This is a genomic window from Marinobacterium profundum (genome assembly GCF_001528745.1).
GTDB lineage: Bacteria > Pseudomonadota > Gammaproteobacteria > Pseudomonadales > Balneatricaceae > Marinobacterium_A > Marinobacterium_A profundum.
In genome coordinates, this window is the sequence record NZ_BCNS01000211.1 from 1 (window position 1) to 56,721 (window position 56,721).

General features: G+C 59.3%; 53 protein-coding genes and 1 pseudogene (1 of these 54 only partly in view). 14 read left to right on the forward strand and 40 right to left on the reverse strand.

Annotation, left to right across the window (positions count from 1 at the left end; all coding sequences use genetic code 11):
- Positions 1-437 precede the first annotated feature (437 nt).
- From tadA to guaB, 3 genes are all read right to left on the reverse strand, one after another.
- Positions 438-959: a tRNA adenosine(34) deaminase TadA gene (tadA, locus tag MPRO_RS23930; protein ID WP_067298832.1), complete on the reverse strand. Its 522-nt coding sequence runs from the start codon at positions 957-959 to the stop codon at positions 438-440.
- Between the two features lie 235 nt (positions 960-1,194).
- A complete protein-coding gene (gene guaA / locus MPRO_RS23935) occupies positions 1,195-2,775 on the reverse strand; it encodes a glutamine-hydrolyzing GMP synthase (protein WP_067298833.1) in 1,581 nt (526 codons plus the stop codon).
- Between the two features lie 152 nt (positions 2,776-2,927).
- Positions 2,928-4,397, reverse strand: coding sequence for an IMP dehydrogenase (guaB, locus tag MPRO_RS23940; RefSeq protein WP_067298986.1), 1,470 nt, complete (start codon positions 4,395-4,397; stop codon positions 2,928-2,930).
- A 232-nt stretch (positions 4,398-4,629) separates the two neighbouring features.
- On the opposite strand from guaB, the gene xseA reads away from it, so the two are divergent.
- The 4 genes from xseA to MPRO_RS23960 all read left to right on the forward strand — a co-directional run bounded on the left by xseA (position 4,630) and on the right by MPRO_RS23960 (position 8,648).
- Positions 4,630-5,982 carry an exodeoxyribonuclease VII large subunit gene (xseA, locus tag MPRO_RS23945; protein ID WP_067298834.1) on the forward strand — a complete coding sequence of 451 codons (1,353 nt, stop codon included), beginning with the start codon at positions 4,630-4,632 and terminating at the stop codon, positions 5,980-5,982.
- Positions 5,982-6,860, forward strand: a complete 879-nt coding sequence (locus MPRO_RS23950) for a M23 family metallopeptidase (protein ID WP_067298835.1) — start codon at positions 5,982-5,984, stop codon at positions 6,858-6,860. The genes xseA and MPRO_RS23950 overlap by 1 nt, the downstream gene beginning before the upstream one ends.
- Before the next feature lie 57 nt (positions 6,861-6,917).
- On the forward strand, positions 6,918-7,541 hold the full coding sequence (gene bamJ / locus MPRO_RS23955; protein ID WP_067298836.1) for a BamJ family beta-barrel-assembly machinery protein: 624 nt from the start codon (positions 6,918-6,920) through the stop codon (positions 7,539-7,541).
- Between the two features lie 345 nt (positions 7,542-7,886).
- On the forward strand, positions 7,887-8,648 hold the full coding sequence (locus MPRO_RS23960; protein ID WP_067298837.1) for an alpha/beta fold hydrolase: 762 nt from the start codon (positions 7,887-7,889) through the stop codon (positions 8,646-8,648).
- Positions 8,649-8,927: 279 nt separating this feature from the next.
- Here the strand turns inward: MPRO_RS23960 and MPRO_RS23965 are convergent, their stop codons facing one another.
- From MPRO_RS23965 to antA, 14 genes are all read right to left on the reverse strand, one after another.
- Positions 8,928-10,187, reverse strand: a complete 1,260-nt coding sequence (locus MPRO_RS23965) for a TRAP transporter large permease (protein ID WP_067298838.1) — start codon at positions 10,185-10,187, stop codon at positions 8,928-8,930.
- Positions 10,184-10,732 (reverse strand): TRAP transporter small permease, encoded by a 549-nt coding sequence (locus MPRO_RS23970; RefSeq protein WP_067298839.1) that lies wholly within the window; start codon positions 10,730-10,732, stop codon positions 10,184-10,186. The genes MPRO_RS23965 and MPRO_RS23970 overlap by 4 nt, the downstream gene beginning before the upstream one ends.
- Positions 10,733-10,793: 61 nt before the next feature.
- Positions 10,794-11,771, reverse strand: a complete 978-nt coding sequence (locus MPRO_RS23975; protein ID WP_067298840.1) for a TRAP transporter substrate-binding protein — start codon at positions 11,769-11,771, stop codon at positions 10,794-10,796.
- A gap of 195 nt (positions 11,772-11,966) precedes the next feature.
- A complete protein-coding gene (locus MPRO_RS23980; RefSeq protein ID WP_082709096.1) occupies positions 11,967-13,583 on the reverse strand; it encodes an indolepyruvate oxidoreductase subunit beta family protein in 1,617 nt (538 codons plus the stop codon).
- On the reverse strand, positions 13,583-15,745 hold the full coding sequence (locus MPRO_RS23985; protein WP_067298841.1) for a ferredoxin family protein: 2,163 nt from the start codon (positions 15,743-15,745) through the stop codon (positions 13,583-13,585). The genes MPRO_RS23980 and MPRO_RS23985 overlap by 1 nt, the downstream gene beginning before the upstream one ends.
- 77 nt (positions 15,746-15,822) lie before the next feature.
- Positions 15,823-16,959: an alpha-hydroxy acid oxidase gene (locus MPRO_RS23990; protein ID WP_067298842.1), complete on the reverse strand. Its 1,137-nt coding sequence runs from the start codon at positions 16,957-16,959 to the stop codon at positions 15,823-15,825.
- A gap of 240 nt (positions 16,960-17,199) precedes the next feature.
- Entirely contained in the window at positions 17,200-18,165 is a 966-nt protein-coding gene (dctP, locus tag MPRO_RS23995) for a TRAP transporter substrate-binding protein DctP (protein WP_067298843.1), read from the reverse strand.
- Positions 18,166-18,215: 50 nt separating this feature from the next.
- Positions 18,216-19,535 (reverse strand): TRAP transporter large permease, encoded by a 1,320-nt coding sequence (locus MPRO_RS24000; RefSeq protein ID WP_067298844.1) that lies wholly within the window; start codon positions 19,533-19,535, stop codon positions 18,216-18,218.
- Positions 19,535-20,056, reverse strand: coding sequence for a TRAP transporter small permease (locus MPRO_RS24005; protein WP_067298845.1), 522 nt, complete (start codon positions 20,054-20,056; stop codon positions 19,535-19,537). Before MPRO_RS24005 ends, MPRO_RS24000 begins: the two co-directional genes overlap by 1 nt.
- 99 nt (positions 20,057-20,155) lie before the next feature.
- Entirely contained in the window at positions 20,156-20,593 is a 438-nt protein-coding gene (locus MPRO_RS24010) for an acyl-CoA thioesterase (RefSeq protein ID WP_067298846.1), read from the reverse strand.
- A 32-nt stretch (positions 20,594-20,625) separates the two neighbouring features.
- Positions 20,626-21,069 (reverse strand): MarR family winged helix-turn-helix transcriptional regulator, encoded by a 444-nt coding sequence (locus tag MPRO_RS24015; protein WP_067298847.1) that lies wholly within the window; start codon positions 21,067-21,069, stop codon positions 20,626-20,628.
- Between the two features lie 188 nt (positions 21,070-21,257).
- Positions 21,258-22,277 (reverse strand): anthranilate 1,2-dioxygenase electron transfer component AntC, encoded by a 1,020-nt coding sequence (gene antC / locus MPRO_RS24020; RefSeq protein WP_067298848.1) that lies wholly within the window; start codon positions 22,275-22,277, stop codon positions 21,258-21,260.
- Between the two features lie 39 nt (positions 22,278-22,316).
- Positions 22,317-22,805 carry an anthranilate 1,2-dioxygenase small subunit gene (gene antB, locus MPRO_RS24025; protein ID WP_067298849.1) on the reverse strand — a complete coding sequence of 163 codons (489 nt, stop codon included), beginning with the start codon at positions 22,803-22,805 and terminating at the stop codon, positions 22,317-22,319.
- A complete protein-coding gene (gene antA, locus MPRO_RS24030; protein ID WP_067298850.1) occupies positions 22,805-24,205 on the reverse strand; it encodes an anthranilate 1,2-dioxygenase large subunit in 1,401 nt (466 codons plus the stop codon). Before antA ends, antB begins: the two co-directional genes overlap by 1 nt.
- Positions 24,206-24,493: 288 nt before the next feature.
- On the opposite strand from antA, the gene MPRO_RS24035 reads away from it, so the two are divergent.
- A complete protein-coding gene (locus MPRO_RS24035; protein ID WP_067298851.1) occupies positions 24,494-25,507 on the forward strand; it encodes an AraC family transcriptional regulator in 1,014 nt (337 codons plus the stop codon).
- A gap of 67 nt (positions 25,508-25,574) precedes the next feature.
- Here MPRO_RS24035 and MPRO_RS24040 read toward each other — a convergent pair whose 3' ends face one another.
- The 5 genes from MPRO_RS24040 to MPRO_RS24060 form a co-directional block, all read right to left on the reverse strand.
- Complete coding sequence (locus MPRO_RS24040) at positions 25,575-26,468, reverse strand: SphA family protein (RefSeq protein WP_067298852.1); 894 nt, start codon at positions 26,466-26,468, stop codon at positions 25,575-25,577.
- Between the two features lie 130 nt (positions 26,469-26,598).
- Positions 26,599-27,132 (reverse strand): flavin reductase family protein, encoded by a 534-nt coding sequence (locus MPRO_RS24045; RefSeq protein WP_067298853.1) that lies wholly within the window; start codon positions 27,130-27,132, stop codon positions 26,599-26,601.
- 1 nt (position 27,133) lies between these two features.
- Complete coding sequence (locus MPRO_RS24050; protein ID WP_067298854.1) at positions 27,134-28,375, reverse strand: styrene monooxygenase/indole monooxygenase family protein; 1,242 nt, start codon at positions 28,373-28,375, stop codon at positions 27,134-27,136.
- A 57-nt stretch (positions 28,376-28,432) separates the two neighbouring features.
- Entirely contained in the window at positions 28,433-29,221 is a 789-nt protein-coding gene (locus MPRO_RS24055) for an SDR family oxidoreductase (protein WP_067298855.1), read from the reverse strand.
- Positions 29,218-30,465 carry a dienelactone hydrolase family protein gene (locus MPRO_RS24060; protein WP_067298856.1) on the reverse strand — a complete coding sequence of 416 codons (1,248 nt, stop codon included), beginning with the start codon at positions 30,463-30,465 and terminating at the stop codon, positions 29,218-29,220. The genes MPRO_RS24055 and MPRO_RS24060 overlap by 4 nt, the downstream gene beginning before the upstream one ends.
- A gap of 213 nt (positions 30,466-30,678) precedes the next feature.
- Here MPRO_RS24060 and MPRO_RS24065 point away from each other — a divergent pair, with 213 nt between their 5' ends.
- Entirely contained in the window at positions 30,679-31,689 is a 1,011-nt protein-coding gene (locus MPRO_RS24065) for an AraC family transcriptional regulator (RefSeq protein WP_067298857.1), read from the forward strand.
- 101 nt (positions 31,690-31,790) lie between these two features.
- Here the strand turns inward: MPRO_RS24065 and MPRO_RS24070 are convergent, their stop codons facing one another.
- The 6 genes from MPRO_RS24070 to bioB all read right to left on the reverse strand — a co-directional run bounded on the left by MPRO_RS24070 (position 31,791) and on the right by bioB (position 36,769).
- On the reverse strand, positions 31,791-32,051 hold the full coding sequence (locus MPRO_RS24070) for a hypothetical protein (RefSeq protein ID WP_067298858.1): 261 nt from the start codon (positions 32,049-32,051) through the stop codon (positions 31,791-31,793).
- Positions 32,052-32,153: 102 nt separating this feature from the next.
- Complete coding sequence (bioD, locus tag MPRO_RS24075) at positions 32,154-32,852, reverse strand: dethiobiotin synthase (RefSeq protein WP_067298859.1); 699 nt, start codon at positions 32,850-32,852, stop codon at positions 32,154-32,156.
- A gap of 42 nt (positions 32,853-32,894) precedes the next feature.
- Positions 32,895-33,698, reverse strand: coding sequence for a malonyl-ACP O-methyltransferase BioC (gene bioC / locus MPRO_RS24080; protein WP_067298860.1), 804 nt, complete (start codon positions 33,696-33,698; stop codon positions 32,895-32,897).
- Positions 33,695-34,471 (reverse strand): pimeloyl-ACP methyl ester esterase BioH, encoded by a 777-nt coding sequence (gene bioH, locus MPRO_RS24085; RefSeq protein WP_067298861.1) that lies wholly within the window; start codon positions 34,469-34,471, stop codon positions 33,695-33,697. Before bioH ends, bioC begins: the two co-directional genes overlap by 4 nt.
- Complete coding sequence (gene bioF / locus MPRO_RS24090) at positions 34,468-35,652, reverse strand: 8-amino-7-oxononanoate synthase (protein WP_067298862.1); 1,185 nt, start codon at positions 35,650-35,652, stop codon at positions 34,468-34,470. Before bioF ends, bioH begins: the two co-directional genes overlap by 4 nt.
- Before the next feature lie 73 nt (positions 35,653-35,725).
- The gene (gene bioB / locus MPRO_RS24095; protein ID WP_067298863.1) at positions 35,726-36,769 is read right to left on the reverse strand and encodes a biotin synthase BioB; all 1,044 of its coding nucleotides are present in this window, start codon (positions 36,767-36,769) and stop codon (positions 35,726-35,728) included.
- A 96-nt stretch (positions 36,770-36,865) separates the two neighbouring features.
- Here bioB and MPRO_RS24100 point away from each other — a divergent pair, with 96 nt between their 5' ends.
- From MPRO_RS24100 to MPRO_RS24130, 7 genes are all read left to right on the forward strand, one after another.
- Positions 36,866-37,597 carry a ComFC family protein gene (locus MPRO_RS24100; protein WP_245635196.1) on the forward strand — a complete coding sequence of 244 codons (732 nt, stop codon included), beginning with the start codon at positions 36,866-36,868 and terminating at the stop codon, positions 37,595-37,597.
- A 105-nt stretch (positions 37,598-37,702) separates the two neighbouring features.
- Positions 37,703-39,346 carry a Na/Pi cotransporter family protein gene (locus MPRO_RS24105; RefSeq protein WP_067298865.1) on the forward strand — a complete coding sequence of 548 codons (1,644 nt, stop codon included), beginning with the start codon at positions 37,703-37,705 and terminating at the stop codon, positions 39,344-39,346.
- Between the two features lie 130 nt (positions 39,347-39,476).
- A complete protein-coding gene (locus tag MPRO_RS24110; RefSeq protein ID WP_067298866.1) occupies positions 39,477-40,223 on the forward strand; it encodes a sulfite exporter TauE/SafE family protein in 747 nt (248 codons plus the stop codon).
- Positions 40,224-40,278: 55 nt separating this feature from the next.
- Positions 40,279-40,992, forward strand: coding sequence for a tRNA (N6-threonylcarbamoyladenosine(37)-N6)-methyltransferase TrmO (gene tsaA, locus MPRO_RS24115; RefSeq protein WP_067298867.1), 714 nt, complete (start codon positions 40,279-40,281; stop codon positions 40,990-40,992).
- Positions 40,993-41,230: 238 nt separating this feature from the next.
- Entirely contained in the window at positions 41,231-42,523 is a 1,293-nt protein-coding gene (gene bioA, locus MPRO_RS24120; RefSeq protein WP_173645545.1) for an adenosylmethionine--8-amino-7-oxononanoate transaminase, read from the forward strand.
- Positions 42,524-42,638: 115 nt separating this feature from the next.
- On the forward strand, positions 42,639-43,172 hold the full coding sequence (locus tag MPRO_RS24125) for a glycine zipper 2TM domain-containing protein (protein WP_067298868.1): 534 nt from the start codon (positions 42,639-42,641) through the stop codon (positions 43,170-43,172).
- A gap of 147 nt (positions 43,173-43,319) precedes the next feature.
- Positions 43,320-43,751 (forward strand): acyl-CoA thioesterase, encoded by a 432-nt coding sequence (locus MPRO_RS24130; protein ID WP_067298869.1) that lies wholly within the window; start codon positions 43,320-43,322, stop codon positions 43,749-43,751.
- A 56-nt stretch (positions 43,752-43,807) separates the two neighbouring features.
- Here MPRO_RS24130 and dnaB read toward each other — a convergent pair whose 3' ends face one another.
- From dnaB to MPRO_RS24180, 9 genes are all read right to left on the reverse strand, one after another.
- The gene (dnaB, locus tag MPRO_RS24135) at positions 43,808-45,205 is read right to left on the reverse strand and encodes a replicative DNA helicase (protein WP_067298870.1); all 1,398 of its coding nucleotides are present in this window, start codon (positions 45,203-45,205) and stop codon (positions 43,808-43,810) included.
- Between the two features lie 350 nt (positions 45,206-45,555).
- Complete coding sequence (gene rplI, locus MPRO_RS24140) at positions 45,556-46,002, reverse strand: 50S ribosomal protein L9 (RefSeq protein WP_067298871.1); 447 nt, start codon at positions 46,000-46,002, stop codon at positions 45,556-45,558.
- A 38-nt stretch (positions 46,003-46,040) separates the two neighbouring features.
- Positions 46,041-46,889: a hypothetical protein gene (locus MPRO_RS24145; RefSeq protein WP_067298872.1), complete on the reverse strand. Its 849-nt coding sequence runs from the start codon at positions 46,887-46,889 to the stop codon at positions 46,041-46,043.
- A gap of 15 nt (positions 46,890-46,904) precedes the next feature.
- Positions 46,905-47,132 (reverse strand): 30S ribosomal protein S18, encoded by a 228-nt coding sequence (gene rpsR / locus MPRO_RS24150; RefSeq protein WP_020681675.1) that lies wholly within the window; start codon positions 47,130-47,132, stop codon positions 46,905-46,907.
- Positions 47,133-47,164: 32 nt separating this feature from the next.
- Positions 47,165-47,578, reverse strand: coding sequence for a 30S ribosomal protein S6 (rpsF, locus tag MPRO_RS24155; RefSeq protein ID WP_067298873.1), 414 nt, complete (start codon positions 47,576-47,578; stop codon positions 47,165-47,167).
- A 231-nt stretch (positions 47,579-47,809) separates the two neighbouring features.
- The gene (locus MPRO_RS24165) at positions 47,810-48,226 is read right to left on the reverse strand and encodes an OsmC family protein (protein WP_216821364.1); all 417 of its coding nucleotides are present in this window, start codon (positions 48,224-48,226) and stop codon (positions 47,810-47,812) included.
- Positions 48,227-48,241: 15 nt separating this feature from the next.
- On the reverse strand, positions 48,242-49,054 hold the full coding sequence (gene trpC / locus MPRO_RS24170; protein WP_067298876.1) for an indole-3-glycerol phosphate synthase TrpC: 813 nt from the start codon (positions 49,052-49,054) through the stop codon (positions 48,242-48,244).
- The gene (gene trpD / locus MPRO_RS24175) at positions 49,051-50,094 is read right to left on the reverse strand and encodes an anthranilate phosphoribosyltransferase (protein ID WP_067298877.1); all 1,044 of its coding nucleotides are present in this window, start codon (positions 50,092-50,094) and stop codon (positions 49,051-49,053) included. The genes trpC and trpD overlap by 4 nt, the downstream gene beginning before the upstream one ends.
- A 173-nt stretch (positions 50,095-50,267) precedes the next feature.
- Positions 50,268-50,864, reverse strand: coding sequence for an aminodeoxychorismate/anthranilate synthase component II (locus MPRO_RS24180; protein WP_067298878.1), 597 nt, complete (start codon positions 50,862-50,864; stop codon positions 50,268-50,270).
- Positions 50,865-51,075: 211 nt separating this feature from the next.
- Here MPRO_RS24180 and MPRO_RS24185 point away from each other — a divergent pair, with 211 nt between their 5' ends.
- Complete coding sequence (locus MPRO_RS24185; RefSeq protein ID WP_067298880.1) at positions 51,076-52,176, forward strand: zinc-binding metallopeptidase family protein; 1,101 nt, start codon at positions 51,076-51,078, stop codon at positions 52,174-52,176.
- A 283-nt stretch (positions 52,177-52,459) separates the two neighbouring features.
- Here the strand turns inward: MPRO_RS24185 and MPRO_RS25355 are convergent.
- The 3 genes and pseudogenes from MPRO_RS25355 to MPRO_RS24195 form a co-directional block, all read right to left on the reverse strand.
- Positions 52,460-52,549, reverse strand: a pseudogene (locus MPRO_RS25355) (4Fe-4S dicluster domain-containing protein); the annotation flags it as partial.
- 89 nt (positions 52,550-52,638) lie between these two features.
- Entirely contained in the window at positions 52,639-55,794 is a 3,156-nt protein-coding gene (locus MPRO_RS24190) for an NAD-glutamate dehydrogenase domain-containing protein (RefSeq protein ID WP_082709097.1), read from the reverse strand.
- Between the two features lie 61 nt (positions 55,795-55,855).
- A protein-coding gene (locus MPRO_RS24195) for a 5-oxoprolinase subunit C family protein (protein ID WP_067298884.1) crosses the window boundary here: on the reverse strand, positions 55,856-56,721 show its 3' portion. The gene runs 55 nt beyond the window's last position; 866 of the gene's 921 nt are visible here — the last part of the coding sequence; its start codon lies beyond the right edge, outside the window; its stop codon occupies positions 55,856-55,858.

The following is a 56,721-nucleotide window of genomic DNA, read 5'->3' on the forward strand; positions in this document are numbered from 1 at the left end:
TTGTCGGACAGCCTCCTAGGGTGCTGATGAGCGAAGCGAATCGCACCCTTTACCCAAGCGAATTGTTCCGGGCGGCGCTCCGTCGTGCGGCGGGTCGCCGCCAGGTTGAACTGGTTGCGATGAGATTAAGGTTGCGTTGGAGTCTGTGCAAACTGGGGTATTGGAGCGGATTAAGAGTTCGTGTTGCGCCTTGCTGGCGCGTTACTTTCTTTGCACGCGCAAAGAAAGTAACCAAAGAAAGGCCGCCCCAATGACGCCTTTTCGCTGCGCTCTGAGCCCCTGCGGCGGGCTCCGCTGAAGGTACCTCCATGTACCTCATCGGAGGCGCAACAGTCCCTGTTGCACCCCTTCGGGCCAATTCGCCGCAGGACCTCAGTGCTCGCCGGCGTCATAAGGGGGAACAAGAACCGCTCTGATGTTTCGGTGGCAGTGGGCTGCTAGTCCTGCGTAGCATCAGGTGCTGAATTGCGGGCCTGCTTTAACGCTTTCTTGTACTCCCGGCGTCGGCGAAAGAAATCACTGATGCACTCGCTGCACTGCTGCGCCCTTATACCCCCCTGCACCACAACGTCGTGATTCAGCCAGGCCTGCTGCAGCAACTGACCATTACTCACCACAGCACCGGATTTGGGCTCGGTGGCACCAAACACCAGCCGACGAATGCGCCCGTGCACTATGGCGCCGGTACACATGGTGCACGGCTCAATGGTGACGTACAGATCCGCCTCCACCAGGCGATAATTACCGATCGCAGCCGCGGCTTCGCGCAGCGCCATGATCTCGGCATGGGCGGTAGGATCATGGCCACTGATAGGCCTGTTCCAGCCACGGCCGATAATCTCGCCATCCAGTACCACCACGGCACCCACTGGCACCTCACCGGCGGCGTCGGCCTGCATCGCCATCAGCAGCGCCTCATCCATCCAGCGCTCGTCAATCGTTCGCTGCTCGTCAATCATACCCTCTCCTGCCGCCGCCCCTGCGCATCCTGTACAAACCCTGCTTTTGTGCATCCATGCACACGCAGGATAAATACATCCATGTACAAACCCTGCTTTTGTGCATCCATGCACACGCAGGATAAATACATCCATGTACAAACCCTGCTTTTGTGCATCCATGCACACGCAGGATAAATACATCCATGTACAAAAAAGCCCGCAACTGCGGGCTTTTGGCTTAATCAGTTAGCGATCATTCCCACTCGATAGTGGCCGGCGGCTTGCTGGACACATCATAGGTCACGCGGGACACCTGCGGGATCTCGTTGATCACGCGGCTTGATACGGTTTCCAGCAGCTCGTAGGGCAGGTGCGCCCAGCGTGCGGTCATGAAATCGATGGTTTCCACGGCGCGCAGCGCGATGACGTATTCGTAACGACGACCATCACCCACCACACCCACGGACTTCACCGGCAGGAATACTGCAAAGGCCTGACTGGTTTTGTGGTACCAGCCAGAGTTGTGCAGCTCTTCGATAAAGATGGCATCAGCTTCGCGCAGGATGTCGGCGTATTCCTTTTTGACTTCACCCAGAATACGCACGCCCAGACCCGGACCCGGGAAGGGGTGGCGGTAGACCATGTCGTAGGGCAGGCCCAGCTCCAGACCAATCTTGCGCACCTCATCTTTGAAGAGTTCGCGCAGCGGCTCAACCAGCTCAAACTGCATGTCATCCGGCAGGCCGCCCACGTTGTGGTGCGACTTGATCACGTGCGCCTTGCCTGTTTTGGAGGCCGCGGACTCGATCACATCCGGATAGATAGTCCCCTGCGCCAGGAAGTTAACATCCTTCAACGTGGTAGCTTCTTCATCGAAGACTTCGATAAAGGTGTTGCCGATCAACTTGCGCTTCTTCTCAGGGTCATTCTCACCCAGCAGCCGAGACAGGAACTTTTCCTGGGCATTGGCACGGATCACGCGCACACCCATGTTCTGGGCAAACATGTCCATAACATGATCGCCTTCGTTCTTGCGCAGCAGGCCATTATCGACAAACACACAGGTCAGCTGATCGCCGATCGCCTGGTGCAGCAGTGCCGCGACGACTGACGAGTCCACGCCGCCGGACAACCCCAGCAAGACTTTTTGATTGCCGACCTGGGCACGCACCTTGGCCGTCAGGTCGCTGACGATATTCGCCGCCGTCCAGAGACCATCGGTGCTGCAGATTTCACGCACGAAACGCTCGAGGATACGACCGCCCTGCTTGGTGTGTGTCACCTCAGGGTGGAACTGCACGCCGTAGAGCTTGCGCTTGGGATCGCACATGGCCGCAACAGGCGCGGAGTCAGTAGATGCAATGGTCGCAAAGCCTTCCGGCAATTCGGTGACCTTGTCACCGTGGCTCATCCAGACATCCAGGATCAGCGAGCCGTTGTTGGCCAGGTGATCCTCGATACCTTCGAGCAGACGGCTCGGGCTACCGGCAAGGCGTACCTTGGCATAACCGAATTCGCGCTTGCTGGAAGTTTCAACCTTGCCACCCAGCTGCTCGGCCATGGTCTGCATGCCGTAGCAGATACCCAGCACCGGAATACCCAGGTCAAACACGGCCTGAGGCGCACGGGGCGAATCATACTCGGTGACCGATTCAGGACCGCCGGCGAGAATAATGCCCACAGGGGCGAACTCGCGGATGGCCGCTTCGTCCATATCCCAGGGATGAATTTCGCTGTACACACCGATTTCTCGAACCCTGCGTGCTATCAGCTGGGTGTACTGGGAACCAAAATCCAGGATCAGGATGCGTTGTGCATGAATATCTTGTGTCATTCGACAGTGTCTCCACCGGTTGCCGGGCAACTAATGCACTTGGAGACCGACCAACAATACCCACCCTAGGGCCAGCATTATCGGACAGCCTCCTGGCAAAAAAAAAATGGAGCGGTCAGTTGCCACCCCATCTGTCGGAGATGTTACAAGGCTTAGCCGATGCGGTAGTTCGGCGCTTCCTTAGTGATGCTTACATCATGTACATGGCTTTCGTTCATGCCGGCACTGGTGATGCGCACAAACTGCGGCACCGTGCGCATGACGTCAATATTGGCGCTGCCGGTATAGCCCATGGAAGACCGCAGACCGCCCATCAACTGATGCACAACACCCGCCACCGGGCCCTTGCAGGGCACACGGCCTTCAATACCTTCGGGTACCAGCTTCTCGACACCTTCAGAGGCATCCTGGAAATAACGATCCGAAGAGCCTGAGGTTTGCGCCATGGCGCCCAGAGACCCCATACCACGGTAGGACTTGAACGCCCGTCCCTGAAACAGCTCCACTTCACCCGGCGCTTCATCGGTACCAGCCAGCATGGAACCAACCATGATACAGGAAGCTCCAGCCGCTATAGCCTTGGCCAGATCGCCGGAGAAGCGCACGCCGCCATCGGCAATAACCGGTATGCCGCGCTCGCTCATCACAGCCGCAACATTGGCCACGGCGGTAATCTGCGGCACACCGATGCCGGAGACGATACGGGTCGTGCAGATGGAGCCAGGACCAATACCCACCTTGACACCATCAGCACCGGCATCCGCCAGGGCGATGGCCGCCGCTGCAGTCGCGATGTTACCACCGATCACCTGCACCTGCGGGAAGGTCTTCTTGACCCAGGCCACGCGATCAATCACGCCCCGGGAGTGCCCATGGGCGGTATCTACGATAATCACATCGACACCAGCCTCAACCAGCGCAGCAACGCGGTCAGCCGTATCGGCACCGGTACCTACAGCCGCGCCCACAATAAGGCGACCCTGGGAGTCCTTGGCGGCATTGGGATAGGCCTTGGCCTTGTACATGTCTTTGACGGTCATCATGCCACTGAGCTTGAAGGCATCGTCGACCACCAGAATACGTTCGATACGGTGCTTGCGCAGCAGGTTGCGAACCTTGTCCGGATCAGCCCCTTCTTTCACAGTTACCAGGCTCTCTTTGGGCGTCATGATGGTGGAAACCTTGGCGTCCAGGTACTGCTCGAAACGCACATCACGACTGGTCACGATACCCACCAGCTCACCGTCATCCACCACAGGGAAACCGGAGTAGGTCAAACGTTCGGACAGTGCACGCAGCTCGCCCACGGTCATATCGGAGCTGCAGGTGACAGGATTATTGACGATGCCAGCTTCGAATTTCTTCACCCGGCGCACTTCGTCAGCCTGCTGCTCAACGGTCAGGTTCTTGTGGATGATGCCGATGCCGCCTTCCTGCGCCATGGTAATCGCCAGACGCGCTTCGGTAACGGTATCCATCGCCGCCGACGCCAGCGGGATATTCAGCTCGATCCCCCGGGTCAGGCGCGTCTTGAGGGACACATCCTTGGGCAATACCTCGGAGTATCCGGGCATCAACAGAACGTCATCAAAAGTGAGCGCTTCTTCAACGATTCGTAACATTATCAGCAGCCCATAGTAGCGTGAAAGGAGCATAAAAAATGAAACGCGCAATTATACAGATATCACCGACAAATGTACAAAAACGATTAACCTCTGACCAGCATGTATTCGGGCCGGGCGGATATCTCCGACCGCCGCTGCGCACAAGCTATCACAGACACAGTCGACAACCCCATCTGTGGTACTAATACACCCTATTGCGACTTGTTCGACGCCTCCTTAAAATGCAGCCATGACCCTAAAAGCCCAGACCCACGCCCTCTCCGTTTCCGACCTTAACCGGCAGGCCCGATCCTTGCTGGAAAGCTCGTTCATGATGATTCAGGTACAGGGGGAAATCTCGAATTTTGTCCGTCCCAGCTCCGGCCACTGGTACTTCACCCTCAAGGATGAGCGCGCCCAGGTGCGCTGCGCGCTGTTCCGCAACCGCAGCCAGTTCCTGAAATACCGCCCCAGGGATGGGGACCAAGTTATGGTACGGGCCAAGGTGTCCCTCTATGAGGGCCGTGGCGAATTTCAGCTGATCTGCGACTACATGGAAGAAAGCGGTGTCGGCCAGCTGCAGCAGGCATTCGAAGCCCTGAAACTGCGACTGGACGCCGAGGGTTTGTTTGACCAGGCCAGCAAGCAGCCCTTGCCCGCGCACCCACGTCACCTGGGCGTGATCACCTCCCCCACGGGCGCCGCCATACACGACATTCTCAGCGTGCTGAAGCGCCGCTTCCCGGGCCTGCCCGTTACCCTCTACCCCAGTGCCGTACAGGGTGCAGAAGCGGCCCCCGCGATAGTTCGGGCGCTCAAGCTGGCCCAGCGCCACGATCAGTGTGACGTGATTATTCTTGGCCGCGGCGGTGGCTCGCTGGAAGACCTGTGGCCCTTCAACGAAGAAAGCGTGGCCCGCGCCATTCACGCCTGCAGCATTCCCGTCGTCAGCGCTGTGGGCCATGAAACCGATATATCGATCAGTGACTTTGTCGCCGATCTGCGCGCGCCTACGCCCTCCGCCGCCGCCGAGCTGCTGACCCCCGATCAGCGCGAATTGCAGCTGCGCCTCGACCAGGCACGCAGACGCCTGCAGGCACGCCTCGGACAACAGCTGCAGCAGCACCAGGAACGCCTGATCGCGCTGCAGCGCCGGCTGCGCCACCCGGGTGAGCGCCTGCGCGAACGCGCCCAGCGTCTGGATGAACTGGAACTGCGTCTGCGCAAGGCCGCCCTGCGCCTGCTGAGCGACAAACGCACCCGGCTTGAACGCCAGCAGGCCCGGCTGGTCCAGATTCGTCCACAGCGCCAGATCGCCCAGCTGCGCCAGCACCTGGCTGCCCTGCGCCAGCAGCTCGAGCGCCGGATACACTACCTGTTGCACGACAAACGCCTGCGCAGCGCCGCCATGGCCGGCCAATTGAACGCCGTGAGCCCGCTGGCTACGCTGGAGCGTGGCTACGCCATAGTGCAGGACAGCCGCGGCCAGGTCATCGACGATGCCAGCCTGCTTGCAGTTGACGACCTGATTGAAACCCGCCTTGCCAAAGGTCGCGTGCACAGCCGGGTTACCGCCACCCTGATGCCCGACGAGAACAGCTGATGCCCGCACTGCTTTCCAACCTGGTACCCAAACAGCTTGTGTTGCCGGTGTTGCTGCTGCTCGGCAGCCTGCAGCCCGCTCACGCCGCCAGCGCCGACAGTCGCCTTCCGCAGGAGTCCCGCGTACCGGGCGGCGTGGCTCTGGTGCCGTTCCAGGCCGCCACCGTGCCCCGGGTCAATTACCAGGATGCGCGGGTACTGGTGGTGCCACAACCCCAGGCCGGCCCTGGCCAGTGGCTGGCTGTCGTTGGCATTCCGCTGGACGCCGATGCCAGCGTCTCGCAGCAGCTGGATATCAACGGCAAGGCCCTGGCCTTCGATATCGAGGACAAAACCTACAAAGCGCAATATTTGACCGTCAAAAACAAGCGCCATGTAGACCCGGACCCGGAGGATCTGAAGCGCTGGGCACAGGAAAAGGCCGAGATGGATGAGGCCTTCAGTTACTGGTCAGAGCCATCAGACCCTGTACTGCATTTCGAATTGCCGGCGGACGGGCGCTTCAGCAGCCCTTTTGGCCTCAAGCGCTACTTTAACCAGCAGCCGCGCAACCCTCACAGCGGCCTCGATATCGCCGCCCCCGAAGGGGCGCCTATACGGGCACCGGCGCCAGGCGTGGTGCGTGCCACCGGCAACTACTTTTTTAACGGCAATACCATTATTGTCGATCACGGTTTTGGCCTCAGCAGTCTCTACTGCCACCTCAGCCGCATCGATGTAGCGCCGGGCCAAAGCATGGTCGCCGGCGAACAGCTGGGGCTGGTTGGCAAAACAGGCCGCGTCACCGGTGCCCACCTGCACTGGAGCCTTAGCCTTAACAACACAAGGGTCGACCCGCTGCTGTTTGTCGACGAGCAGCTATTTATCGACAAGAAATAAAGCGGCGCTTGTGGTAGCCTGCCCGTTTTTAAAATCACAGAACCGACAGGGTTATGCATGTCTGAACTGAAACTGGAAACACTGGAACAACACGCGAGCTACGGCATTGGTCGTCAGATGGGCGATCAGCTGGCTCAGGGCGGCTTTGAAGGCCTGGATCTGGACGCTGTTGCCACCGGCATCAAAGATGCTTACAGCAACCTGGAATTGCGCGTTGAAGTTGCCGACATTCAGGCGGCTTTCAACGAAATCAACCGTCGCCTGAACGAGAAGAAAGAAGCCGAAGCCAAGGAATTCTCCGCTGTCGGCGAAGCCTTCCTGAGCGAAAACGGCCAGCGCGACGGTGTTACCACCCTCGAATCTGGCCTGCAGTATGAAGTTGTTAACGCCGGCGACGCTAGCGCCAGCCCGACAGCCGATTCCAAGGTGCAGGTTCATTACCACGGCACCTTTATCGACGGCAAAGTCTTCGACAGCTCCTACGACCGCGGCCAGCCGGCTGAATTCCCGGTCGGCGGCGTTATCGCTGGCTGGACCCAGGCTCTGCAGCTGATGTCCAAGGGTGCCAAATGGCGCCTGTACGTGCCTTACAATCTGGCCTACGGTGCCCAGGGTTCCCCGGGTGGCATCCCGCCCTACGCGACCCTGATCTTCGACGTAGAGCTGCTGGACATTCTCTGATCCGGCCCAGCCTGATCGAGTAGCGTTACCGCGCTCCCGCCTGGCAGCCTGCCGGGCTTGACCGATCGTAGCGAGGGAAAGGCCGATTTGAGGCAGTTTTTGGGCTCTTTTGAGGCGACAAATCGGCAGGATAGCCGATTTGCACAGCGTTAGCTGCCCGCAGGGCAAGCTACAGGGATGTAGCTTGTGCATAGTGGTTCTAAAAGAGTAAACAAAAATGACCCCTCTTTACCGAAAAGAATCGGCTTTTCCGCAGTAGATCAGTGTTAAGTCCGACAGGCTGCTAGCGAGAGCCATTCCCCGTACAACCCGCTCTGGTGCCGAGCCAGAGGCACGGAGTCATCCATGCAACTACACCATCAGATTCAGGGCCAGGGTGAACCCCTGCTCATCCTGCACGGCCTGTTCGGCAGCCTCGACAACTGGGGTAGCCAGGCAAAGGCACTGGCCAGTGAGTACCAGGTCATCAGTATCGACCTGCGCAACCACGGCCGCTCCCCCCATGATCCCGAGATGACCTACGCCGCCATGGCGCAGGACCTGATCGAACTGATGGACAGCCTCGGTATCGACAGCGCCCGGGTACTGGGCCATTCCATGGGCGGCAAGGCCGCCATGCAGCTGGCACTCAGCGCACCTGAGCGCGTTGGAAAACTCATAGTGGTGGACATAGCGCCGGTGCAGTACCCCGACCACCACGGCGATGTTTTCAGCGGACTCCAGGCCATCGACCTGTCGACGGTAAAATCCAGAAGCGACGCCGAAAAACAGCTCGCCCCCCGCATAGAGGATGCCATGGTACGGGCGTTTTTGTTGCGCAACCTGTACCGCACCGAGGCCGGCCAGTTTGACTGGCGCTTCAATCTGCAGGCATTGCACCACGGCTACCCGAACATCAGCGCCCCACCGACAGGCGCGCCCTTTGCTGGCCCTACCCTCTTTATCAAGGGCGGCAACTCGGACTACATCCAGGCCGCGCACCGCGACGCCATCCTCGGCCTCTTCCCGGCCGCTGGCTACAAGGTCGTTGAAGGTACAGGCCACTGGCCGCATGCTGAAAAGCCGGCCTTGATGACACGCTTGATTCAGAGCTTTCTTCAGAAATAAGCCGTAAGCCGAATATTCAAGCACGGTTATAAGCACCGACCACTGGCACTCTCATGTGTCAGAGAAACCCGCACTGATGACACGACTGATTCAGAACTTCTTTCAGGATTAAGTCACGCATTCAGGCCAGGGTGAAGTACCCCACCCGCAGGAGCCCCGTCCCTGGGCTAATACCTGCGGTGCTTCACAACTCAAGCTCCCGCCCAAAAGTGAGCTGTCGCCGCCCATCGACCGCTAAACAGCCTTAAGCTTGACAGCCCTGTGTTATCAGCCCTGCCGTCACAGCAACAGGGTCACCAGCTCACTTTTCCAGCTCAGCAGCACCAGGGTCAGCAGGGTCGCGATCAGGAACGGCCAGAGGGCGCGGAAAATCCGCATGGGCGGCTCGCCGGTCATGCTGGAGGCAATAAAGAGCCCGGCACCCACTGGAGGTGTCAGCAACCCCAGCACCAGGGTCAGGCAGACCACCACGCCAAACTGGTACGGGCTGATGCCGTACTGCTGCTGGGCGATGGGCAGCAGTATGGGCACCACCAGAATCAGCGCGGCTATGCCATCGATCACCATGCCCACCAGCAGCAGAATGCCTACCACCATCAGTAAAAAGATGAAGGGGTCCGCCGTCTGAGCCGCAATCCAGATGGCCGCATTCTGGGGAATCTCTTCAAACACGATGACCCAGCCGAAAACACCGGCCACGGCGATCAGCATGATCACCATGCCGGAGTTGAAGGCCGTGCGTTTAAGAATGTCGAACAGACTGGAATACTGCAGATCTTTATAAACATATCGGCCAATCAGCAGCGCCCCCAGGGATGCCAGCGCCGCCGACTCGGTGGGTGTTGCCAGCCCCGTGAGAATGCCACCGATAATGATCAGCGGTATCAGCCCGGCCGGAATACCCGCCAACAGATACTGCCGAGCCTGCTGTCGCGTGGGCCACTCGCCCTTGGGGTAGCTATGTACCAGCCCCATCAGGCTGATGGCGACAAAGAACAGCAAGGCCATGATCAGCCCCGGCACTATGCCGGCAATAAACATCTCCGCGATGGGTACTTGGGCCAGCACACCAAAGAGCACAAACAGCATCGAGGGCGGGATAATCGGCGACAGCAGACCGCCGGCCGCGGTAATGGCGGCGGCATAGGACTTGTCGTACCCCTCTTTTTCCATCGCCGGCACCATGGCGCGGGACATGATGGCAATCTGGGACGCAGCCGACCCCATGATCGCCGCCATCATCATGTTGGCCACCAGGTTGATATAGGCCAGGCCGCCACGAAAGCCGCCCACCAGTATGCGGGCCAGATTGACCAGGCGTGAGGTCAGGCCGCCTTCGTTCATCAGCTCGCCCGCCAGCATGAACAGCGGAATGGCCAGCAGACCATAGCTTTCGACGGCGCCAAAGAGTTGCTGGGCGTAGGAATCAAACAGCACCGAGTTGCCCGACACTGCTATGTACCAGAGTGCGGTGAGGGCCAGCACCAGCGCGATGGGGACGGCGCTGAACAGCAATACCGAAAAGATCACAAAAGTCATGCGGCTTCTCCCGCCAGGGCTGGTCGCGCGCTCAGACATTCAAGCAGATTACTCAGGGCATGCAGGCTCAGTGACACAGCAAAGAAGGGCAGTGCCAGCCAGATCCAGAACTTTTTCAGCCCCAGGGTGCTGGTGTTTTCGGCATAGATAAAATTGAAGGTCTGGGCCTGAAACGCCTGCAGATCAAAGCCAGACTGGGCCAGCGCGACTGGGTCATACCAGCGCAGACACAGCCACAGCAGCACCAGGGCAAAAACCAGAATCACCAGATCGCTGAACAGCGACAGCGCCCTGCGCACCGCAGGCGTGCAGCTGTCGGTCAGCAGGGTCACACTCACCCCCTCACGCCGCTTCAGCAACACGGCAGTCGTCAGAAAGGCCATCCAGACCATGCAGTAAATCGCCAGCTCATCTACCCAGTAGATGGCATGCCCCAGGGAGCGACTGGCAATATTCAGCAGCACCAGCAGGGTGACAGCCCCTGCCAGTACCGCGGCCACCCTGGTTTCCATCCGGGCAACCCTATTCGAAATTTTGTGCAACATGGCATTCTCCTGCATGCCCCCGACGCAGAGCCCCGGAGGCAGCTTGGGTGTGCAGCGTCAATCAGCTGCCCTTGATATCGGCCGCCGCCTTGCGCAAAGATTCCAGCGCCGGCGCCTTGGCCGACCAGGTTTGCTCCCAAACTTCGATCGCCTCGCTGAAGGTGCTGCGATCCGACTCGGTGATGGTGATATCAAGCCCGCGTAACTGCGCTTCCTGATCCTTTTCCTGGGCCTGGAAACGGGCGATCACGGAATCCAGCTGCGCCTTCATGCTGCTGCGAATCAGGTTCCTGTCGTCCTCGCCCAGCGAGCGCCACAGACGCCCGGAAACCACCCCCACCATCGGAAACATCATATGGTTGGAGATCATCAGGTTGTCGGCGCGTTCATAGAATTTGAGAATCAGGATGGAGTCGAAATCCATGTCGATGGCATCGACCTGGCCATTGGCCAGGGCATCGTAGACCGCCGGCAGTGGCAGGGGCGTCGGCGCTGTACCCAGAGCCGCATAGAAGTCGCGGATCGGCTCAAACGGCGTTATGCGCAGTTTTTTGCCCTGAAGATCCGCAGGGCTCGCCACGGTTTCGCGACTGAGCACCTGACGCATGCCCGCCATGCCATAGCCGATACCCACCAGACCTGCGCCTGCAGGCAGCTGATCCAGCAGACCGACAGCGGCATCGGAGCGCAGCAAGGCCGCAGCCTGATCGATATCGTCCACCAGGTAAGGCGCATAGAGGGCACCAAAGTCCGGCACCCTGTTGGACATTTCAGCGATGGTCAGAAAGGCCATATCCAGAGCGCCGGTTTGCAGCTGTTGCACCATCTGGGCTTCATTGCCCAGTTGCTGCGCCGGGAAAACCGATACCCGGTGCTCCCCGCCGGACTTTTCATTCAGCGCTTTGGCGAAATCGTTGGCCGCCTGGGTCCAGATATGGGGTGGCGGTGTAATCAGCCCGAGACGGAAGTCCTGGGCCTGGGCCGTGACGGCGGATAACACCAGCGAGGTCGCCAGCAGCAGGGGTTTGAAGTCGATCATGGTGAGCTCCATTGTTGTTATAGGCAGCGTCTGCCCACGAACAAGCAACGGGGCAGTCTGTGCTGTCTGGCACTGGGCTTACGCCTGCGTGCCAGGTACAGCTATCAAACCAGAGAGTGCAGGCATCGAACTATCCCGATACTTCACAATCCCTATCCGTTTTTACCTCACCCGGGAACCAGGTTCTGCAGTCTCCTATCGGGCCGCCGCATCAACATACTGCGAGGCGCAGCCAGCGCTGGCCTGCTGTTTGCCCGGCAGCGGCTCGAACAGATGCCCAAGCTGATGGCGCTGCAAGGCGGCCTCAAGCTCGGAGCCCTCTTCGCTTAGCAGCGCGGCGGTCTTGAGGTTGCGCAGGATCTCACTGGCATCGGAACGACCACTGAGCGCCCGGGCCGCAGCCGAAATCGCCCTGAAACTGCGCAGCCCCCGCTCCCGGGTTTTGCTGTAGCCCTTGATCAGCTCCGGCAGTGCCGCCACTTCGCAGCCCAGGTCATAGTCTGCCACCAGCGTCCTTTCCAGCTGTTCCAGCCAGGCATCAATCTGCGTCTGTTCAATAGCATCACGCAGCGAAAAACGCCTGAGCGGGCGTAGTTGTGCCACCAGGTAGAGCGACACAAAACCGCAGAGGCCCTGGGTCGAGAGTTTTTTCGGGCCCGCGAACAGGACTTCCAGCAGCCGCCCCGCCCAGCGGGTACGCAACACCCAGCGTCCTAGGCCCGCGGGCAGCGTTTCGGCCACCTCTTCGAGCCTTGGGTGCATGAATTCGGTGAAATGGGAGACCTGGTCCGCATCTATGCCCACCTCATCGTACAGGCGTTCAAAACGCTGCGAGCGCGTCTTGATATCCGCCACCCGGATCGTATCTTCATAGGCCATCCAGAGCCCCAGGGTGCGGGCTGCAACGGTACTGCAGCGCCCAACTGCTTCGCCCCCGGCATCCGCCTCGGCGTCCAGGGCCTCCAGCCGCTGCATCCGCTGGATATAGCGCCCGGCGTAACGCAGATCGCTGTGATCCAGCATTCTGCGCACCCCTTCCTGCAACAACGGCTGCAATGTCGGAGCAAAGTCCCGCTCAATGGTCGCCAGCAGCTGGCGAATACCACCGTCCTGCCCCCTGTAGTGCCAGCCCTCGGCAGGAGGGCTGGGGACAACAGGATTTTCCGGCTTGCGGTTGGCCTCGGCCTGAGCGGCACCGGCGGCAAAGGCGGCCAGACTGGCGTCTACACCCACGCCACCCCGGCGTATGGCCTGCTCGAAATCCTCCCGTCCAAAAGGCAGTACTGCGCTACCATGAATGGCGCCAAACAGCACCGCACTCACAACACTGCGGCATTGCTCGGCCAGGGCCGCCATGTCGAAGCAAATATACCGCTGCGCCATTTCCGCCGCCGTGACATGCACCGAGTCAGAGTCGGCGATGGCATTGCCCATGGATTCCTTTTCCGCCACGGCATAGGCCCGGTGTGACGAGGCGATCAGCGTGGTGCGATCCGGCGTTACAAAGCCCCGCTGCATGGCACGACCGGCCTCCATCAGCTCAGCCGCGACCACCAGGTCCACATCGCCGCTGGCCGGTGAAAGCGACAGCACAGGGCGCCTTGTATCGGCGTCGCCCGGCTGCGGCCGGAACAGCTCAAGATAGTAGATGGTCGCCCCGGTACGCTGGGCCACACCCGGCACCGAAGTGGTCTGGGCGTGCCAGTTCGCCGCCTCCGCCATACCTACTATCCAGTCGGCCAGCACACCGCCGCCCTGCCCGCCCATGGCGGTAATGGCAATATTGAAACGCTGTTTATCGAGTGTTGTCATCAGGCAGCTCCATCCAGCTGGTAGATTTCATGACGCCTTTGCGCCCTTTTCTGCAGCCTGCGGATCACGCTTTGGGACAGACGACGTCTGAAGGTCTCCCAGCGTCCGGCATTGCGCACCACTTCCACCCGCACAAAGGATGGACAGAGGATATCGGCGTGCACGTTTTCTCCGCACAGACCGCATCCGACACAACTGTTATCGATGCGTGTCACCGGATCTGAGCGCCAGGGATCGGGGTTTTCCTTCACCGTCAGCGATGGGCAGCCCGACAGCCGGATGCAGGCCCGATCACCGGTGCAGGTTTGCTCATCGATGGCAAAGCGCGCCTCGGATACGCGCTTGCCGGCTTTAAGGTCGGCGCGCTTGCTGCGCTTTTCCCGCCGCTGCAGATTCAGCATGCATTCGGATTGCGCCACTATCACCTTGGGCCCCTGGCCCTTGGTGCTGACCGCCTCGCGCAGCGTCTTGAGCATGGCGGTCACATCGTAGGTGCGGGTCAAAGTCCGCACCCACTTCACCCCCACGCCCTCAACCGCCCGGGAAATCGGGTTATTGGTCGCCAGGTTCGTATTGGTAGCCCGGGATGACAGAATATCCTGGCCACCGGTGGCGGCGGTGTAGGCATTGTCGATGATCAGGTTGACGCCATCGCTCTTGTTGAAGACCGCATTGCCGACACCACTGGTCAGGCCGTTATGCCAGAAGCCACCATCCCCCATGATCGAAATCGCGGGCTTGTCGGAGCTGACATTGAAGGCCGAGGCCGAGGCGCTGCCAAGGCCATAGCCCATGGTGGTAGCGCCCAGGTTAAAGGGCGGCAGGATCGAGAACAGATGACAGCCAATATCACAGCTGATATGAAAGTCGCCGCGTTCTTTCTGCAACAGCTTGATGGCGGAAAAAATCGGACGCTCCGGACAACCGGTGCAGAAGCCCGCCGGGCGAGCCGGTACCACGTCGGTCAAAGTCTCCACTGACAGAGACCGGGCCGGCACGAAGGACAGCGCAGTTTCGTGCTGCAGCAAGTCCGTGGTCTGGGCCTGCAGGAAGTTACGGATACCGGCCTTCACCACATCGGTGGTGTATTCACCCACCCGTGGCAGCACCGCCTTGCCCTGCAGCTGCGTCTTGCAGCCAGCCCGGGCGAAGAGGGTATGCAGCTCATGCTCGATAAACTCAGGATTACCCTCCTCCACCAGCAGCACCGCAGACTTGCCTTGCGCAAAGCGCAGCAGCTCGTCATCAATCAGCGGAAAAGCCACGTTCATCACATAGAGCGAGATCTGCGACTGACCATAGGCATCCGCCTGCCCCAGGTGCTCCAGTGCACGAATCACTGTGTTGTAGCTGCCGCCCTGCAAAATAATACCGACGTCCTCGCGGCTGCCGGGAAAGAACTCGTTCAGCTCCTGCGCCTTGATAAACTCGATGGCCGCCGGCAGGCGCGCTTCAATTTTTTCCCGTTCGTGCAGGAAGGTCGCCGGTGGCAGCACCACCCGGCTCAGATCCCGCTTGGGATTCTGTAGCGCGTCCTGCAAGCTGAACTCGGCCTTGCGGTTGTCCCTGGCCACAAACTGGCCATGCACGTGGCAGGCGCGGATGCGCATCTGCAGCATGACGGGGGTATGGCTGGCTTCGGACAGCTCAAAGCTCTTTTCTACCATATCGACGATGCTCGGCAGGTTGGGCCTGGGGTCAAGCAGCCAGATATGAGACTTCATCGCAAAGGCATGGGTACGCTCCTGCATGATGGAAGAGCCTTCGCCATAGTCCTCGCCGATAATGATCACGGCGCCACCGGTCACGCCGCCGGATGCCAGGTTGGCCAGGGCATCGGAGGCCACGTTGGTGCCCACCGTCGACTTCCAGGTGACGGCGCCGCGCAGCGGATAGTGCACCGACGCCGACAGCATGGCGGCTGCGGTGGCTTCACTGGCACTGGTCTCGAAGTGGATGCCCATGTCATCGAGAATTTCTTCCCGCGCATCGGCCAGCACATCCATCAGATGGGAGATGGGCGAGCCCTGATAGCCCCCGACATAGGACACGCCCGACTGCAGCAGCGCCTTGGTCACCGCAAGGATGCCCTCGCCGTGGAACAGCTCGCCTTCGCCTGCGTGCAATTTCTTCACTTCACTCTTGAACGATCTTTCCGCCATCTGGCCTGTTCTCCCGCACCGATCATGCGAGCCTGTGGGCTCACGATCAACATTAGTAAAAGCCGCTTTCAGCCCTGTTAAGTCTGGCCCTGCCAGTACCTGAGCCTGGCGATATCCGGGCAGCAGAGCATCTGCATTGCATTGTTCAGTTCATCCTCCAGCATGCGCATCACATGATCGGCCCCCGCCGGCCCCAGGGCCGCTACGCCATACATGAAGGTGCGCCCCAGCAGGGCAAAGTCGGCCCCCGCCGCAATGCCCCTTGCCACATCGAGCCCCGAGCGCAGACCGCTGTCCAGAATCAGCGGGAAATCAGGCCCCACCGCCTGGCGCACCGCCGGCAGCACCGCCAGGCTCGACGGGCAGGCATCCAGTTGTCGCCCGCCATGGTTCGATACGACTATGCCATCCACCCCCAGATCGCGGCAGCGCAGCGCATCCTCGGCACTGAGCACCCCCTTCACCACCAGGGTACCGGGCCAGCGTTGGCGGTAGGCCTTGAGCCGCGCCCAGGGCACCCGCCCGGCGATCTTGGCCGGCAGATAGTCACCGGAGTGGCGCCGATAAGGCTGCAGATTACGGAAGGCCGGTACACCCCGGCGGACACTGCTGAGCGCCCACCGTGGCCGACGCATGATATCCAGCAAGGTCCGAGCACCCACTTTGGGCGGCAGCGCAAGACCGTTGTGCATGTCCAGCTCGCGGCGCCCGCCCACCGGCACATCGACAGTGACCAGCAGCACCTTGTAGCCGGCCTCGGTGGCACGCTGCATCAGGCTCTGTTCCACCGCCTCGTCACTGAAGGGGTAAAGCTGAAACCAGGCCATGTCACCGGCAAGGCTCGCAACCTCTTCAAGGCTTGATGTGGCGAAGGTACTGGCTGCAATGGGACACCCCGCCACCTTTGCCGCCCGGGCAAGGGCTGCCACCGCCCCCGGCCACACCAGACCGTCCAGACCAATGGGCGCCACCCCGAAGGGCACCCGATAGGCTTGCCCGAACAGAGACGTACTCAGATCTGCCCCGTCACCGGCATTAAAGTAGCGCGGCGCCAGCTCCATCTGCTCAAAGGCATCGGTATTGCGCAGCAAGGCACTCTGGCGCCCGCTGCCGCCTTGCAGGTAATCAAACACAAAGCCGGGAAGGCGCTGCCGGGCCCGTCGCTCCAGATAGGCGGAGGACGGAAAACGCTGCATCAGGCGGGTTTCAGGCATAGCTCAGCCTCCATTGCCATATTGTCGTATCCGTTCAGGGGGCCAGCCCGGGCAGTTGCCCGCCCGGCCTGTTAGCAGCCTGTCGGACTTGGCCGATCGTAGCGAGGGAAAGTCCGTTTTGAGGCAGTTTTTGAGCTCTTTTGAGGCAAATAGTGGTTCTATTTAACAAAAAAGAGGACGAAAAATGACCAAAATCGGCTTTCCGCAGTAGATCAGTGGTAAGTCCGACAGGCTGCTAGCTCAGCTGCCGAAACTGGCCTTGAGCTGTTGTGCGTACTGCGGGCTGAGCTCTTCCACCGCCTGCCAGCCAGCGCTCTGAGACAGGGCCTCAAATTGCTCGGCCTGCTCCGGCGCCAGCTGGATGGCTTCGATGCCAGCATCGGCCTGGTGCTGCTTGTCTGCCTTTGCGTCTTCACCGGCACCCTCGTTGAGGGATTCAATCCAGGCCACCTGCTGGCGCATGAATTCACGCTGCGGCTGATCGAGCTTTTCCCAACTCGCCTGATTCATGAACAGGCTGACTTCCACGTTGTAGAAACCGGGTTCAACGCGGTAACGGGTTTTTTCCTGCCAGCCCAGATCGAAAATACCGACAGAGGGCCAGCCATAACCGTCCACCACGCCCCGCTCCAGTGCCGTAAAGACTTCTCCGGGTGCCACCTGCAAAGGCGTGGCGCCCAGGGCCTGGAAGAAGGAGCGGTACACCGGCACGCCCCGCAGCTTGAAGCCGGACAGATCAGCCGACTCAACCTTTTTGTTGGTATAGATATGGTATTGCAGGCCATCGGACAGACGCGCCAGCCATACCATGTTGGCCTTGTCACGGTGGATCTGATCCATCAGCGTATAGCCGCCATTGGCACGCAGCTCAGACATGGGCTTGCGGGTCAGCGTCATGGCCAGGGATTCCGGCACCATGTTGGCGTGGAAAACGCCGGTGGTGTTGGCGATATCGACGATACCGGCACGCACCGCGTTGCCAATTTCAAATGGCGGCATGGATTCGGGGCCGCCCATGACCTGAATCTGCACCAGGCCCTTGCCCTGCTCATTCACGCTGCTCACAAACTGCTTGAAACGCTCGTTGAAGTAGGTGTCCTGGCCAAAAGCCGTGACCGCCTTGAGGGTAATTTCCTGCGCCTGGGCCAGCCAGGGAACACAGACCAGCAAACCGCCGCATAACACTTTCTTGAAATGATTATTCATGGGGTTTCTCCAGTTAATTGATTGCAGCATCGGGAACGGGTTGTCGTGTCTTACCCCATCAGATTGGGTAGCCCGGTTGCCAGCCAGGGCATAAGCAGAATGCAACTCAATACAAGCAACTCGATCAGCAGGAACGGCACCGCCGAGGCGTAGATCTGGGTCAGGCGAATGGACGGCGGTGCCACGCTTTGCATCACCATCAGCAGCAAGCCAAAGGGCGGAGTCAGCAGACCCAGTTCCATCGCAATCAGCATCATGACGCCGAGCCAAATAGGATCTATACCGGCCGCCGCGGCCAGGGGCATAAAGAACGGCAGGGTAATCATCATCATGCTGACCTGGTCGATGACACAGCCCATGACCAGAATCACCACCAGCATGCCGACCACCAGCCAGAACGCCGACAGCTCGTACTCCCCAACCAGCGACAGCAGACCACCGGTGGCACCGGAAAAACTCAGCTGCTGGGAGAAGGCCGTGGAAGCCACCAGCACAAACAGGATGATCACTGAAATGCGTGCCGTTTCGATCAGCGCCCGAATCAGCTTCGCCTTGGTCAGTACGCCGTAGGCCAGGGTCGCCAGTACGGCAGCCAGGGCACCGATAGCCGCCGATTCCGTCGGCGATGCCCAGCCGGCCAGCATGCTGCCCACTACCGCAACAAAGATCCCCAGCAAGGGCACCACATCCCGCAGAAACGGCCACCAGCGCTCCCAGCGTGTTTCGAGGTTTTCATCAACGATTTCGTCCCCGCGGCTTTTCTCATGCAGGCATGAACGCACGATAACGAATCCAAGAAAGCCCGCCGCCATCAGCAGACCCGGCACTATGCCACCGATCAGCAGACCCGAGATCGACACACCGGCCAGGCTCCCGAGCATGACCGCCAATGCAGAAGGCGGAATCAGCATGGCGATGCCACCCACAGCCATGATGGGGCCCATGGCGACCGTGGGGTGATAGCCGCGCTTGAGCATTTCCGGCAGCAGGGAGCTGCCCATCATCGCAGTGTTGGCGATGGTGGAACCGGACAGCGCAGCAAACACTGTGCCGCCCAGCACCGAGACGATGGACAGCTGGCCGGGAACCTTGGCAATCAGCCGTTCGATACTCGAGATGGCCCTATAGGCCAGGCCACTGTGAAACAGCACCTCCCCCATCATCACGAACAGCGGAATGGGCGTCAGGGAGAAACTGGTGACCGATCCCACCGAATTGCGCACCAGCTGGCCGATGCCGGCCTCCCCCCCCATAAATAGCCAGGCACCGAGCAGGTTCACGCCCAGGAAAGCAAAGGCCACCGGCATGCCGATCAGCATCAAGCCAAAGAGCGTGCCCAACATCACCGTCAACGCCAGATACCAATCCATCAGGAGGCCTCCTTCAGGGCCGGAACGGGATCAAACAGACGGCGCACAAACTCCACCGTCAGCAACACAAAACCCAGGATCATGGGCAGGTTCAGCCACCACTGGGGAAACACCAGTACCTTGAACACCAGCCCGCCCTGGCGTGCCGTATCCAGGGTGACCTCCAGGCTATACCAGCTCAGTACGGCGCATATGGTGGCGCCCAGCAGACTGAGACCGCGCTCGAACAGTGCGCGCCAGCGCGGGGGCATCAGTTGCAGCGCAAGATCAATGCGAATATGGTCGCCGCAGTACAGCAACCAGGGGGCGGCCAGCATGGTCGCCGTCATCAACAGGTATTCCGAGGCTTCTACCGTCCAGGGCATAGAGAAGCTGGTCATGTTTCGCAGCGCAATATCGGCGCACACCAGCAGCGCCATAAGCGCAAACATCAGCGCCGCCAGCAGGCCACAGCCGTTATACAGCCAGTGGTAAAAACGATTGACGGATATCGTATCCGGCAGTTCAGTCACCCTATCCATGTCTTCGCTTCCGTTGTTGTTATGGTTTCCCGTTACCGCAGCACCCGGTAACGGCCTGTTCGCAGTAGGTCAGTGTTCAGCCCGACAGGCTGCCAGGCCTCAGCCCGCAGGGGCCGACACCGATGCGGGGGCAGACATATATTTCAGCAGCTGCTGACGAATCTGCGGCGGGATCGAGACTTTGCCCACCCGGTCGCCAATGGCGCTAAAACACAGCACCAGCTGCGCATCCAGAATGGACTCACCGGCACACCAACCGCTGATCTTGATCTCAAACGAGCTGTCGCCGACCCGCAGACACGAGAGCAGCAACCTCAGCCGATCCGACTGGCGACAGGGTTTCGAGAAGGTGATATTGAGATTCACCGTCGGCACACCGGCACCGAAGCGCGCCTGCATATCGCGAAAGGCAAACCCCATGGCCTGAAACCAGTCTTCCACCGTATCATTCAGGATCTCCAGATAGCGCGGGTAGAATACGATTCCGGCAGGGTCACAATGTCTGAAGCGAATGACTTCTTCCTTCTGAAAAACCATAGCGTTGTCCTGTATGCGTTAATTCGAAAACCCTATCGGGCTCTGTCTTTCAGAACCCGACTCATCAACACCAGCTGACGGTGCAGCTCACCCATATCTTCGTCACCCAGGCCGCCCAGCACCTCGGTAATCCAGGCCTTGTGGACGGCGGCCATGCGCTCGAACCTGTCGCGCCCCAATGGCGTGAGGCTGATCAGCTTGACGCGTCTGTCGTCCGCCTGCGCCTGGCGCTGTACCAGGCCATCACGCTCCAGCCGATCCACCACCCCGGTGATATTGCCGTTGGAGACCTTCATCCATTGCGACAGGGCTGACATTTTCTCCGTGCCACCGGCGTGCTGCAGTGCGGCCAACAGGTCGAACTGCGGCAGGGTGACATTGAACTCTTTCAGCAGCAGGGCACGCAGCTCCTGTTCGATCAGGGCGGTGTTGGACAGCATCCGAAACCAGGTTTTCAGTGAAAGTTCGTCTCTCATCAGCCTCAGCTCCCGCCAGCCCGCACCGCGCCCCGGCTGTTAGCCTTGCGGTGCTCCTGCGGGAATCTCCTTTGTGGTTAAATAATTCATACGTTAATATTTTAAGGTTAAAGTATCTAGCTAAAAATACACTCCACTCTTACTCCAGGAGAGCAAGAACGGAGCGCCCTGGCCATGCGCAGCACGGCTTAGCTGGCGGAAAATTTCTCGAAATACACCTGGCAGTTCGCCATGGCCCGCTGATCCAGCCACTGCTTGACCGCTTCGACCATCGGCGGCGGCCCGCACAGATAAGTATCCACCTCGCCGTCGTTGAAATGACAGTCCTCGAACAGGTCCGTCACCACGCCAACGGGGCCCTGCCAGTCTTCGCTCTCCCGCATCACAATGCGGTGATAGCTGAAATTCGACAACCGTTCGGCATAGCGCTGCAGACGTTCCAGCTCACACAGGTCCTGCGCCTGGGTCACGCCATAGAACAGGGTCACCGGCTGGGTGCAGGCGCCAGGGTCTGCTGCCATCTCGTCCAGCATACCCAGGAAAGCCGAGAGTCCGGTGCCACCGGCCACCAGCACCAGCGGACGGCTCACCTTGCGCAGGTAAAACGCGCCCAGCGGCGCCTTCAGCCGGATGCGATCCCCAGGCGCTGCCCGCTCGCGCAGGTAATCACTCATGGCTCCCTGGGGCAGCAGCCGAATCAGGAACTGCAGACCGTTGGTCGCATTGGGCGCGCAGGCGAATGAATAGGAACGCCACTCATCGGTACCCGGCACCTGTACATGGGCGTACTGCCCCGGCAGAAAGTCGAGTTGCTGATCCAGTGAAGCCGCATCGATATGCACGATGGCGGTGGAGTCGGACAGCTGCTCGACGCTCTGCACCACAGCCTCAACCTCCAGCGGTCCGGCCGAGGTGCAGAGGGTCGATTCAAAGTCGAACTTTACCGCGCAATCGGAACTGACCCGCATCTGGCAGGCCAGTACCGCGCCCCGCGCCAGATCGGCCTCGGACAGCGCATCTTCATCCACGTAATCCAGGCTGTAGTCGCCGGACTCGCAGGTGCCCTTGCAGGTGGCGCAGACGCCTTCGCGACAATCCACCGGCAGCGTGATGCCCTGGCGCAGCGCAGCATCCAGCAACGGCTCGTTGGCATTAACACCGACGAAATGGGTCCGTCCGTCGGTAAAACTCAAGGCTACTTTGTGCATAACGCACCCCCTTGTTTCTGTCCGTCACTGGCGTGCCGATCAGACGTGATAGAAGTCCAGTACGTGGCGAATCTTGTCGTTCAGCAGGACCACCTGCTTCCTGCGGATGCGAAAGCTGTCGCCCTCGGCCCGCAAGCGGTATTCGACCCGCCCAAAGAACACCTCAGCCTCGCCAAAGCGGTAGAAATGGGTCGCCCAGTTGGCCTTCACCAGCCAGCTGCCATCATCCTGTGGCTGTGCCTGTACATTGCTGACCTGGTGCAGGGTGCGGGGCATGGGGGTACAGGCCGCCGATTTGCCGGTGCGAATGCGGAATACCCTATCTTCAAGCCCGGCACGGCTCGGGTAGTAAATCAGCGACATTTCCCGCTTGGGGTTGGTGGTGTGGACATGCTCCGACTCCCACTGCGGCATATGGAACTCGGCGTCCTCGTCAAACAGCGCCAGGTATTCATCCCACTGCTGATGGTCACAGAGCTCGGCCTTCTGGTACAGAAACTGCTCAATGCTGTGCAAGGTCGGGTTCATCAGTTGCTCTCCTCTGCCTGGCGGGTCTTGGCGGCCAACCCCTGCAGCAGGTAGCGCTGCCAGGTGGAATGCTGATTCACGTACAGGCCTTCCTGGGTAAATTCGGTGCCGGTCAGCACCGGCCTGATACCCAGCGCTTCGGTGTTGGCCGTGGGACCCGTGACCCAGTTTTCACAACCGCGGGAAATATCGCTCCAGCGCTCGGCGCGGCCCTGGAACCCCTTCTGGGCTTCGCGGAATTCCACCAAATCATCGGGGGTTCCCATGCCGGACACATTGAAAAAGTCTTCAAACTGGCGGATGCGGTTCTCGCGGTCGGCGTCGGACTCATTTTTGACACCCAGGCACAGGCTGTGCACCTCGGTCTTGTTCCAGGCCACGGGCCGCACTATACGTAGCTGGGAGCTGATCTGATCCATAAAGAACAGGCTGGGGTAGATATTGAGGTTGCGCAGTCGATGCATCATCCACTGGGCCCGGGCCTCACCGAACTCTTCCACCAGGCGCGGCATGACGCTGGCATAGCCGGGGCGAACTTCCGGGTTGGGCATGTCGCTGAACAGAATGGTGTGACCGTTCTCGAACGCAAACCAGCCGTCATCGGTATCCTTGTCGCCGGCACCCAGCTTGCTGTAGTCGAGCGTCTTGCTGTTGTCCGCAGATTCCTTCTTGGACTCTTCCTGCTGACGATGCTGCACCGTGGCGACGTAGTTGTAGTGCACAGTGCTGACGTGATAACCGTCCAGCCCATTTTCGTTTTGCAGCTTCCAGTTACCATCGAAGGTGTAGGACGAGGCCCCCGGCAGCACTTCCAGCTCAGCCGTCGCAGACTGCGCCACCATCATGTCAAAACCGATGCGGGCATCACCGAGGAAATCCTCCAGCGACACATCAGACTCGGTGTTGAGGTTGATAAAGACAAAACCCTTGTAGCTGCTGATCAGCGCCTTGCGCAGCCCGCGGCTGGTCTTGTCAAAATCCTGCGGATACTCGTCCGGCGCCTTGACCTTGACCAAGCGTCCATCGGACTTGTAGCACCAGGCGTGGAAGGGGCAGGTGAAGGTGGACTGGTTGCCCTTGCACACCCGAGTCAGAGTCGCGCCGCGATGCTGACAGGCATTGACCAGCGCGTTCAGCTCGCCCTTGCCATCGCGGGTAATGATCATGGGCTGGCGCCCGGCCTGCATGGTAAAAAAGTCGTTTGCATTGGCAATCTGACTTTCGTGGCAAGCAAAGATCCAGGTGTTCTCGAAGATCAGCTCCATTTCCAGGTCAAACAGCTCCTGGTCGGTAAACATTTCCCGCGCTATCTTGAAAACACGCTCATTCGGGCGAAAATCAAGCGCACCTTCAATCTGTTCCCGCCAGGCGTTCAGCTTTTGCGTATTATTGTTGCTCACAGTCTTGCCTCCAATCGCGGCCAGTTCGAGCCTGTTTCAGCCCGCTCATTCAGTGCCACCATGAAACCAGACAGCAGGGATACTGAGCTATCCCGATATCCTGCGAGCTTTATCCGTTTTTTCACCCCGGTGTATAAAACTAAAAAACAGACACACCACAGCGCTAACGCGGCTGGAAAAAAGCGGCAGGATTGACGTCTGCGCAGAGAGGGTGGTACCTTTGCGAGATGCTACGCGACGACATTTAAAAATACGATATCGATAGAAATCAGACTAAGGTAACGCGCTATGCTGGGTATTCATAATCTGGTCGAAGGCCGTACAAAGGATACTATCAGCACAGAAATTCTTGATGCTGAGGCTGCAAGATCATGGATGGAAAGCATTTGTGGCCCGCACTACTTAAAAGTAAAAAACAGTAACTCCATTCGATTTCGCCACGTCGGAAATATATTAACATCCACGACAACCGCTATTGGCCACATTGAATATGGTACCGATGTTACCGTCGAAATCGATGACTTGCACAGTAGTTACAGTATCAGCTTGCCGGTCAGCGGTTTTCAGGCACTGGAAGGCCCAAGCCTGCAGGCACAATCGGATATAACCCGTGGCGTTATTATCTCTCCGTCCACCGCCTGCCGCCTGCATATCAGTGGAAATTGCCGCAAGACACTGGTTCGAATATCCCGCCAGGCCATGGAAGCAGGGCTGGAAAGCCTGCTGCGACGCCCGGTAACAGAGCCGTTGATTTTCCAGACACAAATGGATGCCGCCATAGGCGCCAACAGCGCCTGGTGGCGCACCATCCGGCACATTGAAAACGAACTGCGAAGTATCAACGGCCTCTACAACAGCTCGCATTTTATCCGTGAAATGGAACAGGCGTTGATCAAGGGGATTATTGTTTCACAGCCCAACAATTACTCCCAGGCGATTGAACAGGCAAGCTGCACCTCGATGCCAGCCTACCTGACACGTACTATCGAATTCATCAAAAAACATGCCCATGACGATATCAGCATTGAAGATATCGAGCAGGCCGCCTGCGTTTCACGCAATAAACTCTATAACGACTTCAAGAAATATGTCGGTGAGCCGCCAACATACCACCTTAAAAGAATTCGACTGGAGGGCGCACGCCAGGATATTCTGACGGATAATGCCAACGAAAATATATCCTCTATTGCGATGAAGTGGGGTTTCTCGCACCTCGGACGTTTCTCTGTGGATTACAAAAAACAGTTCAATGAGTCACCCTCTGAAAGCATTCAACGTATCAAGAAAGCAACATCATTCTGAAAATCATAATTCAGCACTAATAAGGCCGACAATATGTCGGCCTTATTGAATAACACTTAAAATATACTCAAAAGGGTAATGCGGCCTTAATCCAGAAGGCGTCACCCTCGGGTCTGTTTTCAACCGCCATTTCCTTTTGGTACTTGGCGGTTACAAAAAATCCTTTGCCATTATCGAACTTGATTGACGGGCCTATGGCAAACGCCTGCCCCTCATTACCGATATCCAGCCCATTGAGCTTATCGCTGCTGACCTGTCGGTAGGCATAGCCCCCCAGGCCAAGCACCCAGCCGGGGCCAACCCCATAGCCCAGCGCATAATCGAGATGCAGCTCCTGGCCCGACTGGTAGCCCGTGGCGTCATTTTCGAAGTTGTAGTCATACATCAACTTGAGGCCCCAGTTAACGCCTGCCGGGTTGATATGGGAGGCGGCATATACAGCCTGCATCGACCAGTAGTTGCGTCCGATATTGGCCAGTTCTCCGGTTTTGTAGCTGCCGGTTGGCGCAAATATATCGACCCCCACCGCACTGTGCAGGCTGGCGCTGTGGTGGTAGGCCAGCAATGCGGTCAAATCCAGATCACCCGCACCGCGGGCGCTGTCGCTCATGCCATTGACAGAAACATCCAGATCAACCAGCGGCAGCAACGCCGCATACACCAACTGGCCACCCAGCAAACTTTGGTCCGTCACCCAGAGCAGTCGAGGTGCCACCACCTTGGCCCGCAGGCGAAAATCGATGGGCAAGCTGTCGCCGTCTCCATCGTTGAAATCGTCGGCCGCATAATGGCTGGCATAGATCAGCGGATAGACACCCGGCGGGGGCAAGGCGCCCACCAGGTAGTTCTCTGCCCCCATGGGATAGCTGGAACCCCCGCCTTCAGTGGCCTGTACAGACATTGAAAAGGCGAGTGCGCCCGTCGCGAGGCCAAGACCTGCGCGCGTCAAATATGTCTTCATGATGATGTATCCGATTTTTCTTATTGAGTCAGCTGACCGCGGCCCCACGAGGGTCGGCACACGGACAGGCTGCTATGGATGGGTCTCGCGCTGGCCTGCGGATTGATACACAGGCCAGCGCGAATGGCGTTCAGGCACAGAGCTGACCGAAAGCGCCCCGGTAAAACAGTAGCGGGTCACCTTCTCGGGTGTTGAACGCTTCGACTCGTCCCACAATCAGAAGGTGATCGCCCGCGATCCGCGTGAACTCGACGCGGCACTCTAGCTGCGCCAGGCTCTCGTCGATCAGTGGAACCCCGGCCCGGCTAACGCCATGGGACACACTGGCGAACTTGTCATCCGCAGCCCTTGCAAACTTCATCGCCAGCGCATCCTGTTGCCGATCAAGTATATTCACCACGAAGGGCCGCCCCTGCCCAAAGGCATCAAGGTTTGGGGACTTCAGCGCCAGACTCCAGAGAATTAGCGGCGGGTCCAGCGACAGCGACGAGAAAGAGTTGGCAGTAATGCCGATGGGTTTCCCATCTTTCCCCTGTGCCGTCACCACAGTGACCCCGGTGGCAAACAAGCCCAGGGTGTTGCGCAGCTCCCGGCTGTCGAGAATAGGTACCGCTGGCGTTTCGTCGGCTAAGGCAACGGCGGCTGGTGTCTTCAGCGTGGTCATTTCAGGCCCCCTTTTTCAGCTGTTCGTTAACGAAGTGGTCGCAGGACTCAGGCTCCAGCCACCAGGGCATGAAATCCGGCGGATTATTAAAGCCATTGGCAATGCTCGCTGCCAGGGCCGGCGAGCGCTGTGCTGCACCGAGCAGGTTTAAAATATGCTCGGGCGGTGGCAGCAACAGGCTATTGGTCCAGCTCACGACATCCTGGGCGTAGCGCCAGTAAGTCTCGAAGGTCTGCTGCATCCAGGCCCTATCGAAGGGCGCATCGCCGCGGGATAAGATTGCCTGCAGGTACACCCGGCTGCATTTGGCACCATTGTTGGACCCCTGCCCGGTAATCGGATCATTCACCACCAGGGTGTCGGCGATGCCTAACACCGCTCGGCCCGATGGCAGTGTTGCGACCGGCCTGCGCACCGTAGGGGCAAAACGACCAGCCAGAATGCCATTGTCGTCGGTGAGCTGCACATCCTTGCAGCGTTCAGCCTCGCCCGGTGCATAGGTACGGATGATTTCAAGACTCCTTGCCAGGTGCTGCGCGGGACTCGATACATCCTGCCAGCAGTCCATCGGACCGCCGGGGATACCCTCGAACACCATGATTTCACAGGGTCCGTTTAGCGTCAGAGCCGGAAACACAAAGTACTCGCCGACACCGGGTATCAGATTGAACGCCACGCGTGAATAGGGCTCAGCGGGCTCCATGCCCTGCACGTAAGTTAACGCCAGTGCCCGCTGTGGCTTGTCGAACACAGAGCGCTCGGCATCGCGCTCGAACAGCCGCACGATCTCGCCCTTGCCAGCGGCAATCAGCACCAGATCATGGGACGCCGCCAGCTCTTCCAGTTCGTCGATACCGGCATCGCGAATCACCAACTCACCGCCAAGACGAACGAACTCATCCATCCAAACCGGCATTTTCAGGCGCTGATCCACCGATTGAGCTGGCTTGTCGAGACGCGCCGACCAGTTGATCAGCGCCTGACCGGCCCGTTCAGAATCCGGTACCGTCATGCCAATCCCCTGCACCGGCGGACAGTCGTTTTCCCAGAAGTTAATCCCCAGCGCGCGCTCCGTTTCCAGCGCATTGTCGAACATGCACTGGCTCGACATCACCCGACCTGCACTGATCTGCTCCGCTGTGCGATTGGACATCAGGGTGACCTGATACCCCTGCTGCAACAGGCCAATCCCGGTCTGCAGTCCGGACTGACCGGCCCCCACGATAGCGATACGTCGCGTCATAATGATCTCCAAATATTTTTTGTTGTAAGTAACACCGAATGGCGACTGCTGGTGAGCTCAGCCCGCAAGCTTGGGAATCGCCGGGTCACGCTGTTCCGGGCCCAGTGCCCCGTAGCCGCCATCGACGGCATAGTCAGCGCCGGTGACGAAGCTGGCCTGGTCTGAACACAGAAAGAGCACCACGGCGGCCACTTCCTTCGGCTCGCCGAGCCGACCGAGCATATGAAAGTCGGCCGCGACCCGGGCGGCCTTGTCCCGGTCACCGCCGCTGACCTCGCTGATCACCCGGGACCAGGTCCAGCCCGGGGACACAGAGTTGACACGTATACCGTCGTCGGCAAAGTCCAACGCCATACTGCGGGTCAGGTGCTTGATGGCCGCCTTGCTGGCCGGGTAGAGCCAGCGTCCGGTCTGGGCCACCTGCGCCGAAATACTGCTGAAATTCACGATGGCGCCACCGCCGCGCCTGCACATCAAGGGATGCACGGCTTTGGCGGCCATCACGGCGCTGACCAGATTGACGTCCAGTGCCCTGAGCCAGTCCGAGCGCGGCGATGCGGCCCCGTCATCCAGGTAGCTACAGGCCAGATTGACCAGACAGTCGATGCCATCGAAACGTACTGCAGCCTCATTGATGGCCCGGTTCAGCTGCTCGTCACAGCAGATATCGGTGGCAATAAAGTGCGCCTTTGGGCCCAGGCGGTCGGCCAGGGCAGCGCCGGACTCGGCGTCAATATCGAGTACCGTGACATTGGCGCCGGCGGCGACAAAGGCTTCTGAAACAGCCTGCCCCATCAGCGTCGCACCGCCGGTAATCACGACACTGTGTTCATTAAAATCAGTCATACGCTCTTCCCCGGCTGATGGGCGCTCTGGGCCCATTTGGCCATCAGGCCATTGGATTCAAGGGTCTCGTCCAGCAACTTGGCAGCGGTTTCACGCCCGGCCACCGGCAGGCCGGCGGGGTCGAGCACGCCGATTTGCACCAGCACCGAGGCCTGATCCCAGTAGATATGCTCGTGATAGAGCTTGTCGCCGCGGAACTTTACGATGGCCACCAGCGGAATCTCGACCCGCTTGCCGGTGGGGGCTATGCCCGGCAACAGCCAGTCGATCTCGCGGTCATGGGTAAAGCTGAACAACACTTCATCGACGATCTGGGTCGCGCCTATGGTGCGGGAAATCGGTAACAGCTGCGTGTCGTCCGGGTTGGAGTCGACAAAATGGTGCTTGTAGAAACGGTACAGCTCCGTCGCACCCACGCCGCCGGTCAGGGTCGGAATATGGTTGACGTAAGGCTCAGCCACCATGGTCGCCATGGTCGCCTCTACATTACGGCTGGAAAACTCGTATTCGCAGTGCTTGTCCCACAGCATCGAAAGATCATAGTTCGGCCCCATCGCCTGGCGGAATGCGGTCACCGAACGCTGGTGCGCCATCAGCGCCGAGGGTTTGTGATAATGCTCAGACGCCGGCCGGGCAAAGGCATGATCCACATCGGGATAGGTATAGAGCTCGATATTGTCCCGCTCCTGCAGCGCAACACAGATATCCTGGCGAGCAGCCATCGGGCAGAACTCATCATTGCCAGCGAAGTGCAGCACCAGACGCCCTTTGATATTCGCCGCCTCATCGAGGTGGTTTTCGATCCCCATGCCGTAATAACCGACAGCCACATCAACATCGCAGCGACAGGCGCTCAAATAGGCCAGACGGGCACCGAGACAGAAGCCAAGGGTACCCACCGCGCCGGTGCACTCGCTGCGCTGGCGCAGCGCCTGGACAGTGGCATCAATGTCCTCAATGCCAAGGTCCTGATCAAACGCCTGGTAGAATCCAAACGCTTTCTGCCAGTCCTGCTGCGTGTAGCCCAGCTCAACACCGGCCTCCTGACGCCAGAACAGATCCGGCACCAGCACCACATAGCCCTCCTCGGCGTAGTAGTCCGCAATCTGTCGCATGGTGCCATTAACACCAAAGATCTCTTGCAGCAGTACAATGCCGGGGCCGCTGCCGCACTCGGGCACTGCCAGATAACCCTGGAATACTCCGCTGCCGTCCTTTGCCCTGATCTCGATCGATGTACTCATGCTAGTCTCCTGGATAGGTCTTGAGTTGCGTAGCTACATCCTAAGTACCCGGGAGGCGTGGACACGAGCCGCTGCCTGCGCAGACTATCCGCTGAGTGCAGAAAACTGCACAAGGATCGCCGCCCGCCAGGCTCCCTCGCTTATACTGGCGACAGAATAAACAACCGCGGGCACAAGCCTCGACGGCCAGAACAATAAAAACGAGACCACGCCATGACGAGAACTACATTGTCGCCATTGCTGAGATCCGCCCTGCTGAATAACACCCGCCAGTTGATTTTCTGCTCCCAGGATCTGGATGAGACCCGGGACCAGGTCGGTGCGGTCTTCAAGCCCCACCGCCTGCAGGCACTCGGCAAGACAAAGGCGATCGACTCGCGACTGCACCATGTCCCTATTCAACGGGTATCCCTGAACCGCCTCAGATACGGCGCTGATGTGCAAATCGAACCCGAATGCCTGGAACAGTTTTTCCTGATCCAGATGCCGTTGCAGGGCGAGGGAGAGGTTGAATGTGACGGCGAGCGCGTCGATCTGGATCACAGGCGGGGCGCTATCCTCAACCCCGCACAAGCGCTGGTCATGCGCTACAGCCAGGGCTGTGATCAGTTAATGCTGCGTATCGAACGCGAGGCGCTGGAACAGGCCTGCAGTCGTATTATCGGCCGGCCGTTGCCCCGGCCACTGGCATTTGAGAACGCACTGCACTGGCAGCAGGACGCCAGCTGGATGAACATGCTGCTGTATCTGGTGCGGCTGCAAAAAGAATCGCCCGAAGGCCTGCAAGAACCCCTTATTGCCCAGCAGCTTGAACAACTAATCATCAGTACTCTGCTCTGTATACAGCCGAGCAATTATTCAGATGCACTGCGTCAGAATGATCGCCGCCTGGCACCGCGACACGTCAAGCGGGTGGAAGAACATATGGCAGAGCACGCCCGGGAGCCGATGGCTCCGGCGCAGCTGGCGGAGCTGGCCGGCGTCAGCCTGAGAACGCTCTACGCCGGCTTTCGGGAATTTCGCAATCAAAGCCCCATGGAATACCTGCGCCAGATACGCCTGCAAAATGTGCGGCACGATTTACTGTACAACAGCCAGACTACTACGGTTACCGAGCTGGCCATGGGGTGGGGCTTTACGCATATGGGCCGTTTTAGCCGGGACTATCGCTTGCTGTACGGCGAAAGCCCCAGCGAAACGAAACGCAGGACAGGCTGCCTGTGACACAAGGTCAGCGGCCTGAATGCAATCAATTGAAAACGGACAGTGGAAAAGACAGCGGCTGACTCACACAAGCAGGGGGAGTTGCAACGTCCGCCGCAGCATCAGGCGTGAGTATCAATAATGGCGCCAAGAACGCCTTCAAGGTCGTTGGATTCTTTCACCTCGGATACCACCTGAGTAGTCGGGGCTTGGTGCCGGGCCGACGCCGAGGTTTCAACCACCTCATTGGGTGCGCGACCGCTGGCCAGCTCCGCCTTGTCAGCCTTGCCGGATCCGGTGATATCACCGGCGACTTTCTGCACATTGTCGATGCCGCGATTCAGACCGAGCAAACCGGACTGCGGCGCTGTTGTAACGTTCATATCAGTATCTCCCTGGCTGTCTTCGCAGATTTTCCGTGGCGCAGACTACCGCTCCAGTATAGTGCGCACCTCGCTGCCGGGCCAGCACTGTACAAAGTCTGTTCAGATCCCGGCGTCAGCCAGCAGCGCCGACAGATCCAGACAGTCCGCCACCGCCTCCGGCGTCGGACTCGCCAGGTAAGGCACCTCCCCCAGCAGCGGCGCCTGAAACAGCCCACGCAGTGTTGCCAGGTTGTCCTCATAACAGGCCATATCCGGGTCAATACGATTCGCCACCCAGCCCGCGATGCGCAGGCCATCACGCACTATGGCTTCTGCGCTCAGCAGCGCGTGGTTGATACAACCCAGCTTCATGCCGATGACCAGAATGACCGGTGTTTCCAGCAGCTGTGGCACCCGCGACAGCATTTCCCGCCCGTTCAGCGGCACCCGCCAGCCGCCAGCCCCCTCGATCAGCAGCAGATCAGCGCGCTGCATCATGCTGCCGCGACAGAGTGCCGCGATACGATCGGCCGACAGGGTACGCCCAACCTGGGCGGCGGCAATATGGGGTGCCACCGGCGCTGCCAGGGCAATGGGATTAACCGAGTCATACCCCAGCTTGATCGAGGCGGCCTGCTGCAGCTTCAGCGCATCATCGTTACGCAGCCCCTCGGGCGTTTCCTCTGAGCCCGCAGCCACAGGTTTCAGGCCGATGGTCTGCAGGCCCAGCCGGTTGGCGGCCTGCAATATGCCGGTGCTTACCAAAGTTTTACCGGCATCGGTATCGGTGCCGGCGACAAAGAAATTATGCTTGGCCATGTCTGTGAGTTCCGTTGAACGCGGGCAAGGCCCGGCAAGAGATCAGTCTTTTTGCAGCTGCAGATAATAAACCTGATAGGTCGCAGGAAGCAGGCCCTCGGCATCGCGGTGCTGTTCGTAGGCGGCTTTGAACGCCTGTACCCGGGCCTTGCCGGTAAGGCCTGCGGCCTGGCCCTGGTTCATGTTGTGCGCCCCTATACCCTTTAGCTCCGAGGTCAGCTGACGTAGCTGGGTATAACGCAGCACACGATTTTCGGTGCTGAAATTCTGCAGACGCAGCCCAGCCGGCAGGCCCTCAAGCAGCTGCTCACGGGGCGCAAAGCGATTGACGTGCATGTCGCCATCCACCTGCGCCCAGGCATCACGCAGCTCGTGCAGGGTATCAGGCCCAAGCGTTGCCACCACAAAGCGCCCACCGGGGCGCAGCACCCGTGCGATCTCGGCAAACAGCCGATCAGGGCGCTCACACCACTGAATCGCCAGGCTGGAAAAGATCAGGTCCAGACTGTCACTGGCCAGCGGCAGCGCCTCGGCATCGCCGCAGACCCAGGCGGCATGGGAATCCGGCCTGTGCTGGCGCGCGTAGGCCAGCATGCCCTGGGCCAGATCCAGGCTAACGAGCTGGCTGGCGGCAAAGCGCTGGCGCAGCAGCGGCGTAAAGTATCCAGTACCAGACCCCAGATCCAGCACCCGTCCTGGCGTCTCCCCCGGGCCGCCCGAGGGTAACAGTTCCAGCAGCTGATGACCGATCTGGCGCTGTAGCTCGGCCGCAGCGTCATAGGTCAGGGCCGCACGGCTGAACGAATCCGCGATGCGATGCTTGTCGAGCAGCGCAGCGGCATTCACAGCTCGCCTCCGACAAAAGCAATCAGGTCTTCGACAAAGCGCGCCCGGTGTGAATAAAACGGCAGATGACCGGCACCCGGGTATGAGTGTAACTGCGCCTGCGGCTGCAGTTGCTGCAAGGGCGCCTCGACACTGGCCGGAACCAGCTGGTCATCCCCCCCCAGAATATGCAGGACGGGCTGCGTCAAAGCGCCCAGGGTGCTGCGATAGTCGCCGGCCAGCAACTGCAGAGTGTCGCCAAGGGCTGCCGGCTCAGACTCTGCCAGCAGCGCCTTGAGCGCCCGCAGTATGTCCCGCGCGCCCTCACCTCGACTTTGCAGCAAGGCAAAGCTTGCCAGGGTACGGCCAGGATCGCTCGCCAGCGCGCTGACAAAACCGTCGAAAGTGTCAGGTGCCATGCCACAGGGCCAGTCATGCTGCGCCACAAAGCAGGGATTGGAGGCCACGGTCACCAGGGCACGTACGCGCTCCGGCGCCTGGCGCGCAGCCTCCGCTGCCACCAGCCCACCCAGGGACCAGCCCAGCCAGATGGCACTTTCAGACAGCTGCTGTTGCACCGCCTGCAATACCTCGGCGGCAAGCGCCTGCACACTGCAGGGCCCCTCAAGCGCAGGCGAACGGCCAAGACCCGGCAGATCCACCAGCACCGTATCAAAATGTTGCTGCAACGCCGGCAACACCGGCTGCCAGACACCGCTGTGCAGGCCCCAGCCATGCAGCAACACCAGCAGGGGCCGTCCGCTTCTGGGACTGTATTCGATATGCAGACTCATCCCGGGAGGGCTCCGTCCGTCTGCGCGCCTATCACTTCTCCCAGGGCTTCAAGCAGCTCATCGACCTGGGCTTCGGTGTGACTGGCACTGAGGGTGACGCGCAGACGGGCACTGCCCACCGGTACCGTGGGCGGGCGTATGGCGCCGACAAAGATGCCCCGCGCCTCTAGTCCTGCGCTGATGGCCATGGCCGCATCGGCCTCGCCGATTAGAATAGGCTGGATAGGTGTGGGGGATGCCATCAGGTTAAGGCCCAGCTGTTCACAACCGCTTCGAAAGCGTGCAATAAGCGCGTTCAGATGTTCACGGCGCCAGTCTTCGGCCTCCAGCAGGCGCAGGCTCGCAAGGGAAGCACAGGCCACCGCAGGCGGCATGCTGGTGGTGTAGATATAGGTACGGGCAAACTGGATCAGGGTTTCGATCAAAGCGCTGGAGCCGGCCACGAAGGCGCCGGAGGTGCCAAACGCCTTGCCCAGGGTGCCGACCAGTACCGGCACCTCGTCCTGGCCCAGGTCAAAGTGATCGGCAATGCCTCGGCCGCCACGCCCGATGCAGCCAAAACCGTGGGCATCGTCCACCATCAGCCAGGCGTTCTCTGCCCTGGCAGCAGATGCCAGCGCCGGCAGCGGCGCCAGATCGCCATCCATGCTGAAGACGCCATCGGTCACCACCAGCTTGCGTCGGCCGGTGGTTTTGGCCAGGCGCTGCTCAAGACTGGCAACATCATTGTGCAGATAACGCTGAAAACGGGCGCCGCTCAGCAGGCCTGCATCGAGCAGGGAGGCATGGTTTAAACGGTCCTGAAATATCGCATCGGCTTTGCCCAGCAGGCCATTGATGGCGCCAAGGTTAGCCATATAACCGGTGGAGAACAGCAACACCCGCTCGCGACCGGTAAATTCGGCCAGGGCCTCCTCCAGCGCATGGTGGGCACGGCCATGGCCGTTAACCAGATGGGAAGCCCCTCCGCCAACACCGTAACGATCGGCGCCCTGCTGCAGGGCGCGAACCACCTCGGGGTGGTTGGCCAGGCCCAGATAGTCGTTGGAACAGAACGCCAGATAGCGCTTGCCATCGACCTGCACTTCAGGCCCCTGGGCGCTGTCGAGCACGCGGCGGCGGCGGTACAAAGCATCACGTTCACGCTGGTCCAGCTCGGCCTGCAACTGATCGAAGGACATGGGTCACTCCAGCTATGGCCCCCAGCCGCGCCTGTATGTTCAGCGCGCGACTGGGGTCAGAGACACAAGAAAATCAGGCGGGGTAGAAGCGCGGGCTGTCCTGATTGGTCTGCACCTGCTGCATCAGCTGTTCCTGCTGCGTCTCGTCGGATTCGGAAATCCGCTGCTCGGGGTTGATGCCCAGGCGCTTGAACAGCTGCAGGTCGCTATTGGTATCCGGGTTCGGCGTGGTCAGCAGGCATTCGCCGTAAAAGATCGAATTGGCGCCAGCAAAGAAAGTCATCGCCTGCATTTCGTCGCTCATGCTCTCACGCCCGGCGGACAGGCGTACATGGGACTCGGGCATCATGATGCGGGCGACCGCAATGGTGCGGATAAAATCGAGGCGATCCAGATCCTCGGCGTTCTCCAGCGGCGTTCCCTTGACCTTGACCAGCATGTTGATGGGCACGGACTCGGGGTGGTGCGGCAGGTTCGCCAACTGGCTCAGCAGGCCAATACGGTCTGTGGCGGTTTCGCCCATGCCCAGGATACCGCCGCTGCAGACCTTCATGCCCGATTCGCGTACATGGTGCAGTGTATCCAGGCGATCCTGATAGGTGCGGGTGGTAATGATCTTGTCGTAATACTCAGGCGAGGTATCGAGGTTGTGGTTGTAGTAATCCAGACCCGCTTCAGCCAGGCGCTCGGCCTTGTCTTCATTCAGCATGCCCAGGGTCATGCAGGTTTCAAGGCCCAGTTTCTTGACCTCGCGCACCATCTCGGTCACATAGGGCATGTCCTTTTCCGCCGGATGTTTCCAGGCAGCCCCCATGCAAAAACGGGTGGAGCCTGACGCCTTGGCGGCGCGGGCCTTCTCCAGCACCTTGTCGACCTGCATCAGGCGTTCTTTTTCGAGACCGGTATTATAATGGCCGCTTTGCGGACAATACTTGCAGTCTTCCGGACAGGCGCCGGTCTTGATCGACAGCAGGGTGCTAACCTGGACTTCATTGGGATTGAAGTACTGACGGTGCACCGTCTGGGCCTGAAACAGCAGATCATTGAACGGCAGTTCGAACAATGCGCGAACTTCCTGCTGGGTCCAGTCGTGACGAACAGCGGCCTTGGCTTGCATCTTGGCGAATCCCTATCAAAAATTCTGTCAGGCGCAACCGGGCGCCACGTAAAGTCTAGGCAGCCATAATAAACAGACAGAAGGATCTGTCAACCAATGTATAAACCAACAGTAAACCTTGGGTTATTTTTTAACCAGACTTGCAGTCTATGCCTGCAATATCCACAAGCCCGCGCCGGCCTCTGCCATCGCTGTCTTGCGGACATGCCCCGTATTGCGCCCGCCTGTCGGCGTTGCGCCCTGCCCCTTGAAGGCAGCGACGGCCTGATCTGCGGTCGCTGCCAGAAGCGACCGCCCCCTTTTGACCGCACCTTCGCAGCCTTTGCCTATCGCTTTCCCCTCAGCCAGCTGATACCACTGATCAAATACCACGGCCAGACCGGGCACCTGGGCTGGCTGGCGGACAGCCTTGCCTGCGCCCTGCAGGACAACACAGACGACCTTTCACATGAGCCTTCACAAGCGCTGCCACAGGTGCTGATACCCACTCCCCTTGCGCCGTCGAGACTGCGCCGACGTGGTTACAACCAGGCCGCATTGCTGGCCGGGCGCCTTGGCAGGGATCTCGGAATACCGACCGACCTGCGCAGCCTGACCAAACCGAAGGAAACCGCACACCAGATGGAACTCAAGGGCGAGGCCCGGCGGCGTAATCTCAGGGGCGCCTTCAGCTGGAGTGGCCCGACCTATGATCATGTCGCCCTGATCGACGATGTCATGACCACCGGTACAACTGTGAGTGAAATTAGCCGACTGCTGAAAAAATCCGGTGTCGGCCGGGTGGAAATCTGGGTTCTGGCCCGCACGCCTTCACCGGGCGATCACTGAAGATTCGACAATTGGTTTGAAGCAACAGCCAAAGCACGCCTACGCTTTAATGTACCTCGGGCGCCTGATTGGAAGACCGAGCCTCAGTCAGTAAGGAGGCTATGCATGCAATTCACCCTGCTTGGAGACCTTGTCGGCGGTATCGGATTATTCTTGCTGGGCATGCACCTCATGACCCAGGGGCTGCGCAAGGCAGCAGGCTCGTCACTCAAGCAGATTCTGCGCACCGGCACCCGCTCACGGCTGCGCGGGCTCGTTTCCGGCACTCTGATCACTGCCATGGTGCAATCTTCCGGTGTCGTTACCATCGCCACCATCGGCTTCGTCAACGCAGGCCTGCTCACCCTGGCCCAGTCGGTATCCGTTATCTACGGCTGCAACATCGGCACCACCATGGTCGGCTGGCTTATCGCTCTAATCGGCTTCAAGATCAAGATCAGCGCCCTGGCGCTGCCACTGATCGGGGGCGGCATGCTGCTGCATCTGGCCGGACGCGGTCGCCTGGCCCATATCGGCTTTGCGCTGGCAGGCTTCGGGGTGTTTTTTATCGGTCTGGATTTTCTGAAGGGGGCCTTTGCCGACATTGAGCAGCATCTGGACCTGTCGGCCCTTGGCAGCAACGGCCTAAGCCTGATGCTGTTTGTCGCAGCAGGCTTCGTACTGACTCTGATGATGCAGTCCTCCGCCGCCGCCCTGGCCATCACCCTGTCCCTCACTGCGTCCGGCGCCATCCCGCTCGCCGCCGCCGCCGCCATGGTGATCGGCGCCAACGTCGGCACCACCTCCACCTCCATCATTGCAGTTCTGGGTGCCACCTCCAACGCCAAGCGCATCGCCGCCGCCCATGTCCTGTTCAACCTGATCACCGGCCTTGTCGGGCTTGGGCTCCTGCTGCTGCTGGCTCCCTGGGTTAACCACATAGATGCCGCACGCTTTGATCTGGTGCTGCTGCTGGCCCTGTTCCACTCCCTGTTCAATCTGGTCGGCGTTGCTCTGCTCTGGCCCCTCACCGACCGTCTGGTGGCGATTCTGGAGCGTCGTTTCTGCACTCAGGAGGAAGACGAGGGACGCCCCCGTTACCTTGACGAGACCCTGGTACAGATGCCGCCCCTGGCCATCGAAGCCATGGCCAAGGAAATGACACGCCTGGACCAGATCTGTTCACGCATGGCGCGCGAGGCCATCAGCTCCAGCAATGGTGATACCAGCCGCCTGCGCGCCCAGCAGCTGGGGGTCGATCAGTTGGTCGGCAAGATCGGCGCTTTCTGCCAGCGCATAGCCGAGAACGATATCAGCAGCGAAATCAGCGCCACTCTGCCCACGGCGCTGCGGCTGGTGCGCTACCTCAACGAAGTCAGCCGCCTGTCGTGCCTGCTGCCCGGGTACTATGACCGCTTTGAAGTCATCGCCGACGAAGCGACAAGACGCGACGTGCACCAGTATCAAAAGGCCAGTATCGCACTGATTGATGCCTGCGAAATCGACGACAACGTTGATAGCGGTGCCGACAGGGCACACCTGCTGCTGCACCAGCTGGAACGCCAGTACCAGAGCCTCAAGACATCCATCCTGCTGGCCACCACTGAACGACGCCTGTCGCCGGAAGATACGGTGCAATTGCTGGATGCCCTGAGTCACATCCATCGCCTGGCCGAACAGGCCGAGAAGGTATCCCGCTACTGGAGCGGTATCACGCCACTGCAACACCGCGATGCGGCGCACACCGCAACGACTTCGCCACAACACTGAGATCTGCGCCCCCGGGAACAAATCGTCAGCGCGAGAACTGAGGCCCGGGTATCGAGCGCCCTAGCTTTACAAGGCCCGGCGCCCGGCCTTAGGATAGGCGCCCGCCCAGCCTTGAACGGACTCGCCTGCCATGATCCAGGATCCTTTTTTCTATCTGGTCGCCATACCGGCGGTACTGATTGTCGGTATCTCCAAAGGCGGCCTTGGCGGAGGCCTGGGTCTGATCGCCGTACCTCTGATGGCACTCGCAGTGCCACCCACCATCGCCGCCGCCATCATGCTGCCCATCCTCTGCCTGATGGATCTGGTGGGGCTGTGGAAATTCCGTGGCAAGGGAGATGCCCGCTGCCTGAAAACTCTGCTGCCGGCAGCGCTGGTTGGCATAGTGCTGGGGGCACTGAGCTTTCGCTACCTGACCGATGATCATATCCGTCTGATCGTCGGGACCATTGCCATCAGTTTTACGCTCAACTACTACCTGCGCAAAAGCAGCCAGCAGCCGCAGCAACAGAGCCTTGCCCGCGGCAGCTTCTGGGGAGCGCTATCCGGTTTCACCAGTTTCAGCGTGCATGCCGGCGGCGCCCCGCTGAATATCTATCTGCTGCCGCTGCGACTGGAAAAGCAGGCCTATATCGGCACCACCATCGTGTTCTTCGCCGCCGTCAACTACATCAAGCTGATCCCCTACGGCATGCTCGGCCAGTTCAATACCGACCTGCTGACCACCTCGGCGGTGCTGGCGGTACTGGCACCGGTGGGCGTGCTGACCGGCGCCTGGCTGCAGCACCGCATCAATGAACGCGTTTTTTATCATCTGTGTTATGGCTTTCTGATGCTGGCCGGCATCAAGCTGTTTTACGATGTGTTCAGTCACTGATACCACTGGGCCTGGCTGTTATACTGCCGGGCTTTAACTCTTCAAATGACGACTGATGCAGCCCATTGAATTTCAGCCCATCGGACTTATCCACAGCGGCTACAAGGAAAAGTTCGGTATTCCGCGCCAGCCAGGCCTGGTGCACTCCGTTGGCGCCACCCTGGAGTTGCTGCCGCCCTACGGTAACCGGGAGTCGGTGCGCGGGCTCGAAATGGCCAGCCATATCTGGTTGCTGTTCCTGTTCAGCGCATGTGTCGACAAAGGCTGGAGCCCAACGGTGCGCCCGCCACGCCTGGGCGGCAACCAGCGCATCGGCGTTTTCGCTACCCGCTCACCCTTCAGGCCCAACCCCATAGGCCTGTCACCGGTGCGGCTGGAGGGCATCCGTTTTGAAGGCGATCGCGTGTTGCTGGATATCAGCGGCGCCGACCTGCTGGACCAGACCCCGGTGTTTGATATCAAGCCCTATCTGCCCTACTCGGATCGTATTGACAGCGCCACCTTCGAGCTGGCCGAGCGCATCGAATTGCTGGATCTGCCGGTCCGCTTCAGCGAGCAGGCGGAGCACCTCTGTAACGAGTACGAACGCCGCCGCAGAGAGCCGCTGCGCCGCCAGGTCGAAGACCTGCTGCGCTGCGACCCGCGCCCTGCCTATCAGAAAAAGCAGGCAGATCGCATCTACGGTATTCGCCTGCATGATCTGAATATCCGCTGGAGCATCGATCAGGACCAGATCCATGTACTGGAGATTCTGCCCCACACCGACTGACGCCGTCGGCTCTTGCACCCAGAGTGGAAGCTCGCTCTAATAGTGCTCATTATTTATCCATAGCAGCCTGTCGGACTTAACACTGATCTACTGTGGAAAAGCCGAATTTGGTCAGTTTATGCACTCTTTTTTGTTAAATAGAACCACTATTCTCCTCAAAAGAGCTCAAAAACTAATTCAAACCGGTCTTTCCCTCGCTACGACCGGCCAAGCCCGACAGGCTGCATAGCGAGTTTTTATGCCCAGCCCAAAGATTACATCTGAACAGATAGCATTCGATCAGCAGCATATCTGGCATCCCTACTCCTCGATGATCAACCCGCCGCCGGCCTACCCAGTCGTCGCCGCCAAAGGTGTGCGACTGGAACTGGCCGATGGCCGCGAGCTGATCGACGGCATGGCCTCCTGGTGGTCGGTCATTCATGGCTATGGCCACCCGGAGCTCAATGCCGCGGCCCATGCCCAGATTGATCGCATGAGCCATGTCATGTTCGGCGGTATCACCCATGAGCCTGCCATCGAACTCGCTCAACGCCTGGTGGAGATGACCCCCGAGGGGCTCGACAAGGTCTTTATCGCCGACTCAGGTTCAGTGGCGGTGGAAGTGGCGATCAAGATGGCCATTCAGTACTGGCACGCCAAGGGCCTGCCAGCCAAGCACCGTCTGCTGACCATTCGCAGCGGCTATCACGGCGATACCTTCGGCGCCATGTCGGTGTGCGACCCAGTTGGCGGCATGCATGAAATCTTTACCGGTGTGCTGCCACAGCAGTTCTTTGCACCGCGCCCCGAAATCCCCTTCGACGGCGACTGGGACTACAGCGATATCAGCGCACTGGAACGCCTGCTGGCAGAAGAGCACAGCCATATTGCCGCCCTGATTCTGGAGCCCATAGTCCAGGGTGCCGGCGGCATGCGTTTCTATCATCCCGAATACCTCAAACGCGCCCGTGCCCTGTGCGACGAATACGGGGTACTGCTGATTGCCGACGAAGTCGCCACCGGCTTTGGCCGTACCGGCAAGCTGTTCGCCTGCGAACACGCCGGCATTACCCCCGATATTCTCTGTGTCGGCAAGGCGCTGACCGGCGGCTACATGACTCTGGCGGCGACCCTCACGCGCAGCGATATAGGCGAGACCATTTCGGCCGGAGGCGCCGGCTGCTTTATGCACGGCCCGACTTTTATGGCCAACCCGCTGGCCTGCGCTGTGGCGGCCACCAGTCTGCGACTGCTGCAGGAAGGTGACTGGGCCGGCAATGTGGCGCGTATCGAGCGCGGCCTTAAGGCCGGCCTTGCTCCCGCCGCCGAGCTGGCAGGCGTGGCCGAGGTCCGCTGTCTGGGCGCCATAGGCGTGGTGGAAATGCAGGCACCGGTGAACACCGTGTCCATCCAGAAGGAATTCGTCGCCGAGGGCATCTGGATCAGGCCCTTTGGCAAGCTGGTCTATGTGATGCCGCCATACGTAATGTCGGATGAGGATCTGGCTACCCTGACCAGCGCCATGGTGCGGGTGCTGGCCCGCGTCTAAGCCGGCGATGCCCGGCCGTTCAACTCAGGTACAGGCTCGCTCGACTATAATGTGTAGTTATAGATATTCAGACCGCAGAGGCAGCAGTCAAACCTTTGCCCGGGAGATATAAAAAATGAACAAATCAATGCTCGTAGGTACTGTTCTGGGCGCCGTTCTCGTCACGGCGGGTGGCGGCTTCGCCGGATATCAGATGATGAACTCAGCGCCCGCCGCAGCCGAAGTGCTCAAGGTCACTGAAGCATTCAAGACCACCAAGGTACCGCGCGAAGTCTGTGAAGACCGCGTTGTCACCCGTCAGGCACCGGTGAAGGATGAAAACCGCGTTGCCGGCTCCGTCGTTGGTGCCGTCGTCGGCGGCCTGCTGGGCAAGCAGGTTGGCGGCGGTAGTGGCAAGAAGCTGGCAACCATCGCAGGCGTTGCCGCCGGTGGCTATGCCGGCAACCAGGTACAAAAAAACCTGCAGGAAAAAGACACCTATACCACCACCGAAAGGGTCTGCAACACCGTCAACGATAGCCGCAAGGACCTGATTGGCTACGATGTCGAATACCGCATCGGCGAACAGGTCGCTTCAGTGCGCATGGACCACAACCCCGGCAACAGCATCCCGCTCAAGGATGGCAAGCTGGTGCTTAACGCCCAGTAAGACCACAGCATAGCGCGTACACAGGGGCCCTTCGTCGGCCCCTTTTCTGTGTCTGTTTGGAGATAGCCTGTAGCTTGCCCCTCAGGCTCGACCCAAGCGCCTGTTTTCATTATGCTTTAATGACATGGGTCTGCAGCGGAAACAGCAATGCCACGTATCAAGATTGAGATGCCACAGCACTTTACCTTTACCACCGAATTGCCGGTACGCATCAGCGATATCAATTACGGCGGCCATCTGAGCAACGACTCCATCATTGCCCTGATTCACGAAGCCCGGGTGCGCTTTCTGGCGCAGTACAACTATGGCGAGCTGAACGTCGAAGGGGTAGGCATGATCATGACCGACTCGGCGGTCATCTATAAGGCAGAAGGCTTTCATGGTGACGTGCTGCAGATCGATGTCTGCATCAGCGACTTCAATAAGTACGGCTGTGATTTTTATTATCTGCTGAGCAACAAGAAAACCGCGGTGGAGGTGGCTCACGCAAAAACCGGCATGGTATTTTTCGACTACGAAGAACGCAAGGTCACGGCCGTACCGCAGAAATTCCGCGACCGCATGCAGAAAACTACCTGACCCCAAATACAGAAACAGCCCTGGTCTGGGCTGTTTGCATCTGAGCTAATGGCACATCAGCCGCCGTCAAAGCCGCCGTACTCTTCGTAATGCTGTGGCGCCAGGTTCTCAAAGCGCGTGTACTTGCCGATAAACGCCAGTCGCGCTGTGCCTATGGGGCCGTTTCGCTGCTTGCCGATAATGATTTCGGCGATCCCCTTCTGCTCGCTGTCCTCGTTGTACACCTCATCACGGTAGATAAACATGATGACGTCGGCATCCTGCTCGATGGCGCCGGATTCACGCAGGTCGGAGTTCACTGGGCGCTTGTTGGGCCGCTGCTCCAGTGCTCGGTTCAGCTGCGACAGCGCCACCACCGGACACTCCATTTCCTTGGCCAGGGACTTGAGGGAACGGGAAATCTCGGAGATTTCTGCCGTACGGCTTTCCATCTTGGTGCCCTTGATCTGCATCAGCTGCAGATAGTCAATCATGATCAGGGCCAGATCGCCGTGTTCGCGCTTGATACGCCGCGCTCGGGAGCGCATTTCATTCGGACTGATACCGGCGGTATCGTCGATATAGAGGGGCTTGTCACGCAGCATATTGACCGCCGTGGTCAGACGCGGCCAGTCTTCCTCTTCCAGCTGACCGGTACGCACCTTGGTCTGGTTGATGCGGCCAAGGGATGACAGCATACGCGTCACCAGCTGGTCGGCAGGCATTTCCAGACTGAAAACCAGCACCGGACGGCCACTGAGCATCAGGGCATTTTCCACCAGGTTCATGGCGAAGGTGGTTTTACCCATGGACGGACGTGCCGCAATGATAATCAGATCCGATGGCTGCAGACCCGTGGTGCTCTCGTCCAGATCATCAAAGCCGGTGGAAACCCCGGTCATGGCCTCGGCGTTGTTGAACAGCATGTCGATGCGCTCAACGGCCTTTTTCAGCAGCGGATTAACCGGCTCCGGACCACCCTGGTTCGGCCGGCTCTCGGCGATCTGAAAGATCTTGCGTTCGGCATCGTTGAGCAGATCCTCAGGCAGCATCCCCTCGGGATTAAAGGCACTGTCGGAAATTTCCTGGGACACCGAGATCATCTGACGCAGCAGGGCGCGGTCACGCACGATCTCGGAATAGGCGCGAATGTTCGAGGCACTGGGCGTATTGCGCGCCAGCGTCACCAGATACTCCAGCCCGCCGCCGGCTTCAAGCTCACCGACCCGGTCCAGCTCTTCCTGCACAGTCACCACATCGACAGGCTGACTGGCATTGATCAGCCTGTCCATGGAGCGGAAAATCAGACGGTGATCCCGACGGTAGAACAGATCCTCGGTCAGTATCTCGGACACCGTATCCCAGGTGCTGTTGTCCAGCATCAGTCCGCCGAGTACCGACTGCTCCGCCTCTATAGAGTGCGGCGGCAGCTTGATACTGGCCAGATCATCATCATGCAGTTCTGAAAAGTCCATCGTATAACCTACAAGCCAAAAAACTGGAGTCTGCCTAAACAGGGGTCTATCTATCGCTTAGCCGTGCCTTTCAGGCATCACCAATGCGCCGCTCTTGCGCATGAGCGCCAGGGAAGGCGTGAATGCCGTTTTTGCAGGAGCAAAAAACGTCCCATGCGCCCGCAGCATGACCGCCAAGGATGGCGGAAATCCTTACTTTGCTGGAGCAAAAGTTAGGGGACCGTACATCCTGACATCGCCGCTCCTGCGCATCCATGCGCCCGCGGCATACCGTACATCCTGTACATAAAAAAAGGCACTGCGCAGTATTCTACGCAGTGCCTTTTCAGCAAACAAATTGTCAGACGAAATTATTCGCCAACAACGTTCAGCTTGATTGTCGCATTCACTTCAGCGTGCAGCTGCAAGTTAATTTCGAACTCGCCAGTTGTGCGGATAGCACCTTCTGGCAGACGAACTTCACTTTTCTGAACAACAACACCGGAGCCGGAGATCGCATCAGCGATGTCGCGAGTACCGATAGAACCGAACAGTTTGCCTTCGTCGCCAGCTTTGGCAACAACAGACAGTTCCAGTTCGTTCAGCTGAGCTGCACGAGCCTGAGCGTCGCTCAGCTTGGCGGCAGCAGAAGCTTCCAGTTCCGCACGACGTTCTTCGAACTTCGCTACGTTGTTTTCAGTGGCAGATACAGCCTTGCCCTGAGGAACCAGGTAGTTACGACCGAAACCGGCTTTAACGTTAACCTTGTCACCCAGGTTACCCAGCTTGCTAACTTTTTCGAGCAGAATAACTTCCATCTCGTAAACCTCTTTGTTCTGCAAATGTCATTGCAGTACTAAGTCTTGGCCGGTATGCGTCGACGGATATCGACCAGGCTGTCTATCACAGCCAGCAACACCAGCATCGTAATCAGGTAAGGGCCCAGCACCACGACCGCCATGTAAAACATGATCAGCCAGGCACCCCCTACTTTCCGTTTGGCCACGCTGCCGTGAACCAGAGCCAGACCGGCAAATACCAGCGGCAAAACCAGTAATGGTAACCAGTGCACCATTACGAGACCGAACTGCGGCCCCAGGACCAGCACCGCCATGACAGCCAGTGTCAGTGACGGGCTCAGCCTTAGCCGGTGAAATTCCTCGCGGAAGCCACCGGGGTTGTACAGTACCGACTGCCACCAGCGTGCCAGCACCAGACTGGCCAGCATCATTGCCGCATGGGAGGCACTAAGGCCACCGGCAAGCAATTGGTACCAGCCATCAGCACCGAGCTCGGCGCCTGGCACTGTCGCCTGCGACTGTGCCAGCAGTTCCTGTACAACCTCGACCAACTGCCCCAGAACCTCGCGCAGCATCTGCTCAAGAGCTATGCCGGCAAGTACACCCACGGGTATCAAAACCGCAAGGGTGGTGCCCCAGGACACCGTCCGTCTGAGTATCACTGCAAGTACGTAAGTACCCAGGATAACCAGAGCGGGGGTCGGATCTCCGATCAGCCCCCAGGCTCCGGCCGGAAGCAAGCTCCAGGCCAGGAGTCCGGCACCATCGCTGGTCCCTCTTCTGAGGGTGACCAGGCCGACGGCCGCTGCGCTGATCCAGTACATCATCGGCAGCATGGTGGCGATAAACACCACCAGTATCGCCTGCGAGCGGCCGCGCATTATCAGCTCAGCCAGCTTGCGCATGACGATTAACCCGGCTTACAGGTGGCTATCGGTGTACGGCAGCAGCGCGACAAAGCGCGCACGCTTAATCGCAGTCGCCAGCTGACGCTGGTAGCGCGCCTTGGTGCCGGTGATGCGGCTGGGTACGATCTTGCCTGTTTCGGTGATGTAACCTTTCAGGACTTCCAGATCTTTGTAATCGATCTCTTTAACACCTTCCGCCGTGAAACGGCAGAACTTGCGGCGACGGAAAAAACGAGCCATGGGATTTCTCCTCAATCAAATAAAAGGTGGGGTTACTCGGCAGCAGCTTCTTCAGTAGCTTCAGCCGGTTTCTCTTCCTGCCTTTCTGGCCGGGAATCTTCACGACGCGGCTTGCGCTCTTCGCGGGATTCAGCAGCTTTGATCGGAGAAACTTCAGTGATCGCTTCTTTACGACGGATGAACATGTTACGCAGAACAGCATCGTTGTAACGGAACATGTTTTCCAGCTCGTCCAGAACTTCCTGGCTGCATTCTACGTTCATCAGAATGTAGTGTGCCTTGTGAGCATTGTTGATTGGGTAAGCCAGCTGACGACGGCCCCAATCTTCCATACGGTGGATCTTGCCGTCAGCACCTTCGATAACGCCGGTGTAACGCTCAACCATCGCAGGAACCTGCTCGCTCTGGTTCGGGTGAACCAGAAATACGATTTCATAATGACGCATTGGAACTCCTTTCGGTTTTACAGCCTTCGACGAGCTATTGAACAGGACAAACCTGTGTATGCACGCGAAAGCAAGGAGGTTAATGAAGTACAAATGGACGCGAAATTATACGCAGATTACACAGCAGATGCAATGCAGTCAGATAAAACCGAAGGCATGGGCTTCGGCTTCTCTGCTTAAGCCGTACGCTTACGGCTTACGGCTTACGGCTTACGGCTTACGGCTTGAACCTTAAACGTCGAGTTCGACAATCTCGTAGCTGTGGCTCATCTTTACGCCGCCCTTCTCCAGCATCAGCGATACCGAGCAGTACTGCTCAGCCGACAGCTGTACCGCACGCTTGACGTGGGCTTCCTTGAGTTTGCGCCCCGTCACCACAAACTTGAGATGAATGGCGGTAAACACCGCGGGTACGGTATCGGCGCGCTCGGCGTCAATTTCCACCACACAGGCGGTAACATCCTGGCGACTCTTGCGCAGGATCGCCATCACATCGACGCTGCTGCAGCTGCCAAGGCTGGCCAGCAGCAGTTCCATTGGGCGCGGACCTTCTTTCAGATCCCTATCCACCATCACATCAAAACCGGAGCCTGTGGTCGCCTTGAAACGATCATCACCTGCCCACTGAACCTTGGCACTCATTGTCATCTTTGCAGTTCCCTATCAGTCAAACAGTTCAGCCAGCTTCAGACCCGGGTCTTCGGCACGCATAAAGGTTTCGCCCACCAGAAAGCTGTGCACGCCGTGCCCACGCATCAGTGCCACATCGGCAGGCCCGGTAATGGCGCTTTCGGTCACGACGATACGATCAGCCGGCACCTGATCCAGCAGTTCGATAGTGTTGTTCAGCGACACCTCAAAGGTGTGCAAATTGCGGTTGTTGATGCCCACCAGACGGTTGCCCAGCCCCAGGGAGCGCTCGAGCTCTGCTCTGTCATGCACCTCCACCAGCACATCCATACCCAGCTCCAGCGCCAGGGCGTTCAGATCCGCCATCTGCTGATCCTGCAGTGCCGCCACAATCAGCAGGATGCAGTCCGCCCCTATGGCCCGGGCTTCATATACCTGATAGGGATCGACAATAAAGTCCTTGCGGATCACCGGCAGACTGCAAGCCGCGCGAGCCTCTTGCAGGTAGGCTTCGCAGCCCTGAAAGTAATCGAGATCCGTCAGGACCGACAGGCAGCTGGCGCCACCACGCTCATAGGAGCGAGCAATATCGGCCGGCACAAAGGGATCACGCAACAACCCCTTGGACGGGCTGGCTTTCTTCACCTCGGCGATCACCGCCGAGCGGCCGGCGGCAATGCTGCGCGCCATGCTGTCAACAAAACCACGGGGATCAGTGGCGGAGCCCGCCTGGTCGGCAATGCGCGCCTTGAGATCGGCAATCGATACCTTCGCCGAACGCTCGCTGACTTCCTCGGCCTTGCGCGCCAGTATTTTCTTCAGAACCGTGGGTGTCTCGTTGCTCATGCCTGCTCCTGCGCCAGCTGCTGACTAAAGGCTGCCAGTTGTTCCATCTTTTCCAGCGCCGCACCGCTTTCCATTTGTTTACGTGCCACAACTACACCATCGGCCAGGGTTGCAGCCAAACCGGACAGGTAGATGGCCGCACCTGCATTGAGCGCAATGATGTTGCCAGCCTTGCGCGCTGCGGTGTTGTTGGCGTTCTTGAAGGCATCCATGATCAGGCGCAAGGAGTCCGCCGAGCTGCTGACCTCAAGCCCGATCAGGCTCTGGCTCTCGATGCCGACATCTTCAGGCGTCAGGCTGTATTCGGTCACTACGCCGTCTTTCAGCTCCGCCACATGGGTATGGGTCGCCAGGCTGATCTCATCCAGTCCGTCGTGGGCGTGCACCACCATCACATGCTCGCCGCCGAGCTCTCGCATGACCTCGGCCATCGGGCGACACAGAGAGTCGCTGAAGACACCGATCAGCAGGCGTTTGACGCCGGCCGGGTTAGTCATGGGCCCGAGGATATTGAACAGAGTACGAATACCGAGCTGACGGCGTGGCCCTATGGCGTACTTCATGGCGCTGTGATGACTGGGTGCGAACATGAAGCCCACACCGACCTCCTCCACACAGCGCGCCACACCGGCGGCATTGAGGGTCAGATCGACGCCGCAGGCCTCCAGCAGATCGGCGCTGCCGCTGGAGGATGACACTGCCCGGTTGCCGTGTTTGGCCACACTGGCGCCTGCGGCGGCGGTAACAAAGGCACTGGCGCTGGAAATATTGAACAGGTTGGCGCCATCGCCACCGGTGCCGACGATATCCACCAGGTGGCCCGCATTGATATGCACCGGTGTTGCCAGGTCACGCATGACCTGGGCTGCACCGGTAATCTCGTCGATGGATTCGCTCTTCATGCGCAGCGCCACCAGGAAACCCGCGATCTGGGCTTCAGTGCACTGTCCTGTCATCACCTGCTGCATGACTTCAGTCATTTCGCCACGCGTGAGATCCAGATGGTCGACCACCTTGGCGATCGCTTGTTGAATATTCATTGCCTCTCCTTAAGCAGGCTGCTGAAAAACTACCTGCATGGCCAATCCTGCGTTAAAAACCCGTTCAAAATCCTCATTTACACCGCGTAAACTGCGGTTTTTCACGGATTTTTGCCTTGTCTTGACTGCTTCGCCAACGTATTTCAACACCCTGCAAGCATTCTGCCGGGTTGCTAGGCCGCCTGTGGACGGCGGCGCTTGAGAAAGTTGGCCAGCAGTTCATGTCCCTGTTGTGTCAAAATCGATTCGGGATGGAATTGCACACCTTCGATATCCAGGCTGCGGTGACGCACGCCCATGATTTCATCGAGAGTGCCATCGTCATTCTGGGTCCAGGCGGTCACTTCCAGACAGTCGGGCAGAGACGCCTGTTCGATCACTAGCGAATGGTAGCGGGTCACTTCCACCGGGTTGGCGAGGCCTGCAAAGACACCGCTGTCGTTGTGATACACCATTGAAGTCTTGCCGTGCATCACCTGTTTGGCGCGCACAATCTTGCCGCCAAACGCCTGGCCAATGCTCTGATGGCCAAGGCAGATACCGAAGATAGGCAGCTTGCCGGCGAACTGCTCGATGGCCGGCACTGAAACCCCCGCCTCTTTGGGCGTACAGGGGCCAGGCGATATCACCAGCTGCTCCGGGTTCAGGGCTTCGATCTGCTCCAGGGTAATTTCGTCGTTGCGAAATACCCGAACATCAGCGCCCAGCTCACCCAGATACTGCACGACGTTGTAGGTAAAGCTGTCGTAATTGTCGATCATCAGCAGCATATAGCACCCAATCTGTTGATACTTATAAAGCCTTAATTCGTCCAATCCGAGGCAATTTCATTGCCTGCGAATCAAAAGCGCCATTGTGCGCCTACGCCGAACCCGACGGCAAATAATACACGACTTCGCAGGCTTTTCCTCTTGCTGGCATTGGGAAAGCTATTACAGTCACCGGGGTACAGCTACACTGCCTGCACATCAGGAGCCCGACATGAAACTATTCACCTGCCAGCATTGCAGCCAGACCCTCTACTTCGATAATTTCAGCTGCATTCGCTGCCAGCACGAACTCGGCTTCCTGCCGGATAAAATGGTGCTCTCGGCATTGCAGGCCCACGGTGATCGCTGGGTTGCCGTCGATGCCAAACCCGATGAGGCCGGTTATCGCAAGTGCCTTAACTACAGCAAACACAACCTGTGCAACTGGATGATCGCGGACAGCGATCCCTGCAAGTACTGCGTGGCCTGCCGCCTGACCCAGACCATTCCTGACCTAAAAGTCGAGGGAAACAAGACCCTCTGGCACCGACTGGAGGCGGAAAAGCGCCGACTGGTATTCAGCCTTATGCGCCTCGACCTGCCACTGGAGCCCAAGCCCGAACCCGATGCCGAGGGGCTGGCGTTTGCCTTTCTGGCGGATGATCTGAGCAAGGCGTTTCATGAAGACGACGAGCGCGTAATGACCGGTCATGCCGCTGGTCTGATTACGCTGAATATTGCCGAGGCCGACGATGCCATCCGCGAAGACATGCGCCAGCAGATGGCTGAACCCTACCGCACCCTGCTGGGTCATTTCCGCCACGAGTCGGGCCACTATTACTGGGACAGGCTGGTAATGGACAGCGACTGGCTGGAGCCTTTTCGAACCCTGTTTGGCGACGAGACGCAGGACTATCAGAAATCCCTGCAGAATCATTACAAGAAAGGCGCCCCCGCCGACTGGCAAAACAGCTTCGTCAGCACCTATGCCAGCAGCCATCCCTGGGAAGACTGGGCTGAAACCTGGGCTCACTACCTGCATATTGCCGACACCCTGGAAACCGCCCGCGCCTTTGGCCTGAGGGTCAAACCCCGGGTGGAAGAAGCTGAAGAACTGAGTACAGGCGTGCCCTTCGATCCCTATCGCAGCAAGAATTTCGAACCCTTGATAGAGCAGTGGTTGCCGGTCACCTATGCTCTTAACAGCCTGAATCAAAGCATGGGGCAGCCCGACCTCTACCCTTTCATACTGGCGCCGCTGGCTATGGAAAAGCTGTCCTTCGTGCACCAGATCATTCTTCATCAGCGCGAGCAAAAAGCGCAGCCGGCTTAGGCTGAGCTTTTACTCCGCAGCGGGTTCACTCTTTTATCGGAGACGTCAAGGCGCTGACCTGGCCTGTGATTCGTGATTAGAGCTTTCAGCCGTAAGCTTACGGCTGAAAGCTGCCGGTTTACCAATTACCGGTACCGCGCTCACCTCGATGGGTTTCGCTAAGCTCCACCGCATCCATCAAGGCCAGGTAGCCTGGAATGAGTTTACGAATTCCGGGAAATGAGCCCCAGGCGAATTTCGAGGATATACGGGCGAATTCTCTTTCCACTCCCCCCTTTCACCTTATCTGGAAGCGCGGGCCGCTCGCCCCTTCCACCACTTCATAGGCCCCCGCCGGGCAGAAGCGCTGTGCAGGCTCCGCCCAGGTGGGCAGTAGTGATCACAGAAGGGGCATTGCTTGTCGTAAATAAGGACTATTTCAGACACTTTGATCTCAGCTGAAAGCTCAAGAGCCCTATCGCCTCAAGCCGCCAGCTGATTGACTAGGCAGCTCATCATCGCCAGATGCTGACCGGTTTGTGCTTTAGCTTCAGCGACGCTGTCCCGCAGCTCACCAAGCGTGGCGCAACTTTCGATCAGGTCAGCAAATTCGCCCTCACCGCCACAGGCGCCGCTGGACTGCAGCAGCGCCAGCACCCGGCGCCGCACGGCGGCATCCAGTGTCTCGCTGAGCTGCTGTTTGCTTTTGCGCTGCCATTTGTCGAACGCCGGCAAGCTATCCAGGGCAAGGCGCAGCCAGAACAGATCCAGAGACTCGTTAAGGCAGAACCAGGCGCTGGCAGCCACTGGCACTTCGCATCCAGCCTGCTGGGCGATGGCGGCGATATCAAAGCCAAAATACAGCCGTTCAAGCTCAGCGACCCTGGATTCCAGCAACGCATGACCCCCCTGCGCCGCTACATCCGTGACGGGCATACGCCCACGGGTGTCGTCAATGGCCTGGCGGAAACGCGTCGCGATCACCGTTGTCGGCTGCGACCAGTCCGCATGCTTGAGCAGCCAGTGGGTCGCCCGCTCCACCGGATGATGCATCCGCAGCTGCAGACCCATCTGCTGCTGATTGCTGATGCTGATATCGAGCGCATCTATATCCCGCGCCAGATCGCCGATGCCCAGGGCCTCGCGCGCCACCGTATAGGAACGAATCCAGCGGGCGCAATCGGTTTTAACCTCTTCCAGCAACAGCAGACAGAAGCTTGACCCCATGCGATTGATGACCTGGTTAGTCAGCTGGGCGGCGAGTATTTCCTTGCGTAGCGGGTGGCTTTCGATATAGTCGCGGTAATTATCCCGCAACAGGGCCGGGAAATACTGCAACAGGGATTCGGCAATGATGGGGTCGTCGATCAGGTCGGTGTCAATAAGCTTTTCGAACAGCCGGCTCTTGCTGTAGGCCAGCAGCACCGCAATTTCCGGCCGGCTCAGGCCTTCCTGACGGGCGATGCGCTCGGCAATTTCAGTTTCGTCCGGCAAACATTCAAGCTGGCGATCCAGCCGCCCTTCGCGCTCCAGCAGCTGAATCAGCTGACCGTGTTTGGCGATAAAGGCCGGTGCTGTCTGGCTGGATTGGCTCAGCATCTTGCTCTGGCCGTAGTTGTTGCGCAGCACCAGCGCCGCCACCTCATCGGTCATGGCATGCAACAGCTCATCCCGCGCCGGCGCCGTCATGGCCCCTGCCCGCACCCGCTGATCCAGCAGGATCTTGATATTGACCTCATGATCGGAGCAGTCGACCCCGGCCGAGTTGTCGATAGCATCGGTATTGATCAGGCCGCCACGGCGGGCGAACTCGATACGGGCGCGCTGGGTCAGCCCCAGATTGCCGCCCTCTACCAGCACCCGGGCCCGCAGCTCGGTGGCGGCAACGCGCAGGCCGTCGTTGATGCGATCCCCCACATCGAGGTCATCCTCGTCGCTGGCGCGCACATAGGTGCCAACGCCGCCATTCCACAGCAGATCCACAGGTGCTCGCAGGAGCGCCGCGATGAGCGCGTCGGGCGAAAGGTACTCAATTTCATCGCTGATACCCAGGACCTGCTTCATGGGCAGGCTCAGGGGGATTTTCTTGCTCTGGCGGGAGAATACCCCGCCGCCTGCGGATATCAGCGCCGGATCATAGTCGCTCCAGGCTGAGCCTTGAAGAACAAACAACCGCTGCCGCTCGTCAAAGGAGGTCGCTGGGTCGGGCGTCGGATCGACGAAGATATGCCGATGGTTAAAGGCTCCCAGCAGACGAATCTGATTCGACAACAGCATGCCGTTGCCGAACACATCACCGGACATGTCACCGATCCCCACAACGCTGAACGCCTGACGCTGGGTATCCAGCCCCAGCTCGCGAAACAGCCGCCTTGTGGACTCCCAGGCACCGCGGGCAGTAATTCCCATTTTCTTGTGGTCGTAGCCCTTGGAGCCACCGGAGGCAAAGGCATCACCAAGCCAGAAGTCGTACTCGGCGGCGATGCCATTGGCCAGGTCGGAAAAAGTGGCCGTACCCTTGTCGGCGGCAACGACCAGGTAGCTATCATCAGCGTCGTAGCGCACCAGGTGCTGAGGAGGCACCACCTGGCCATCGACACGGTTGTCGGTCAGATCCAGCAGGCCGCGGATGAAGGCTGAATAGGCCAGGCGCACCCGAGCTGCACGCAGTGCCGGTTCTGTCTCCGTACCCAGCGCCTTGCAGACAAAACCGCCTTTGGCGCCGGTGGGCACGATAACCGCGTTTTTCACCATCTGCGCCTTGGCCAGTCCCAGCACCTCGGTACGATAGTCCTCCATCCGCTCGGACCAGCGCAGGCCGCCCCGCGCCACCTTGCCACCGCGCAGGTGAACGCCCTCGACAGCGGAGCCAAAGACGAAGATTTCGAAGGCCGGCACGGGCTTGGGCATATTGCGGATATGTCCCGGCAACAGCTTGAACGCCAGGCAACGCTGCGGATCGGCCCAAACAGCGGGATTGAAAAAATTACTGCGCACAGTGGCACAGATCACATCCACAAAGGCATTGAAAATACGGTCGTCGTCCACCGAGTCCACACCATCAATCTGGTCCAGCAACGCCCGGTGCGCATTATCAAGATCACTCTCGCTGCCCTGGGCAGCAGGGTCGAACTTCAGGTAAAAATATTCCACCATGGCGCGGGCCAGCTGCGGATAACGGCACAGTGCTCCCTGCATGTAGGCCTGGCTGAAGGGCAGCTTGATCTGCAGAAGGTAGCGGGCCAGGGCGCGCAGCAGAATACAGCCACGCAAATCCAGCGCACAGAGGGTAATCAGGTTGTTGAAGCCATCGTTGTCCACCTCCTCCCGAGAGACTGCCAGCAGCGTCTGACTAAACTGCTGCTGCATCGCTGGACTCTCTAACAATAGTGCACTGCGGGGCTGCAGGCTCAGCTCAATCACCCAGTCGCCATGCTGCTGCATGCTGGCGGAGCTAATGACATCAACCCCCAGGTTTTCGACGATGGGCAGCAGCGTCGACAGGGTCATAGGCGCCCCCTGCCCCGCAACCGCTAGCCTCAGGTTTTGCTCGCCCGGCGTAAGGGCCAGGAACTGACTGCGGACGATGCGCGCAGGCGCGGGCATCTGAGATGTGCTGGCATCCATAGGTATTTTCATGCTCTGCCCCAATAATATTCAGGCGTTAAGGACGGCGTCAGGAGGTAAAGCTATTCAGACATCAAAGCCCGAAGTTGTGATTGAAGATCATGCGCTGGGCTTCGGCCTCGGAAACATCCATGGGGCGAAAACGCACCCGGGCACCGGGCCCGCGCTGGGCCAGCTGAGCAGCCCCCAGGGCGCTGATACAGCCGATTTTCGGGTAGCCGCCGATGGTCTGGCGATCCCGTAGCAGCACTATGGGCTGGCCATCACTGGGAATCTGGATGGCACCAAAGGCGATGCCTTCGGAGATGATGCCGTTGCGCCTGGGTTGAATCGCATCGCCGCTGAGTCTGTAACCCATGCGGTCCATGTTCTGGCTCACCTTATAGCTGGCGGAAAAGAACTTGGTGCGCTGCACTATATCGAATTCATCGTGCTGATAACCCGGCATCACACCCAGTTCCAGCGGGCTGTCGTAGTCCGGAATGGCCCAGCCAGGCACCCGGGCGTCGATCGCCGTGCGGCTTGGTTCAAAGCGCAGGATATCCCCGACCTTGAGCTTGGCCCCATCACCAGCAACACCGCCCAAGCCTTCGCGGAAAACGGTGGCGCAACTGCCCAGGCGCGCTTCGGCCTGAAAGCCGCCGAGCACCGCCAGATAGGCGCGCAGCCCGGTTATCGGGGTCGCGAAAGCGATCTCGTCGCCTTTGCGCACCCTCCGCGTGCACCAGGGCGCCAGCGGCTCACCGTTGATACGCGCCCCCAGATCAGCGCCCGTCAGGGCGATGCAGGTATCGGCCAGGCAGCGCAGCTGCAACAGACCATAGGTAATTTCCAGCTGCGCCGTGCCCGGTGCATTGCCCAGAATATGATTAGCCCAGACAAAGGCATGTTCATCCAGCGGACCACCGGTGGTGACCCCCAGATGCTGATAGCCAAAAC

Excerpts from the sequence above, each read along its gene's own strand:
- MPRO_RS24060 (WP_067298856.1), bottom strand. The coding sequence starts at position 30,465 with ATGAGTACATCGATCGAGATCAGGGCAAAGGACGGCAGCGGAGTATTC.
- rpsR (WP_020681675.1), bottom strand. The coding sequence starts at position 47,132 with ATGGCTCGTTTTTTCCGTCGCCGCAAGTTCTGCCGTTTCACGGCGGAA.
- MPRO_RS24045 (WP_067298853.1), bottom strand. The coding sequence starts at position 27,132 with ATGACCACGCTGAAGACACCAGCCGCCGTTGCCTTAGCCGACGAAACG.
- guaA (WP_067298833.1), bottom strand. The coding sequence starts at position 2,775 with ATGACACAAGATATTCATGCACAACGCATCCTGATCCTGGATTTTGGT.
- MPRO_RS24005 (WP_067298845.1), bottom strand. The coding sequence starts at position 20,056 with ATGGATAGGGTGACTGAACTGCCGGATACGATATCCGTCAATCGTTTT.
- bioF (WP_067298862.1), bottom strand. The coding sequence starts at position 35,652 with ATGTCCTTCGATCAGTTGCAGGCCGAGCTGGACCAGCGTGAACGTGAT.
- tsaA (WP_067298867.1), top strand. The coding sequence starts at position 40,279 with ATGCAGCCCATTGAATTTCAGCCCATCGGACTTATCCACAGCGGCTAC.
- MPRO_RS24130 (WP_067298869.1), top strand. The coding sequence starts at position 43,320 with ATGCCACGTATCAAGATTGAGATGCCACAGCACTTTACCTTTACCACC.
- rplI (WP_067298871.1), bottom strand. The coding sequence starts at position 46,002 with ATGGAAGTTATTCTGCTCGAAAAAGTTAGCAAGCTGGGTAACCTGGGT.
- bioD (WP_067298859.1), bottom strand. The coding sequence starts at position 32,852 with ATGGCCAAGCATAATTTCTTTGTCGCCGGCACCGATACCGATGCCGGT.
- MPRO_RS24105 (WP_067298865.1), top strand. The coding sequence starts at position 37,703 with ATGCAATTCACCCTGCTTGGAGACCTTGTCGGCGGTATCGGATTATTC.
- MPRO_RS23965 (WP_067298838.1), bottom strand. The coding sequence starts at position 10,187 with ATGACTTTTGTGATCTTTTCGGTATTGCTGTTCAGCGCCGTCCCCATC.
- trpD (WP_067298877.1), bottom strand. The coding sequence starts at position 50,094 with ATGAATATTCAACAAGCGATCGCCAAGGTGGTCGACCATCTGGATCTC.
- xseA (WP_067298834.1), top strand. The coding sequence starts at position 4,630 with ATGACCCTAAAAGCCCAGACCCACGCCCTCTCCGTTTCCGACCTTAAC.
- MPRO_RS23970 (WP_067298839.1), bottom strand. The coding sequence starts at position 10,732 with ATGTTGCACAAAATTTCGAATAGGGTTGCCCGGATGGAAACCAGGGTG.
- MPRO_RS24040 (WP_067298852.1), bottom strand. The coding sequence starts at position 26,468 with ATGAAGACATATTTGACGCGCGCAGGTCTTGGCCTCGCGACGGGCGCA.
- MPRO_RS24050 (WP_067298854.1), bottom strand. The coding sequence starts at position 28,375 with ATGACGCGACGTATCGCTATCGTGGGGGCCGGTCAGTCCGGACTGCAG.
- MPRO_RS24035 (WP_067298851.1), top strand. The coding sequence starts at position 24,494 with ATGCTGGGTATTCATAATCTGGTCGAAGGCCGTACAAAGGATACTATC.
- dctP (WP_067298843.1), bottom strand. The coding sequence starts at position 18,165 with ATGAATAATCATTTCAAGAAAGTGTTATGCGGCGGTTTGCTGGTCTGT.
- bamJ (WP_067298836.1), top strand. The coding sequence starts at position 6,918 with ATGTCTGAACTGAAACTGGAAACACTGGAACAACACGCGAGCTACGGC.
- MPRO_RS24015 (WP_067298847.1), bottom strand. The coding sequence starts at position 21,069 with ATGAGAGACGAACTTTCACTGAAAACCTGGTTTCGGATGCTGTCCAAC.
- dnaB (WP_067298870.1), bottom strand. The coding sequence starts at position 45,205 with ATGGACTTTTCAGAACTGCATGATGATGATCTGGCCAGTATCAAGCTG.
- tadA (WP_067298832.1), bottom strand. The coding sequence starts at position 959 with ATGATTGACGAGCAGCGAACGATTGACGAGCGCTGGATGGATGAGGCG.
- MPRO_RS24165 (WP_216821364.1), bottom strand. The coding sequence starts at position 48,226 with ATGACAATGAGTGCCAAGGTTCAGTGGGCAGGTGATGATCGTTTCAAG.
- MPRO_RS23975 (WP_067298840.1), bottom strand. The coding sequence starts at position 11,771 with ATGATCGACTTCAAACCCCTGCTGCTGGCGACCTCGCTGGTGTTATCC.
- MPRO_RS23990 (WP_067298842.1), bottom strand. The coding sequence starts at position 16,959 with ATGCCTGAAACCCGCCTGATGCAGCGTTTTCCGTCCTCCGCCTATCTG.
- MPRO_RS23950 (WP_067298835.1), top strand. The coding sequence starts at position 5,982 with ATGCCCGCACTGCTTTCCAACCTGGTACCCAAACAGCTTGTGTTGCCG.
- MPRO_RS24100 (WP_245635196.1), top strand. The coding sequence starts at position 36,866 with ATGTATAAACCAACAGTAAACCTTGGGTTATTTTTTAACCAGACTTGC.
- MPRO_RS23985 (WP_067298841.1), bottom strand. The coding sequence starts at position 15,745 with ATGGCGGAAAGATCGTTCAAGAGTGAAGTGAAGAAATTGCACGCAGGC.
- MPRO_RS24010 (WP_067298846.1), bottom strand. The coding sequence starts at position 20,593 with ATGGTTTTTCAGAAGGAAGAAGTCATTCGCTTCAGACATTGTGACCCT.
- rpsF (WP_067298873.1), bottom strand. The coding sequence starts at position 47,578 with ATGCGTCATTATGAAATCGTATTTCTGGTTCACCCGAACCAGAGCGAG.
- bioH (WP_067298861.1), bottom strand. The coding sequence starts at position 34,471 with ATGAGTCTGCATATCGAATACAGTCCCAGAAGCGGACGGCCCCTGCTG.
- MPRO_RS24125 (WP_067298868.1), top strand. The coding sequence starts at position 42,639 with ATGAACAAATCAATGCTCGTAGGTACTGTTCTGGGCGCCGTTCTCGTC.
- MPRO_RS23960 (WP_067298837.1), top strand. The coding sequence starts at position 7,887 with ATGCAACTACACCATCAGATTCAGGGCCAGGGTGAACCCCTGCTCATC.
- MPRO_RS24110 (WP_067298866.1), top strand. The coding sequence starts at position 39,477 with ATGATCCAGGATCCTTTTTTCTATCTGGTCGCCATACCGGCGGTACTG.
- bioB (WP_067298863.1), bottom strand. The coding sequence starts at position 36,769 with ATGCAAGCCAAGGCCGCTGTTCGTCACGACTGGACCCAGCAGGAAGTT.
- antB (WP_067298849.1), bottom strand. The coding sequence starts at position 22,805 with ATGAACCCGACCTTGCACAGCATTGAGCAGTTTCTGTACCAGAAGGCC.
- MPRO_RS23980 (WP_082709096.1), bottom strand. The coding sequence starts at position 13,583 with ATGACAACACTCGATAAACAGCGTTTCAATATTGCCATTACCGCCATG.
- MPRO_RS24185 (WP_067298880.1), top strand. The coding sequence starts at position 51,076 with ATGAAACTATTCACCTGCCAGCATTGCAGCCAGACCCTCTACTTCGAT.
- MPRO_RS24000 (WP_067298844.1), bottom strand. The coding sequence starts at position 19,535 with ATGGATTGGTATCTGGCGTTGACGGTGATGTTGGGCACGCTCTTTGGC.
- bioA (WP_173645545.1), top strand. The coding sequence starts at position 41,231 with ATGCCCAGCCCAAAGATTACATCTGAACAGATAGCATTCGATCAGCAG.
- MPRO_RS24055 (WP_067298855.1), bottom strand. The coding sequence starts at position 29,221 with ATGACTGATTTTAATGAACACAGTGTCGTGATTACCGGCGGTGCGACG.
- trpC (WP_067298876.1), bottom strand. The coding sequence starts at position 49,054 with ATGAGCAACGAGACACCCACGGTTCTGAAGAAAATACTGGCGCGCAAG.
- MPRO_RS24180 (WP_067298878.1), bottom strand. The coding sequence starts at position 50,864 with ATGCTGCTGATGATCGACAATTACGACAGCTTTACCTACAACGTCGTG.
- MPRO_RS24145 (WP_067298872.1), bottom strand. The coding sequence starts at position 46,889 with ATGCGCAAGCTGGCTGAGCTGATAATGCGCGGCCGCTCGCAGGCGATA.
- guaB (WP_067298986.1), bottom strand. The coding sequence starts at position 4,397 with ATGTTACGAATCGTTGAAGAAGCGCTCACTTTTGATGACGTTCTGTTG.
- antC (WP_067298848.1), bottom strand. The coding sequence starts at position 22,277 with ATGCACAAAGTAGCCTTGAGTTTTACCGACGGACGGACCCATTTCGTC.
- MPRO_RS24070 (WP_067298858.1), bottom strand. The coding sequence starts at position 32,051 with ATGAACGTTACAACAGCGCCGCAGTCCGGTTTGCTCGGTCTGAATCGC.
- MPRO_RS24190 (WP_082709097.1), bottom strand. The coding sequence starts at position 55,794 with ATGAAAATACCTATGGATGCCAGCACATCTCAGATGCCCGCGCCTGCG.
- MPRO_RS24065 (WP_067298857.1), top strand. The coding sequence starts at position 30,679 with ATGACGAGAACTACATTGTCGCCATTGCTGAGATCCGCCCTGCTGAAT.